This window comes from Chryseobacterium sp. GQ58, assembly GCF_059758895.1.
The window spans coordinates 230687-288357 of sequence record NZ_JCAXEH010000002.1; the positions used below are offsets into that span (position 1 = coordinate 230687).

Here is a 57671-nt window from a genome sequence, read left to right on the forward strand (position 1 = left end):
TCAAAGTTTTTTTTGAAGAGCATTTCCCTAAAGCATTGCTTAATATTAAACATCTGGCTGAAAATCAGCTTTAAAGTGGAATAATTTAAAACAACATCAACATCATAAAATAATTATTATGGAAACATTATCATACGAAACAGTAATTGATGCACCAAAACAAAAAGTTTGGGACATTCTTTGGGGACCGGAAACTTATAGCGAATGGACGCAATTTTTCAGTCCGGGTTCTCAAATGAAATCTGATTGGAAAGTCGACGGGAAAACGTATTTCGTTAATGCTGAAGGCGAAGGAATGGTTTCTACAATTGACAGCATTGATGAACCTAATCAAATTGTTTTTAAGCATTTAGGAATGGTCGACAAAGATGGAGTTGAAGATACCGAAAGCATGGAAGTCAAGCAATGGAGCGGCTGTTATGAAAAGTATATTTTAATTGATTACGACGGAAAAACCAAGCTTCATGCAGAAGTGCAGACCGAAAAAAACTGGGAAGAGCACATGAATGAGGGCTTTACGAAAGGATTGGAAGTTGTGAAAAATCTGGCTGAAAATAATTAATATGTTTTAGATAGTTTCTTCGCACAGATTTTGGCAGATTACATAGATTTTATTGTAATTTTAAAACTGATTCAAATTTGCGAGAAATAAAAACATGAAATTATTAACAATTCTTTTCGCCACATTCATTCTTTCTTTGTTGGGAACGAAAATTTTTCAGGGCGACTGGAATTTTTTGTTTTCAGGAAATTTGGGAATGGCAGCTTTCGTTATTTTTACTGGATTTGCGCACTTTAAATTTCAAAAAGGAATGGCAATGATGATTCCGGATTTTATTCCTGCAAAGATGTTTTGGGTTTATTTTACCGGAATTATTGAAATTGCTGCCGGAATAGGCTTGATGATTCCTTCGATTCGGGAAACTACAGCAATTCTGTTGATTATTTTTTATTTCTTGGTTTTTCTTGCCAACATCAATTCGGCAAAGAAAAAAGTGAATCTTTTTAAAGCAGATTATACAGGTCCCGGAATGAGCTATCTTTATAAAGAGAGAATTCCGATGCAGATTATTTTGATTGTATGGACTTGGTATTTTGGAATTTGTTTGAATTAAATCTTGACAAATTATTAGAAATATAAAACGGAAAGTATTGACTTTTCGTTTTTTTTGATTTTATTTTTTATAATCTGCAAAAAAGATGTAACGTTTTTATCTTCTTAAACGTCTTATTAATAAATGTTTATTTAATGTAAATAAATAATTCTGAACCAAATCTAAATATTGAATTATGAACTTTAATTACAAAATTTTAACCACCGCTTACTTCGTAATATCTGCAATGATGATCAACGCACAAAGTTCAGCAGCAAAATTGCCCGGCGATCCTACGTTAGTGTCTCCTAAAGTTACTTTAGACAAGCTTATTTCCTATGATAAAGGAGATTTTAAGTATAAAGTTGAAGATTATTTTGCAAGGCCAAAAGCTTCACAATTTAAAATTTCACCGGATGGGCAATATTTGTCTTACAAGGAAAAAGACAAAGACAAAAAAAATCATGTTTTTGTAAAAGACCTGAAATCCGGTACAATCACAAAAGCACTTGTTGAAAAAGATGATCTCATCAGAAGCTACGGCTGGCTCGATAAAAAGCGTCTCTTTTACACGCAAGATAAAGGTGGAAATGAAAATATTCACCTGTATGCCGCAGATATTGACGGGAAAAATCTTAAAGATCTGACGCCTTTTGAAGGCATTACTTTGGGAAGTGTAAGGTTAATAAAAGATACAGAATTTGTGATTGTTACCATGAATAAAAACAATAAACAAATTTTTGAGCCTTTTAAAATCAATTTTAATACAGGCGAAATCACACAATTGTATGAAAATAAGGATGTCAATAGTCCGATCGATGATTATCTTTTCGACAAAGACGGAAATTTGAGAGGCTACATTGTTCTTGAAAACGGACTGACGACAAAGACATATTACAAAGATGAAAAAACAAATAAATTCAATCTTTTAAAATCAACAGACTGGAAAGACACTTTCAGTATTATAAGATTTAATGACAATTCTAAAAACAATGATGAGGCGTATGTTGTGACCAATTTGGATAGTGACAAATCCAGAATTGTATTATACGATTTGAAGAAAAATGCTATTATTAAAGAAGTTTATTCCAACCCGACTTTTGATGTAAGTTCAATAAGTGTTGCCGGAAAAAACAGAAATTATGAGCTTGATTACATAAGCTACAACGGAATTAAAAATGAGACAATTCCTGTAAGTAAGTTTTATAAAGAAGTTTATGACAAATTAAAATCTGAATTTGGTGACAAACAGTTTTATGTAGCTTCTTCGGACGATAATGATTCTAAGCTTTTAATTGTAGTTAATAGTGATAAATTGTATGGTAAATATTATGAATATGATGCCAAAACAAAAAACATAAAGCTACTTTTCGATTTAATGCCTCAACTAAAAGAAGAAGATATGGCGGAAATGCGCCCGATCGAATTCAAAAGCAGAGATGGATTGACGATTCACGGTTATATCACATTACCTAAAGCTGCTTTGGAAGGTAAAAAAGTTCCACTGATTGTAAATCCTCACGGCGGGCCTCAAGGAATCAGGGACGATTGGGGATTCAATCCCGAAACTCAGTTGTTTGCAAGCAGAGGATATGCTACATTGCAGGTCAACTTTAGGATTTCAGGAGGCTATGGTAAAGAATTTCAAACCTCGGGTTACAAGCAGATCGGCAGAAAAGCAATGGATGATGTGGAAGATGGAGTGAAATATGCAATACAACAAGGCTGGATCGATAAAGATAAAGTTGCCATTTATGGAGGAAGCCACGGAGGTTATGCAACATTGATGGGCTTAATTAAAACTCCGGATTTATATTCTTGTGGGGTTGATTACGTTGGCGTTTCAAATATCTTCACGTTTTTCGATTCTTTTCCGGAATATTGGAAGCCGTATAAAGAAATGGTAAAGCAAATATGGTACGATTTAGATAATCCTGAAGAAGCAAAAATTGCGAAAGAAGTTTCCCCGGTTTTCCAGATTGATAAGATTAAAAAACCATTATTTGTAGTTCAGGGAGCCAATGATCCAAGAGTGAATATCAATGAATCTGATCAAATCGTAAAAGCATTGAGAAACAAAGGTTTTGAAGTTCCTTATATGGTAAAATACGACGAAGGACACGGATTTGGAAAAGAGCCCAATAGAATTGAATTGTATAAATACATGCTTGGATTCTTTGCTGAAAATTTCAATAAATAATTATCATATTTATATTTAAAACAACGGAGAGTAATTTTTGCTTTCCGTTTTTTTTCTTGCTTTAGGCTATACTTTATTATGAAAAGTAGCTTTTTGATTAAGTTTAGCAAATATCATAACTTTTTATTTAATCTTGTACTAAACAAATCAATAGAGTTATTCAATTCAAAACGAACTTTCTCTATTTTATTTGATTTTATGCTTGAAAGTATATTAGGATTAGTTTGAATGGCAAATTCTAAAAATTCACCTATTTTCTCTTCTGAAATTTTAAATTTCACAAAATAATCATCTTCAATTCTTTCTCTAATCCATTTAACCTTTTCTTGTAAATCTTGATATCTGTACAAAGATTTCATTCTTCTAGCATCACCACTAATTAGTTTATATAAAGCATCGACTTTTATTGATCCGAATAAAAGAGGTACAATAACATCATTGCTTACTGTAGGCACTCTTTCCCTTTGGACTCCTTTGAGTTTTGGAAGCCCAATTTCTTTTTCTAATTTTTCTTTAGAATTATCAATTTTGATCCGTTTGGAATCCGTTAGCAAATTGCCTGAAAGATTATTTAGTCTTACTTCTTCTATTTCAAAAGGCTTCTTTATAAGTAAAACTTTTAAAGGAAATGAATTACCAATTTTTTCGGATTTTCTTTCATATCCCTCTTTAATAAATCTAAGTTCTTCACTAAGATTTCCTTCAATATTAAATTTTCCTTCCGAATCGGTATAAGTATTTTTTTGATTGGCAATATTATAGACTAATACATTACTAATAGAAAAACCATCTTCTGATAAGACTGTGCCATTGACAAAAGATTGAGCATATACTGTTTTTGCAATACATAAAAATATAAAACAAAAGAAAATGAGATATTTATTTTTCAACTTTTACATCAATATTAATAGCAGGAGAAGCTATTGTTGATTTTTCCCAACTGCCATAGTATTTTCTTTTAAATACAGTTTTAAAGAACGCTCCGCTAATGAAAATATGTCCTTTAAAAAAATTCATAAATTGTATGCTAACAAAAAAATCACTATTCACATAAATATCGTTATCACTCACATCAAGAGTAAATGTATTATTTACAATTGAATCCTTTGTTATAACCGCTGTAATATCCTTGTATAGATCAGATTGATTAGGAATGCCATTTTTTTTATCATACACATTGATTCTCAGCCTAACAGGTACATCTGTTTGAAAATCAGCGATATTCAAGTTTATTTTTTGAATCTTTAACTTTTTGTTGTTTAAAAATTTAATTGCCAATTCACGAGATTGCTCTTCTTTTTCCTTTTTTCTTTCAGGATATGTAGCAAACAAAATTTTCTTCGATTTAGAGTCTACTCCCCAATGCTTATCTTTAAATTGTTTAGTGGTAATAACAACTTCTGCAATATCCCTTATTTTCTCTTTTAAAAGAATATTATGACTGCTATTTTGTAAAAAGCTATTAATTGATACTGAAAATTTTTCAAAACCTCCAACATGTACATTTAAGTTTAAATCTTTATTTACATTACTTAAATCAAGTGTGTAATTACCATTTTCATCAGCAATAGTGCCGTTTTCTTCACTACTAATACCAATCCTTGCATAAGGAACAGGATTATTGTCGTATTGGGATAATACCTTGCCTGTTATTGTTTGTGCATTTAAAAATACACAAAGAAAGAAAGAGAAAAAACAAATTTCCATAAATTTTACTATTTAATTATATCATAAAAATATCTTCCCAGCTATTGTCTTGCTTTTCATTTATGATACTGAGTAATGCAAGTCCGATACCACAAAATCCTGTTATTAATCCAATATCAGGTGCGTATTTATATTTATTTTCATAAAAAATATAGCTATAAAAAGATTCTAAGTCTGTTTGTTTAACCAACTCATCCCTCCAATATTTTTCCGTAACATCATACTTATTTAAGGATTCATTTATTTTTTTATATAAATAGAAAACTCCTGATGTAGCATGACAAAACCCTTTATCATTAATACTTGAATTTTCATCAGAAACTTTTCGATCTAATGTTTTAAGCAAAATAATTTCTCCTTCTTCTTGAATATATTCATTATCAACGTTTTTTCCAAAAGTAATTAAAGAATGGGCTACGCTCAAATCTCCATAACACCAAGCTAATCGTGATCCAATGTGATTTGTATCGGAAGTATTGTCTATTTTAATTTTGCTTGGAAAATAGCAATAATCATTTTTGTTATTCTTTTGAGAAAGAAGCCAATTTACACTCCGCTCACCTAATTCTTCTGCTTTTTCATATTTTGTTTGCGAGTAAGTCTTTCCTAAGAAGGATATTATGGAAGGGATTCCATGAGCTAAACCTAAATTTATGGTAGTACTATCATATTTATCTACCCAAAAAACTCCGTTTTCATCTTTTTGAGCAATTTCTTCTAAAGAATCTACAAAAAAATTAAGTTGATGATTATTTTTAGATAGTCCCATTTTAGATTTTTGCAAAAAATAAACAGCATATCCTAAAAAGCCATAGAATAAATCATAGTTTCCATTTTCTTTTTCGAGCAATGTACTTTTTATAAAAAATTCATCGAAAAAATCTACAAGATCTGAGTCTAGTTCGAAGACTCCATGCTTACATAAATATAAATAGAACCAAACAATTTCAACCTAGTTAAAAATCAACTAGAATTAGGAAATTAATTTATATGACTAAGTGACATTTCTGAAATGTAATATGTAGTTGAGTCCAATATATCATTTAAATACTCTGTGGTATAAAGGTTCATCATACATAAATTTCAATAAATTCAATGGCTAATTCAATCGCAGCTTTGAATTTTTGCAGTTATTTCAGGTTATCACAATACTTTAAAACTCGATAAATAAAAGAAAAGCCGAATTTCCGGAAAATATTTTTAAATTTATTAAAGTAAAATAAAAAGACCGATCGTCATAGCAATATGGAGATTGTCGAAAAAATAACAATGCCGCAAAAGGAAAAAGAGAATATCATCTCGCAAACCGTATCCAGCTATGGTGGCAAACTGATGTCTTTTATTCGTCCAAAGGTGAAAAATACCGAGGATGCAGAAGATATTTTGCAGGAAGTTTGGTATCAGTTCAGCAGTCTTACCAATCTTTCCGAAATTGTAAACGTTGGCGGCTGGCTGTACAGAGTTACAGCCAATAAAATCACCGACAAATACCGTAAAAAGAAAACCGAAAATCTTGAAGATTTTGTTTATGAAGATGAAGACGGAAGCTTTTCTATCAAAGATATTTTGCTGTTGGATGAAAGTGCCGGTCCGGAAATAAAAATGTTTCAGGATGAAATTTGGAAAAAACTTTTTGAAGCATTAGAAGAACTTCCCGAGAAACAGAGATCTGCATACGTCGAAAACGAATTAAATGACAAGACGCTCCAGGAAATAGCAGATGAACAAGGCGAAAATATAAAAACTATCATCAGCAGAAAAAATTATGCGGTAAAGCACTTGAGAATAAGATTGAAACAATTGTACGAAGATTTAAATAGTTAGAAAAAAAGATCATGAATAATAAATATAAAAAAAGATGGGCACTTTTATTTTTGTGTCCGCCATTGATTTTCTTAGCCGTTACATGGATCGTCATGATGCTTTGGAATTGCATTCTTCCTGAAGTTTTAGGAGTAAAAGCCATTACATTTTGGCAGGCAATGGGAATATTGGTTTTAAGTAAAATCCTTTTTGGTGGTTTTCACGGGAAGTTCGGACAAGGTGTTCGCAATATGAAGGAAAAGCATATGCAACATAAAATGGATGGAATGACGCCTGAAGAAAAAGAAAAATTCAAGGAAGTATGGCGAAAAAAATGCGCCGGCGGATTCTTCAACAGAAACAACGAATAATTAAAACTTTAGAAATCGCTGTGATTTAAGAATGTATTTTTGACATCTTAGTGTGGCGATTGCATATGACCTTAAAAAAAATAAAAAAGCCATATGAATTAGTAAAGTAAGTTTAAAATTGATTCGTCAATATAAAAAAGTAGTAAAATTTAAAATTTAAGAAAATGAAAAATTCAGTATTAAAAGGTGTTTTAGGAGCACTTGCCGTTGCCGGAGTTGCAATGGTCGCCAAAAAAGTCATTGAAAGAAAAAGATTCGTAAAAGGTATTTTTGAAGAATACGGAATCAAAGAAAGATCACCATTCGGATTAGCTGACAAGATCAGAGAAATGGATGAAGAGAAATATCAGGAATTGAAAGGAAAGCTTAAGACAGAATTTGCGTCGAAATGCTGCAAGAAAGATAATTTTTACGAAGCATAATCTTTCGATAACTAAATTTAAAATTGTTAATTCGGCGCGGAAAGCTTTGCTTTCCGCGCCGAATTTTTAATACATTACTAATAGATTGGAAGTCTGTAACGTAGTTCAGAAGCGACGAACAATCTCTTCTAATATTCCTCAAGCCACAAAGTCTGGCATCATGAAAGGATCTTAACAACGTAATCCATAAATGATAGTAAGATTCAAAAAAACTCCTCTTTGCTGAGTGAAACGCCTAAGTGAACTAAAAATATTTTCAATAATTAAAAAAATCTTAGCGACCTTTGCGTTAAGAGAGATTGCTTCACTTTGTTCGCAATGACAAAAATTCTTATTTTTGCATCGTTAGACATGAAAGATTATTACTATTTTCTCGGTATTTCTCCCGATGCTTCAGAAGAAGACATCAAAAAAGCGTACAGAAAGTTGTCTTTAAAATACCATCCGGATAAAAATGATAATGACGACTTTTTTGCAGATCGCTTTCGTGAGATTCAGGAAGCCTATGAAATACTTAACGACAAAAGTAAAAGGATAACTTACGACCAGAATTTAGAAAATCATCAGAAAAGTTTCAGATACAATATTCCGCCTGCTATTAAAACTTTTACAGCAAATAAAATTCATGCAAAAAAGGGCGAGGAAATCATTATCAACTGGCAGACAAATAATGCCGATGTAGTGAAAGTTTTGCCTTTCGGTCTGGAAAAACCTTATGGTGAAAGGATTTTTAAAATTACTGAATTTAAGGATGGTAAATTTCAGCTTTTGCTTCATGCAACCAATTCGCTTTTGCATAAAACGGTTGTTCAGGGCATCACAATTACTGAAGTTTTTGAAACTGAATCAGAAAAGTTCAGAGATAAAGCGGAAGAACTGTTCAGGCCGCAGCCGAAACCTTTTATCAACCCGAAAGGAAAACCTAAAATATTCAGAATAATTTTGGCAATATTATTTTTAGCTTTAGCAATATATTTTTTAATCAGCAATTTAAACTGATTTCTTAAAAACCTAAAAACTAAAGACTTATTAAGCCATTTTTTTTCTTCCCGGACACTTTTTACACCTTTTGCCTTTCTTGAATTTTTTACAACAGGATTTTTTTTCACAAAACATTTCTTCATTATTTAAAGAGTATGCAGGTGATAAAGCCGGTACCTTGAATGGAACAATCATATTCATGTTGCAAATATATTAATTTAGAATAAATATAATTAATAAAATTTAAAAATTATTTATTTGTTGATTATCAAATGGTTTACAACAATTTTAAATAATAAAATTTGACGGTTGACGAAATAAAGATATTGACGAAAGAGAAATTTACATGATTTTTTAGCTGTTGCGCAATCGCTCAAAAAATTGTAATTTTACCAATCTTTTTTTACAAACAAAATCTAATATAAAAATGAATACAGAACAGTTTGTGAGCCGTCACATTTCCCTTAATGAAGCCGATAAACAGGCGATGTTGGAAAGAGTTGGCGTTTCAAGTATTGAAGAGCTAATTTCTCAGACAATCCCATCTTCTATCCGTTTAGAGAAGGATCTTGAAATATCAGAGCCTCTTTCAGAATACGAAATGCTTAATCATTCGAAAGAATTGGCATCCAAAAATGCTGACTTTACGAATTATATTGGTTTTGGATACCATCATACGCTTTTACCGTCGGCAATTCAAAGAAATATCTTTGAAAACCCGAGCTGGTATACAGCTTATACGCCTTATCAGGCGGAGATTGCTCAGGGAAGACTTGAGGCTTTGCTCAATTATCAGACTGTGGTTTGCGATCTTACAGGTTTTGGTTTGGCAAATGCTTCTTTGCTGGACGAATCTACTGCTGCTGCTGAAGCAATGCACATGTTTTTCAACAACAGAACTAAAGATCAGAAGAAAGGAGGCGCCAATAAGTTCTTTGTTTCGGAATTGGTTTTACCACAAACAGTTTCTGTACTTAAAACTAAAGCTGAAGGATTGGAAATTGAAATCGTAATCGGTGATCATGCAGCTCATCAGTTTGACGAAACTTATTATGGTGTTTTATTGCAATATCCGGGTAAAAACGGAATTGTTTTAGATTATACGGAAAATATTGTTGAATATAAAAAGCTTGATCTTCAGGTTGTTGTAGCTTGTGATCCAATGGCTTTGGTTAAATTAAAATCACCTGCTTCAATGGGAGCGGATTGTGCGGTTGGGACTTCACAAAGATTCGGAGTTCCGATGGGTTACGGTGGTCCTCACGCAGCATTTTTCTCTTGTAAAGAAGATTATAAAAGAGATATTCCGGGAAGGATCATCGGGGTTTCTCAGGATATGTACGGAAAACGTGCATTAAGAATGGCTTTGCAAACAAGAGAACAGCATATTAAAAGAGAAAGAGCAACGTCAAATATTTGTACAGCTCAGGTTCTTTTGGCGGTAATGGCAGGAATGTACGCTGTTTATCACGGCCCGAAAGGATTAAATTATATTGCCGATCAAATCCATTTTAAAGCAAATGCTTTGAAAGGCGGACTGAAAGCTTTAGGCTACAATACGGTTGAAGAGCCGATTTTCGACACTGTGAAAATTGCTTTAGATGAAGACGAAAAAGCAAGATTAATGAGAATGATGAAAGATCATAAAATTAATCTGAATTATTTCACGGAAGGTTTTGTAAGCATTGCGATCAATGAAAGTACGACTTTAGAAAAGCTGAACGAATTGATGACTTCGTTTGCTCAGTTTAATGACAAGCAGGCTTTCAAATTAGAATTAAAAGAAGGATACAGCATTCCAGAAGAATTGTTGAGAAAAGACGAAATTCTTACAGAAGAAGTATTCAACAAATACCATACAGAAACGGAATTGATGCGTTACATCAAGCGTTTGGAAAGAAAAGATTTATCATTGACGCATTCAATGATTTCTCTGGGTTCTTGTACAATGAAGCTGAATGCTGCGACTCAAATGTTACCTCTTTCTTGGGGCGAGTGGGGAAGTGTGCATCCTTTTGTGCCGGTGGATCAGGCAAAAGGCTATCTTGAAATGATTACGGAACTTGAAAAAGATTTAGCAGAAATTACAGGTTTTGCAGGAACTTCTTTACAGCCGAATTCCGGAGCTCAGGGAGAATATGCCGGATTAATGGTGATCAGAGAATATCACAAATCCAGAGGTGAGGCGCACAGAAATGTGGTTTTGATTCCTCAGTCTGCACACGGAACGAATCCTGCTTCCGCAGCAATGGCAGGAATGAAAATTGTTGTTGTGAAAAATCTTGAAAGCGGAGAAATTGATTTTGAAGATTTCAAAGCTAAAACAGAGCAACATTCTGAGAATTTATCTTGTGTGATGATTACTTATCCGTCAACTTACGGATTCTTTGATGCCAACATTAAAGAAATTACAAAATTGGTTCACGAGCATGGCGGCCAGGTTTATATGGACGGAGCAAATATGAATGCTCAGGTAGGATTTACAAGTCCTGGAAACATCGGAGCAGACGTTTGCCACCTAAACTTACATAAAACTTTTGCAATTCCTCACGGCGGCGGTGGTCCCGGAGTTGGTCCCATCTGTGTGGCAAAACATTTGGTTCCGTTCCTTCCAACCAACGCAAATATCAAAATTGGTTCAAAAGAAGCTATTGAAGGGATTTCGGCTGCACCTTACGGTTCAGGTTTGATCTTGAATATTTCTTACGCTTACATCAAAATGTTGGGAACTTCAGGCTTGAAAAAAGCAACTGAACATGCGATATTGAATGCTAATTATTTGAAAGAAATTTTAGCCGAGCATTTCCCTATTTTATATTCAAATACAGAAGGAAGAGTTGCGCACGAATGTATTGTAGATTTCCGTCAGTTTAAATCTTTAGGAATTGAAGTTGCTGATATTGCCAAAAGATTGATGGATTACGGTTTCCATGCACCAACGGTTTCTTTCCCGGTTGCAGGAACTTTGATGATCGAGCCTACAGAATCTGAAAGCAAGGCTGAAATTGATCGTTTTGCAGAAGCTTTAATTGCTATCAAGCAAGAAATTGACGAGATCGCAAACGGTGAAGCAGATCCTTCAAACAACGTATTGAAAAACGCTCCGCATACCGAGCAATTGGTTATTTCTGATTCTTGGGATAAACCATACAGCAGAGAGAAAGCAGCGTATCCGTTGCATTGGGTGAGAGATCACAAATTCTTCGCGTCTGTTTCAAGGGTGGATGAAGCTTATGGAGACAGAAACTTGGTTTGTACTTGTGAGCCGATCGAAGCTTATATGTAAATAAAAAGTTATTCAAAAATAATTAAATACCTCTCAAAAATTTGAGAGGTATTTTTTTTACTTTTTCTTAGTTCTGTAAGCTACGAAAAGTATCACTCCATCAGTAACACCGGTAATCATTAATGTTGTTTTCATCGTTTCTCTGCTGTTGCTTGCTTCAGGTTTTTTGTCACAAGAAAATAAGAATAATGCTGTCATTAGTAGACAGCCAGATAGTAGTTTTTTTATCATAAGCTTATTTCTATTTAAAAAAAATAATCAAAAAATATGCCAGAGATAATATATTTTATAAATAGTGTTAATGTTAAAAATGAAATTAATTGTCGTTAGTTTACAGAAACCTTAGCAATTATCTGCAGTTTGCTTAGTTTCTTCAAGCTTTCTAATCAAATTTCCCTTCACAGTTGTGAGCGCAAAATCTTTGGCTTGTGCAAAAGAAATGTCATATTTCCTTTCAATATCAATCAAGTCTCCAGGAAATTTATTTAAAAGATTATCATAAAAAGTATCCAAAAAATCATTCGAAGGCATTTTGTAATTTATTTTCAGCTGAAAACGTCTAAGCAAGGCGGTATCAATTATTTCAGAATGATTTGTAGCACAAAGTAAAAGCGCATTTTGCGGATAATAATCAATCAGCTGAATAAGCGTATTTACCAATCTTCTCATTTCACCCACATCTTTATCGTCGCTGCCTCTTGCTTTCCCGATTTGATCCAGCTCATCCAGAAATAAAACCGATTTTTCTCTGGAAGCTTTATCAAAAATCATTTTGACATTTTGTGAAGTTTCGCCAATTCGGAACGAAATGATATTGCTTAAATTAAGAATGATGATATTTTTGCCTAAAGCGTTTGCAATTGCTTTTGCAGTCATCGTTTTTCCGCATCCTGAGCTTCCTTCGAGAAGTATTTTATTGTTTACAGGAAGACCGTATTCCTGAAGCTCTTTAATGTAATTATGTTCTTTAATGAGCTGTACGAGCTGTTCTTTATTCTGAGACTCAAGAAATATATCACTAAGTTTTACTTCTTCTTTATCCTGAATGATAAGATTGTACAGATTCATAATGCTGAGAATTTAATTAAATAGGCAAAGATAAAAATTTAGAAATCTTTATATGTTTACAAATACAAAAGCCGAACAATGAAGTCCGGCAATTATATATTAAAATTGTTGTTTTAATGAATGTTTACGGTGATTATTTGACTTTTTTCTATGCAAAAAGATGCTCAAAGCCAAATAATATTTAGCTGATAAATATGTTTTATAAGCGATATTTTTATTTCAGATAATTAGTTACCTTCTCTTTTTGCTGTTGCTAAATAAGAAGTTACAAGAATTGCACAAGTTGCGATACCAATATAAGCGATCATATTATTGAATTTTTAATTATTGTGATTATTATTATGAATTATTCAATTGCAAAACTACGTGTTTAAATTGAACTGTCAAACAAAATAAATATGATGTATATCAGTGTGTTAAGCGTTTATTAAGCTGTTTTTGGATTGGTTTTAATTAAAAAATTATAACTAATTTTGTCGATATTGTAGTTAATTAAATTATTTTATTCGTAAAAAATTATTAATATGTTAACTTTTTCGTATTTTATATTGTGTAGTTGATAATACCAATAAATAAAAAAATGGCTTGCATAACAATTGTAAATAGCAAGAAATTGAATGAAATTTAATATAGTTTTTGATCTTTTTCACAATAAAAACTTCGCCTTTTGCCAAGACCTGTATGTTTCTTGATAAATTTTTGTCCGCATTTTGGGCAAATTGTCTTTGTATGAGCCAGCCAATGCTTTTTAAGAACAAACTCACGCTTCCATTGTAAGAATTCAAAACTGTAGTTTCGGGCTTCTGCAATCAATTCTTTCAATTTTTTTTGAGGTAAATTTCCAATGAGGCTTTCAGGATGTACACCAATTCTGAAAAGAACTTCATTTTTGATGATATTTCCCACACCCGAAAAAATATCCTGATTCATCAAAGCATCACAAACCATCATTTTAGGATTTGATTTTAACTTTTTTTCAGTTTTTTTAGGATCCCAGCCGTCACTCATTACATCGGCTTCCCAATCTATTGTAGACAAGAATTCTGCATCGACCAGCTTCACGGAAGAAGTATAGAAAAACATTCCGCCATCTTTAAAATGTAATGCCAAGCGGAGACTTTTGTCAGGTTTCGTTTGCTCATCAACGCTATAAGAACCAAACATTAGCAGATGGATTCTCACACTTATTTCGTCAAAAACAAGATAAGTCTGTTTTCCGAAAGTTCGGATTTCAAGTAAAGTTTTTCCAATCAGCGGTTCTTTTTCGAACTTTGCGTTTCCTTCAGCATTGATCACCTTTTTGCCGACAAAATTTTGCAGACTTTCTTTCATTAATATGATGGAGGGACCTTCAGGCATGACTTCGATTTTCAACAAAAGTTCAAATATTATTCCTTTAAAAGTAAAATTTGAATTAATTTTGGAAAATGATGAATTTAAACCAGATTTTCACCAATCAGCGCACAGGAAATAATCCACAAACTTTAGCTTCACGTACCGATTTTCAGAGAGATTTTGACAGAATTATCTTTTCGTCCGCTTTCAGAAGATTACAAAATAAAACTCAGGTTTTTCCGCTTCCGGGAAGTGTTTTTGTGCACAATAGACTGACGCATTCGCTGGAAGTTTCTTCTGTCGGAAGAAGTTTGGGAAGCATTATTGGTGAATTTATTTTTGAGCAAAACCAAAACGACCTTACGGAAGATGCCAAAAGTTTTTATCAGCACAATTTAGGAAATGTAATTGCAGCTGCATGTCTTTGTCACGACGTAGGAAATCCTGCATTCGGACATTCCGGGGAAGATGCGATTGCCAGTTATTTTGAAAAAAACGAAAATGATTTAAAGCCAAAATTTTCAGATAAAGAATGGGCAGACTTGGTCAATTTTGAAGGAAATGCCAATGCAGTCCGTGTTTTGTCGCATCAGCAACAAGGGAAAGATCTCGGCGGCGTGCAGCTTACTTTTTCCACTTTGTCTGCTATTGCAAAATATCCGTGTGAAGCTATTGCCAGAAAAAAAGGAATTCTTCACCGAAAAAAGTTTGGTTTTTTTCAGAATGAAAAAGAAACTTTTCTTCAGATCGCAAAAGCCACCAATATGATTTCGGAAAGCGAAGAACCACATATTTTTAAAAGACATCCTTTTGTCTGGCTGGTGGAAGCGGCAGACGATATTTGCTATAATATTATAGATATGGAAGATGCTCACAGATTGGGGATTGTTTCCACGGCAGAATGCGAAAATCTGTTTTTTGAGCTCGTGAAATCTGAAACCAACGATATTAAAAGAGTTAAAGACAAACTTTCCGCTATTTCAAATGATAACGAAAGAATTTCTTATCTGCGCGCAAAGGTAATCAATGCATTAATCAATAAATCTATTGAAATTTATAAACAGAATTTTGACAAAATTTTGTCTGGCCAATTGGACAAAGCGCTATTGGATATTTACAGGGATGAAAACAATTCTTTAAAAGATATTGAAAGCTTTTCCATAGAAAAAATTTACAATCATAAAGCAGTTGTAGAAATAGAAAACGCCGGATATAATGTAATGTACGAATTGCTTAATCATTTTATACCTTCTGTTTTAAAATCAAAAGAAGAGCGGAAATCTTATGATAAAATGGCTTTAAAGCTACTTCCGAAACAATTCGTTTATGAAGAAGGAAGTGATTACCAGAAAACATTGGGTGTGATAGATTTCGTATCCGGAATGACGGATAATTACGCAACCGATCTTTACCGAAAAATAAAAGGAATTGATATAGGAATGACAATGTAAAAACGTAAATTTGTGTATTATCAAAAAACAAAATAACTATGATCTATTTAGGAATTTTAGTCTTTTTCGGACTTGTCACATTATTTGCTTCTTTTTTTACAGTAAAACAAGAATCTGCAGCTGTGGTAGAAAGATTGGGTAAATTTTTAAAAGTAAGCCACGCCGGTTTGCATTTAAAAATTCCGTTTTTGGATCAAATCTCCAAACGTCTGAATCTTAGAATTCAGCAATTGGATGTTATCATTGATACCAAAACGTTGGATAATGTTTTTATAAAAATGAAAGTTTCTGTTCAGTATCAGGTGATCAGAGAAAATGTAAAAGACGCTTATTATCGTTTGGAAAATCCTGAAAATCAAATTACATCGTACGTTTTTGATGTTGTGCGTGCTGAAGTTCCAAAAACAAAATTAGACGATGTTTTCGTAAGAAAAGATGATATCGCAATCGCGGTAAAAAGCGAATTGCAGGAAGCAATGCAAAGTTATGGTTATGATATTATCAAAGCTTTAGTCACCGATATTGATCCTGATGAGCAGGTAAAACACGCAATGAACAGAATCAACGCTGCAGAACGTGAAAAAACCGCCGCAGAATACGAATCTGAAGCCCAAAGAATACGAATTGTTGCTGTTGCAAAAGCTGAAGCAGAATCTAAAAAGCTTCAGGGACAAGGGATTGCGGATCAAAGAAGAGAGATTGCAAAAGGATTGGAAGAATCTGTAAAAATGCTAAATGCCGCCAATATCAACGCGCAGGAGGCTTCTGCTTTAATCGTAGTTACGCAACATTACGACACGCTGAATTCTATTGGAGCCAATAACAGAAGCAATTTGGTTTTACTTCCCAACTCGCCAACTGCTGCAAGCTCAATGCTGAATGATTTAGTCGTTTCAATGGCAGCAACACAGAAAATGGATGAATACAGTAAAGCTCAATTACCTGAACTTCCCAAAAATAGAGGTCATCAGGAATAATTTTTTAAAATACGAATCCCTTTCAAAAACTTGAAAGGGATTTTTTTATTTTTTCGTTTTTGAAACCTGTTTTACCAAAGTATATTTTATGGATGATGCATCGGCAGGCGGATTGGCTATTTTTTCAGTTTTCACCTTTAAAATATATTCGTAGCCGGGCTCATAAGTGAATCCTTCAATATTGCTGTAAAAATTTTGCCAGCTTTCAGATTCTTTTTCTTTCACCTGAAGGCATTTCATTGGCGCAACTCCTGTGCAATCAACGGTTTGTGAAGCGACGATAAATGTTTTGGCATCTGCTGAAGAATCCGGCATAGATTTGCATTGCGTCATCACAAAGAGAAATCCTGCTGAAATAGCGACGTTTGTTATTTTTAAAATATTTTTCATACTATTATTTATTTCCGTTAAATTTCTGTTTTCCAATTAAAAGTTCAAAAAAAAGCTTAAAATCTGACATTAAAGACCAAAGCGGATACTTAAAAGTTGCAGGCTTGTTTCGTTCAATAAAAGCATGACTCAGCCAAGCAAAACCATATCCGAAAATCGGTATGTACCACAAAAACCTTTCTTTTCTGGTGTATATCACAAATGCAACGACAAAGAAGACAAACAAAATCCCGAGAAAATGGAAAATTCTTGTTCCTAATTTACGATGCTCGCTCAGATAAAATTCATAAAATTCGCTGTAAGTTTTTATTCTTTCAGGCATGGCTTTATAGTTTAAGTTCCCTGAAGAACAGCAAGCAATAATTTCGCCAATATTTTAAAGAAAATTCAATTACACTTTATTTTCTCGTAATTTACTGTTTCTATAACCGTAGCAGAAATAAATAATTAAGCCTAAAGCAAACCAAAGTCCGAACCAAAACCAATTGTCGTGGCTCATTCCGGTCAATAAATAAAGGCAAGAGCTTAAACCGATTAATGGAATTAATGATAAGTTTTTAATAAATGTTAAAACACAAAGTCCTAAATTAATAATGATAAAAAAGAAAATTGAAGCTCTGAATTCACCTTCCGTTGGATCATCCCAATCCATCAGTTGATCAAAGAAATTGGGCTGGAAATAATAGAAACCAACTAAACTTCCAATGAAAATAACTGGAAATATAATTTTACCATTAATATAAGGAAGGTGGAATCTGCCTTTGATTTTATCTTTTGCGGGAAGCATCAAAACTCCTGCACAAACCAAAACAAAAGCAAAAATAGTCCCGATGCTCGTAAAGTCCAAAATGAAGCTTTTATCCGTAAATAAAATAGGAATTCCAACAACGACTCCTGTAATAATAGTTGCAAACGAAGGTGTTTTATATTTCGGATGAACTTCCTGAAACTTTTTTGGCATCAGTCCGTCACGGCTCATCGCGTACCAGATTCTTGGCTGCCCCATCTGGAAAACCAATAAAACGGTTGTAATGGCAACAATAGCGACAAAAGAAACAATAAGTTCCATCCACGCAACGTTGGCGTTTGTTTTTTCAAATATAAAAGAAAGCGGATCACCAACGCCATCGAATTTTCTGTAATCAACCATTCCTGTTAAAACCAGCGTCAAAACAATATAAACAACTGTACACAAAATAAGGGAAAAAATCATTCCTTTTGGTAAGGTTTTCTGAGGATCTTTGGTTTCTTCAGAAAGTACGCTTAAAGCATCAAAACCTATATACGCAAAGAAAACCCCGGAAACTGCGCTCATTACTCCGGCAAAACCATTTGGCATGAATGAAGTAACTCCTGTTTCAGGATTTAGAGGAGTCCAGTTATCTGTATTTACGTAAGAAAATCCGACTAAAATAACCAAAACAATTACGGCCAATTTCAGAATAACTAAAGAATTGTTGAAGTTTTTACTTTCCTTTACCCCGATATAACAAAGCCATGTGATCAATCCGTTGATAACCAATGCGGGAATATCTACAATGAATTTTAAACTTCCCAATAAAGGCGCAGAATTCCATGCGTTGATCAATTCCTTGTTTTCAGACCCGTTGATAAAAGCTTTTTTTGCTTCGGTGTAGCTGCACGTTAAATATTCCGGAATATGCATATCCAGCCTTCCCAAAAAGCTCGTGAAGTAATCTGACCAGGAAAAGGCAACATAAATATTTCCAAAAGAATATTCCATAATCAAAGCCCAGCCGATAATCCAGGCGATCAATTCACCAAAACTTGCATATGCATAAGTATAAGCCGAACCGGCTGTAGGGATTCTGCTTGCAAATTCTGCGTAACAAAGCGCAGTAAAACCACAGGCAAAGCCACAAATTAAATAAAGTAAAATAACGCCGGGACCGCCTCGAAAAACGGCTTCGCCAAGACTGCTGAAGCTTCCGGCTCCGATAATTGCGGCAATACCAAAAAATACGATATCCCAAACGCCTAAAACTCTTAAAAGATTGGTAGAAGTATCTGTTTCTGAATAGTTTTTTCTTTTAAAAAGTTGATTCATTCAATGTTTATATATAAGTTGAAAAAAACAAATGTAATTATTTCTTTCAAATATTTAATATTTTCTTAACGGTTCTTTCAAAAAAGTTAAGAAGTATTAAAAAATAATCCACATATTAACAATGTGTTAAAACGCTTGTTTATACAATATCTTTTCAATATTTTCGTTGATAATTTGTGGATAACTATTATCTGGAATTTAAAATAATAAGTCGCTATCGACGGGACTTTTCAATTTTAAAATTTGATCATTAATGAAATCAAAAAAAATACTTTTAGCAGCTGCTGTATTCTATTTCGGAGTTTCCGAAGCGCAGCAGTCTCAATACTTTGCTCAAAAAGAAAACTACAGGTCCAACCTTGCCGAAAATCTTTATCAGACCAAAATTTACAATGCTTCTCAATACGAATACGCAAGACAATATTTTTATAATCAAAATTTGTCTCAGTCCAAAAAAGAAGCAGCGCAGTTTTTTGATAACGTAATCGGAATTATCCTTCAGAAAAATCATGCTGAAGAAGGTTTGACAGCTTTTATGAAAGAGTATCCGAATTCTGCATATTTCGCGCAGGCCAATTTGCCTTTAGCTGATTATTATCTGGCTAAAAAAGATTTTGAAAAGGCCTTGGAAACTTTGAAAAAAGTCAATCAATATCAATTGACAAAAGAAGAAAATACACAATATATTCTGAAGCTCGGCTATGCAAAATTTATGTTGGGTGATTCCAAAGGAGCAATTGATGCGCTGGAAGAAGCCCACAAAACAGCGGACGAATCTCAGAAAGGTGATATTGCTTACATGCTGGGCCATCTTTATTATACCAATAAGCAGAATGATCAGGCTTTCCAGTATTTTGATTCCGTAAAAGATCAGCCGAAATTTTCAAAGTTGGTGCGTCCGTATTATGTGCAGATGTATTATAATGATAAAGATTATGATAAAGCAATTTCTGAAGGAACGGCTTTACTGAATGAAGATATTTCAGAATCTTACAAAGCTGAAGTGCACAAAATCATTGGTGAAAGTTATTTTATGAAAAATGATTACGATTCTGCATATCCGCATTTGAAAGATTATTTGAGTGTACAGCAAAACCCTTCGGAAAACGATTTGTATGAAATGGGATTTGTAGCCGCTCAGCTCAAAAAATATGATGAAGCGGTTTCTTATTACAACCGGTTGATTAACAGCAATTCGGCTTTGGCGCAAAATGCTTATTACCAGCTTGGAAATGCTTATTTGGCAGTTGATAAAAAACAGGAAGCGCTTTCGGCATTCAGATCGTCTTATCAGATGGATTATGATGCCAATGTAAAAAAACTGGCGCATGAGCAATATGCGAAATTAGGTTACGATATCGGAAATCCTTTTGAAAGCCCAACAACGGTGATTCAGAATTATATTACAGAAAATCCGACCGGAGCCAAATATGCAGAAATGAGATCTCTTTTGGTGAAATCTTATTTATATTCCGGAAACTTTAAAGAAACTTTGAATGCGATCGACAAATTGCCAAATTCAACTCCTGAAACCGATAAAGTAGATCAGGAAGTTTCTTATTTATTGGGAACGGAAGAATTCAACAAAGGTAATTTTGATGAAGCTGAAAGATATTTTTTACGAAGCTTAGAATTTAATATCAATAAAGAATTTAACAGCAGAGCTTTGTATTGGCTTGGTCAGACATATTACCAGAAAGGAAATTATCCTTCTGCAATTGTGCGTTACGAAAGGATTCTTAACGAAAATTTCCCTGAAAAACAGCAATTGCCTTACGATTTGGGATATGCTTATTTTAAATCTAAAAAGTTTGATCAGGCTGAAACTTATTTCAAACAATATCTTACGAATCCGAAAACTGAATTTAAAAATGATGCAGAACTTCGTTTAGCAGATATTTATTATGCAAATAATGATTTGAACGAAGCGATTGAAATTTACGATAAAAACGAAGAAGCGACAGATTATACTTTATACCAAAAAGCGATGGCTTTAGGATTTAAAGGCGATCAGGCAGCGAAAATCAACAGTTTAAAATCATTAATTTCAAAATATCCTGCTTCCGAATATCAGGATGATGCAGAATACGAAATCGGTTCTGCTTATGCAGCGCAGGACGACTTTGCCAATTCGAATGATTATTTGTCGAAAGTTATTAAATCTTCTCCGGACAAGGATTTGGTGGCTGATGCATCTATTTTCAGAGCACAAAATTATATTTATCAAAATCAAAACGATAAAGCTTTATCTGAATTAAGATCTTTGGGCGAGCAATATAAAAATACACTATACGCACAGAAAATCGTACAGGCTGCAAAACCTGTTTTCACGAAAAATGGTGATGTTTCAGGATATGCAGATTTCGCCAGAAATATAGGCGTAAATATTGATGCCGCCGAAATTGACGAAATCAACTTATCAACCGGTAAGCAATATTTTGTAAAGAAAGATTATCAAAATGCTATTTCTTATTACGAAAAATATTTAACGCAAAACCCAACAGGAGAAGGGCTTTATCAGGCTAAATACGAGTTGGGAGAAAGCTATTATCAAACCAATAATCCTACAAAAGCATTGCTTGTTTTACAGGAAGTTGCTGATGTGCAGAATGATTATCAGGACGATGCACAAACTCGTGTGGCTCAGATTTTTATTGCTCAGGGAAATTCTGCCGAAGCTAAAAAATATTTGGAAAATATCAGAAATTCTTCGAATATCAACGTAAGAAACTACGCAAACATAGAATTGATGAAAATGTATGCGGAAGAAAAGGATTTTTCACAAGCTGAAAAATTGGCTGATGCCGTAATCGCAAACAATAAAAACTCTGCAGCCGTTATTGAAACTGCAAAAGTAATCAAGGCAAGAAGCTTAATGAATTCCGGGAAAGATAAAGACGCTCAAACGGCTTATTCTTCACTTGAAAAATCGTCCAACACCGAAGTTGCAGCAGAAGCTTTATATGCAAAAGCATTCTATCAAAACAAAGGAAAAGCTTATAAATCTTCCAACGAAACGATCTTCAAATTGGCCAATAATTATGCATCCGAAGATTATTGGGGCGCAAAAGCATTGGTTTTGATGGCTAAAAATTATATTGGCCTAAAAGATAATTATCAGGCAAGTTATACGCTTGATCAAATCATTGTGAACTATGCAGATTTCCCAGAAATTGTAGCAGAAGCGAAGGAAGTGAAAAAACAAATTAAGAAATAAAATGTACTGTCGTATTTATGTAAAACGTATATGATTTGATCATTAATACTTTTTACTTTATACATTAATACAACATATATGAACAAGAAAATTCAAGTATTATCTATATTATTTTTGGGAATTTCGTCTGTAGCGTTTTCCCAGATCAAAGAAGAAAAGCTGATTCTTAATAAAAAAAGAGAACCGGAAGTAAAAAAAATCGAGAAGAAAAAAACTTCTGTGGAAATCATCAAAAATTATCCGCCGGAAGAAAAATCTGCCAATCCTGTACAATATAATATTACGGATGTGCCTGCGGTTTCAGATTTTAAAACTTCTACCATTCAGGGTGAAGATGTGACGCCAAAATTTGACGGAACGGCCCAAAACAACTATTTTCAGTTCGGAATGGGTAATTACGGAAAGATTTTAGCCGATGCCAATATTTCAAAAACTTTGGAAAACAAAATTGAAGTCGGAGCAGATGTTCATGTGCTTTCCACAAAAGGTTTGAAGAAAGATTATGCCTGGGATTCTGATCAGAATTCTGCAACTTTAGGTGCTTTTCTAAATTCATATGGTGAAAAAGGAAAAGTAAATGTAAATGCCGAATATGGTTTGAATAACTATAATTATTATGGTGTTTATGCGCTTTCAACGGCTGCTGATGTAGATTTGCAACAGAAAGTAAATCAGTTTAAGGTAAACGGTTATTATGATTTTTATTCTAATGAAATTTTGAATGATGTAAGAGTAAAATCTTCATTCTTAAAAGATCATTTTAAAAGCAAGGAAAATCAGGTTTCTATTTTGGCTAATTTATCGAAGCATGCAGTTGAGCTTTCAAAAAGCGGAATTGTAATGAACGCTGATTTGGGAGTTGGTTTGGAAACCGTACAAACTGATTTTGCGATCAGAGACGAGAATTCGGCGACTTTTTTTAATACCAATTTGTCTCCGAAACTTACTTTTGCAAAAGGTGATTCATATTTAATGATCGGATCTTCGTTTGCTTTTTTAAATGCTAAAAATTCTAGTTTATTGATGGCCGAGGAAATGAAATCTAATAAAACATATTGGTTTCCACAGGCAGAATTTCAGTTTGCAGCAGCAAAAGAATTTAAGTTTTATGGTGGAGTAGACGGCGGATTAAAGCTGAATACTTACGGCGAACTTCTTCAGGAAAATCCTTTTTTAGTTTCTGACCAAATGTTGAGACCAACTGAAACTAAATATCATTTTTATGCAGGTTTAAGAGGCGATATCGACGAAACTTTTAAGTATGATTTTTCGGCAGGCTTCGGCAAAATGCGAAATATAATGTTTTATAAAGGCAATGATCTTTTCAATAACGAATTTACTTTAGATCGTCCGGCTTATGATTTTGCCAATACATTTTCTGCAGTTTATGACGATGGAAATGTGAGTGATATCAAAGGAAGCGTGCAGTATTTTCCTTTAGAAAACCTGATTTTGGATGGTGAAGTGAGATTTATTAAGTATGATTTAAAGAATTATGAAAATATTTATAACGTGCCATTACTTACAGGAAGCATTGGCGCAAAATATACGATGTTTGAGAAAAAATTGTCTTTAGGTTTCAAAGGAATCTTCGCAAGTGACAGAACAACAAACTCTTACTCAATAGAATCTGTTGCAAATCCTGCAATTGTTTTCCAGTCTACAGAAGATACGAATGATAAAGTTGGAGGATATGCAGATTTAAACTTATCAGCAGAGTACAAAATTCACAAAAATTTCAGTATTTTCGCACTCGGAAACAATCTTCTAAGCTCAAAATATCAAACGTACAAAGGCTATAAAGTTCTTGGTGCACAGATTTTGGGAGGTGTGAAGATTACATTCTAAAATATAAGTAATGGGCAATTGGTAATAAGCAATATTTAAAATCACTTATTACCAATTATTCATAAACTTGGCTGCGTAGTTCAACTGGATAGAATATCAGATTTCGGCTCTGAGGGTTGGGGGTTCGAATCCCTCCGCGGTCACCACGTTTAAGAAAATGATCTCAAAAAGAAATAATTTCTTCATCGAACATAACTTAAAAAAGCAGTATTTATTTTAAAAGTACTGCTTTTTTTTAGGTATTATAAAGATAACTAAGCTTAATTATCTAATGATCCATCCTGAACTCTTGCAATATAGTAGGCAACATAACCGGAACCTGAATTACAATTGATACTTACATCAAGTTTTGGATTTTTGCTTGACGCAGAATAGCTTAATACATTTTTCGAATCTGTTTTATTAGCCGCATCTTCCGATGTAGAACCAATTTCGCAAAAGCAGTTATTATCTACATATATGCTGGTTAAAGGACATTCAGTGCCAAAATTGACATCGTAATTTCCATTGCCACCAGAATAAGTAAATCCATATTGAGTCCCGATTAAGGCATCATCTCTTTTATCTGTCTGAACAATACCTGCGTAAACATATTTGCCGGCCCCGGGAATAGGTTCAGCGATGTTTATTGCCGCCGATATAAAAGGCGTATAACCTACCGGTTTGCCATGAACATTGTAATCATCTTTCCATGTCAACTGGCTGCTTGTTTCGTTGAGAACTAAAATAAAACAGCAGGCAGGTTTAAGCATAAAATAAATAATAGGAATAATTACCGCTACAATCGCAACCGCTATCAGCGTTACAAGACCGGCAACGGTAACTGCTGTTACTCCTGCGGCAACAGCAACAGCTGTAACCATCCCTGCCGCAATGCCTGTGCCAAATGCTGCTCCGGCGACTGAACCTATTGCGGTAAGACCACCTCCTATAAGTGTTGCAACAGTTTGGCCAACACTGAAACTAGGCTGTATTACCTGCGCTTGATTTAGCATCGCTGTAACATACACTTTAATATTTGATCCTGTTGCGTTCGTCAAATTAGTATATTGTTGAGGTGTAAGAGCCAATGCAGGAAAACCTGTCGGATCGTCACCTTCTGCAAGATAAGGTTGAGCTTTAGCAAAGGCATCAGCTTTGATTTTTTCATACGTATCTTTTAATTGCTGCTCAGTTTTACATGATTCCAGTTGATTATAATAATCAGGAAATGCTGTGCTAAAAGATGTTTTGAAATTGATTAGTTCGGCTTTTGTAAACATTTTTCTTAATTTTTAGTTTTCCTACTCATAAGGCTTTTCGGATTCCGCCATTTTGTGATTGATATAAATTGTTGTCAATTCATACTTCAAAGTAATGGACAATAACCAATTAAGAATAGCGTAAAAACAACCATTTTTTTGCTTACGTATTTTTACTTAATAATGCTTTATTAATAAATAGTTAAAGAATAATCAGTAAAAAGAAACTGTTTATCTAATATATAATGGTAAAATTTACCTAATTTCTCTATTCTTAAGGTCTGATATTTGTATTTATTGTGGCATTAAAAACCATTTAAATCTATTAATATGAAAAAGACAAACAGCCAGACAACAGGAAAGGTTGCAGCAAAATCTTCCGCTGCAGAAGGACTTAAAGAATTGTTTATTGATGAACTTAAGGACATTATTTACGCAGAAAGAGCATTGGTAAAAGCGTTGCCGAAAATGGCTAAAAATGCAACCGAGCCAAAACTTATTGCTGCCATTGAACAGCATGTTGCAGTGACAGAAAATCAGGTGCAGAGACTGGAGCAGATTTTTGATATACTCGGAGAATCCAACCGTGGAAAGAAATGCGATGCCATGGAAGGTTTGATTAAAGAAGGTGAAAGTATTATGGAGGAAACAGAAGCTGGTACGGTGCGCGATGCCGGAATCATTTCCGCTTCGCAAAAAATTGAACATTACGAGATAGCATCTTACGGAACTTTAGCTGCTTTTGCCAAAACATTAGGTGAAAATGAAATAGCCTCGCTTCTTGAAGCTACACTTGCAGAAGAGAAAGAGGCTGATGCACTGTTGACAGATTCTGCATACAATTCCATCAACTTTGAAGCTGCGAATTCTGATCAGTAATAACTTAATAATTAGCAGTAAAATATTATTCAAAGTTATTCCCATTGCTGCCGCTCTTGTATTCAAATGTATGATTTGAAAACATTATTTCTAAATTTAGAGGTGTTCAAGGAATTACAGCATTTCTGTACCATCTAAAAAGTTTAACATACAACACACCCAATTGATGCGGCTGACGACATGGGTTTATCAAAACGAGAGAAAACAGAGAATAGATATTCTCTGTTTTTTATTTAAAATAAATTTTACTAAAAACGGTATTTTATTCGTTTATCAAATGATTTTTCGCAATAAAAGAATCAATTATTTGTATTTAAAATAAACATAATTCATATTTTAATGATTTAATGTTGTGTGATTTATTAATTTCACTATTTTTGGAAAAAAATTACGACCATGAAAAACATTTTACTTGTTCTCCCTGTAGTTTTTTTTCAAAATGTAGCGGCTCAGACGCTTACATTTGAATATGATACAGGAGGAAATCAAAAAGTGAGACAGTATTGTGCTATCTGCACTTCTATTGGCAAAACTGCAACCCAAGAAAATTTAATCACGCAGGAAAAATTTACGGGAGAAACCTATCAGGTAAAAGTCTACCCCAATCCAACAAAAGATAAGGTAAACCTTGTCTGGAAACCTGAGTTGGGAGACTTGATAGAAAGGATAGAGTATGTTGCGTATAATTTCACGCAATTCAGACCGATTCCTTTTAACAAAAGAGAAGGGAAGGTAACATTGGATCTGTCTGATCAGCCATTGGGTATGTATGTGATAATTTTCCATCTGAATAATGGAGAAAAACTTACTTATAAAGTTCTAAAACATTAATTAACCATAAACTAAACAAATTATTCGTAATGAGAAATAAACTCTCACTATTTGTCATGCTGCTAATCAGCTTGGTAAATATTTTGTACGCGCAAGGTGTAGGACAGACAGCCGGAAGTTTTTCGGTTTCTCCTGCGGGTGGAGCGAATTATACAGTTCCTATTAAAACATTACCGGGTATTAAAGAAATGATACCCGAAATTGCACTGTCTTACTCACATCAAGGTGGAAACGGTATTGCAGGATGGGGCTGGAATATTACAGGTGTTTCATCAATTACCAGAATCCCATCTACAAAGTTCCACGATGGAATGATGGATGGAATTGATTATGATTCCTTTGACAGATTTGCACTAGACGGACAAAGACTGGTCTTGAAATCTGGTAATTACGGAGAGGACGGAGCAGAGTATCAGACCGAAAATTATTCAAATATAAAAATCACATCACACGGACAGTTAGTAGGAGGACCATTGTATTTTTTGGTATACTATCCCGATGGTAAGGTCGCCAGATATGGCTATTCAGATAATAACCAGGCAGGAAATACATTTGAATGGAAAATCAATCAGATTGAAGATGCAAACTACAATAGGATTAAGTTTTTTTATGAAAGCTATAACAGCAATATTTATATAAAATCGATTCAATATGGTAATAACTCTTCACTGAACCCTTCAAGTGTTATTAATACCATTAATTTTTATTATAAAGATGTAACACGTAATGAAGTGAATTTTATTTATAGCTCACCAAGAAGAGTTATAATTAATAAAAAACTGGATAGAGTAGAGGTTTTAGGCGGAAATCAGCTTTACAGAAAATATCAACTTACATACAATACAACCTCTTTGAATTATGACAGATTGGTACAGGTTCAGGAGTTTAACGGGACCAATGAGACTCTTAAACCAATTACTTTTGAATACGATACTACCCAAAATGGCGTGATCAATGATCCGAATGCTGTCATAAGCAACGTTTCACCGGCTTTTGATACTGGAAACTGGCAATATGTGTCAGGATATTTCGATAAAGATGGAGCATTGGATTTTATGACTTATCCAAACTCTAAGGATAAACTGTACCGTTTTAATTCAAGCCAGCTTATTACTTCAACGTCAAATGTTGCAGGAAATCTAAATAATGTTGAAAAGTTTTCCGAAGTTTTTTCAACAAAAATTGTACTTCCGAATAATAAATTTAATAACCTGGATGCTGTTTCAACATTAGTGGAAAGCACTGGTATAATTACGGATTCAGAAATTATTAAAGTAAACAATTATACGACAAATACGAGCGCAAATGCTTTGGACCTTGCATTTAGTAATTCTTTTAGCTTTCCCACTATTCAAAACCAAAAATGTATTTTGGGAGGGGGAGAAGATATTTACTATTCAAAAATGTCTAAAAAGTATTTTTCGGGGGATTTTGACGGTGACGGCATTTCAGATATACTCACCATTACACTTCCTTATTACACCTATTATCCAACAACTTGTAATAATGGCCCGGGTGGTCCTTTGGATCCCAGCACAGATCCAAGTGTAGAACCGGGACCGGGTCAAACTATTCCTTCAGGATGTTGCAACGAAAGTTATTATTCAGATTTTGCGCAGGCTTTTCTTTTAAAATTTGATCCGAATAATAGCATTGTTCAGCAGCCACAATCGTTGGGTTGGAACAGTATAATCAAGTCTTCTTCTAAAATCTATGTCGGAGACTTTGAAGGTGATGGTATGTCTGATTTATATGTGGTAAATCCAGGAATTGTTTATGTCTTTGGAATGAATAATGGGAACTTTGAACAAAAAACTTCTGTTTCCAGCAATTTAATCAAGACAGATTTTCCTCACTATACATCTGATATGAATGGTGATGGAAAAACAGATTTGGTGATACCGATTGCGGACGATAATAGCAACTGGTTCTTTATCATAGCAAACGGACAGACTCTTGCTACCACAGTAAAAGATATTGGTGTAAAATATCGTAAATCCTGGATTGCCAATCAATGTTATCCTTCTGCAACAGGTGGATGGATATGCGGCTACATGCAGGAAAGCATTTACTTTAATTTTGCTGATATCAACGGCGATGGAAAAGGTGATGTGTTTTCTCACAGAATTTTAGCGCCACACAATTATCCACAAGGTGGGCAGTGGAATTATCCGTACGAGACCTATGGATCAAACTATACCATCAGAGATCAGGGTATTGTTTGGTATAATATGAATAATGATATTAATGGTAATCCGGAGTTTTCCGCAGCAGTCGATACATGGCAAAATAACTATACTTACGGAGGTAGTACAGTAAATGGATCACCAATGTTTTTATCCAATCAGAATGCTGTAAATCAGAATTTGGATTATGCTTTTTTCGGAGCAGATAAAATTAAATATATCAGTTTCAAAAAAGATAACAGAACTGATGTATTATTAAAAAGAGTTAAAGAAAATGAAATCTTAACCAGCATTACTTATAGCCCGATAATCGAGAATGGTAACGGAACCTATACAGATGACACCAGTGAAGTTTATCCTTATGTAAATATTAATGTTTCTCCTTCCACACTTGTTGTAAGTAAAATAACGAAAAGTTTTGGCAGTGAAACGAAAATTCAGGATTTCAGATATAAAGGTGCTGTCATGCATTTGGATGGTTTTGGCTTTTTAGGATTTAAGGGGAACGCAACGTCTTCTGTTTATTCAGGAAACACAAATGCTGCTGATATTATGTGGACGATGACCAAGCAAGATATGCTAAAGCGTGGTGCAAATATCGAATCTTATCTTTTAAAAGGTTTTGTAGATTATAACTCACCTACAAATTTTGTTACAAAAAGCATCAAATCATATAATACTTCACTACTGCCAAACAAAGTTTTTGTAAATCTGATTTCCCAGTCTGACCAAATTGATAATCTTACAGGAATTACAAGATCTACATTTTACGAAGAATATGACGGCTTTAATAATCTTAAAAAAGCAAAAGATGTAGCTACAGGAGGTGAAAAAATAACAACTTTTGACTTTGCCAATAACCCAACAGGTATTGCAAACCAATATTATATTGGAAGGCCGCTTAAGAAAACAGTTGTGAAAACTCTGGGGTCAGAAACATACTCGACAGAACAAGAATATGTATATACAGGGATTTATCTTACTCAATTAAAGAAAAAAGGAAATGGAACAGATTATTTGATTGAAGACTATTTATATGATGACTACGGAAATATTTCGCAAAAAACACTTTCCGTTACAGGAATGTCTCCAAGAGTGGAAGAAATGCAATATGATATCTCCGGAAGATTTATAGTTCAGACTACCAATATTTTAGGTTTTAAAGACAAAATGAGCTATGATTTTAATTTTGGAGTTTTATTATCTAAAACAAATTATCTGAATCAGACTTTCTCGTATACATATGACGGTTGGCAGAAAAAAACAAAAGAAACCGACTTTTATAATAAAGAGACTTTGTATAACTATGAATGGATTACAAATAGTGAATTTTTAAACGGACTGAAATTTACAGTTACAGATCCTGCAGGTGCTGTCAAAGAAACTTATACAGATGTCTGGGGAAGAAAACGTCTGGAAAGAGAATTGAGCATTAATAGCAAATGGATAGACAGACGTACCGAATATGATATACTAGACAGGCCATATAAGAAAAGTGATCCTTACTTCTCTACAAATACTGCAACCCGATGGACGATATCTGAATTTGACGAATATGGAAGAGGCAAAAAAGTTACATTCCCGACAGGAAAAGTTGTAACATCTACATACAATGGGTTGTCGTCAACGGTTGTAGACGGACAAAAAACACAAACCATTACCAATGATGCATGGGGAAATAGAGTGAAAATGGTTGATAATGGAGGTGAGATCAATTATACTTATTTTGCTAATGGTAATTTGAAATCAGCTAATTATGGCGGGCATATTGTAAGCATCGAACAAAATGGATGGGGTGCGAAAACTAAAATGTCGGACCCTTCTGTTGGTGGTGATTATACTTATACCTATGATAATTTCGGGCAAATTCTTACAGAAGAAAACCCTAAAGGCAAGACAACATATACCTACGATGTATACGGAAGATTAGCAAGAAAAAGAGTTTTAGGGGATAATACAGATATACGAGTAACTTATACTTATGATAGCAATGGATTATTAAAATCAGAAGCCGGAACATCAAATAGTATAAGCAATTCATTCACATATGAATATGATAACTATTACCGAAACAATAAGAAAACAGAGAGTATAGCGGGAATTACGGTAGATAAAATTTATACTTTTGATGATTTTGGAAGGGTAAACACAGAGCTTACAGAAACCCATTCTGGTTTGAATGTAAGCAGCTTTAAAATAGAAAATGTTTATGCAGCTTCAGGAGATTTAGAGAAAATAAAAGACTTTACGACTGGTACTGTAATTTGGACATTGAATGATATTAATGAAAAAGGACAAGTACTGAGTTCTACATTAGGAAACGGTGTGCAGGTGAATAATGCGTATGATAGTAATTATTATTTAACAAGTATCAACCATACTAATGCAAATAATGTTGCTGTGTTGAGCAATACATATAATTTCAATGCCATTTTAGGAACTCTTAATTCAAGGTCTAATAATGCAATTCAACCGGGAGGCTGGAATGAAACATTTGAATATGATAACCTGTTGCGTCTTACTTCCTGGACGGATCCCAGCGGGACACAAACTCATACCTATGATAATTATGGAAGAATAGATGAAAACAGTAATGTTGGAGATTATAAATACGATTCCGGAAACAGATACAGAAAAAATGTAGTTAATCTAAATGCTGCGGGAGATGCATATTATAGTGTTAATCAGCTACAGCAAATAGAATATAATGCAAATAGGCTTCCTGTAAGTGTTTCTCAGGATGGTGAGGCTCATGTGTTGTTTAATTATAATATTCGCCAAAAGAAGGCTACCTCTAATTATAATTATATACCGAGCTTCCTGATGTATGAGAAAAATAAAATTTATTCGGATGATAAGTCTGTTGAAGTTTTACATCTGAACCAGATGGGAAGACCAAGCGCGAGTTTTGTTAATACTAAAATCTATACCTATATCGGAGGTGACGCATATACTGCTCAAGCTGTTTATATTCAGGATTTTACAGTTGGAGGTTTTAGTACAGCAGCACTTCATTACATTCACAGGGATTATCAGGGAAGTATATTGGCATTTACAGATCAGATAGGAAATGTTGAAGAAAAAAGACATTTCGATGCTTGGGGAAATGTTGTGAAAATTGTAAACGGAAACGGACAAGCAATGCATGTTCAAAGTACACTTTTAGAAAGAGGATATACCGGGCATGAGCACTTCTTTGCTGTTGGTCTTATTCATATGAACGGAAGAATGTACGACCCGAAATTGCATACATTCTTATCAGTAGATAATTTTGTTTCAGATCCTTACAGCACTCAAAGCTATAACAGATATGGTTATGTATTAAATAATCCATTACTTTATACAGATCCTTCCGGTGAAGAACCAATTACATTAGCTGCCATAGGATTGGGAATGCTTTATGGAGCATTGATTGGCTCAGCAATTGCTGTGGTTACATACTCTATTCCAGCACTTCTGAACGGAAGCTGGAATTTGAGAGCAGCGTCGAAATCAGCATTATACGGAGCAGTAACCGGCGCGATAAGCGGTGGTATTGGAGCAGCAACAGCCAGTGCTGCAGCCAGCTCATTCTGGCAGAGTTCAACGATGAATATGCTTACAAGCGTAGCATCACAGGTTGGAACAGGTTTGGCAATGGGAGACAAAATTGGCTGGGCAACGATAGTGTCGGGATTAGTAAGTGGATATCTTGGTGGAAAGATGGAAAACTTTAGTGCATTTGAAAATGGAGGATACCTTTCGAATGTTGCAGGTGAGCTTATATACAATTCTGGAACAGGAGCTTTGCTTGGAAGTGTATCAGGAACTGTAGCTGCCGCAATAAGTGGAGGAAATGTAGGAGATGGTATGAAGAAAGGAATGATTAATGGAGCGATCGGAAGTGCATCGCAGACGATAGCAAATATTGCCCTCTTAGGAGCTGTTTATGTGCCTAAAAAGGAAAATTTAGGATGCGTTGAAGAGTTGTCTACAAAATTCAGTACCCCAACAAAACGATTGATGTGGAGGCATGGAGGTATTATTCCTAATTTATTCTCATCAATCACTATCGGTGAAAATATAGGAATGAATAGAAATGAAATAAATAATCCGAATGTATATGGTCACGAATTTGCACATTATGTTCAGCAATATCGCGGTCAAAGTTATTACAGAGGAAACAGCCATGCACCAAGACCTCAGGGCTGGGCTACATTCCAGATGCACGGTATTATAGAACAGTGGATTTTGCGTACATTTATGGGTATTGAACCTTACGTAGAATTTAAAAGTGGTAATAGTATGCAGTATAATGAGTATGATGCAGAATCTAAACTCCAACAAGTTGGAGGATGCTCGATAACAGATAGTAGCGGAAATTGTATTAAATTATAATATGAAAAAGGGATTAAAAATTAGTTTTTTTCTGTTTGCCTGTTTAATAATGACGGCCTGCCCCGGTAGTAATTATATTAAATATAAATTAGTTGGAGGCAAACAAACCTCTTTTCACGATTATGATACTATTGTTATAAATAATTCAGATACTGTTCTTTTAAAAGTTGGAATTGTTGAAACTAAAATAAGAGAGAAAAAAAAGGCAGTCTTAGTGAGATTTGAAAACTTAAAAGGCTTTGATTTTGATGTTGTGTCAAGTAAATATGGTAAACTGTCTAGAGATAGTACAGATAAAAATATTTATAAAAAAGAAATCAAATCTATAAGTAACAAAGACACGGTCAAGGTTTCTTACAATTCCAAAACATATTATTTTACCAGAGAATAAATATAAAATAGTAAAATAAAGAACCGGCGAAAGCTGGTTCTTTTGTTTTTAAAGTTCATCAAGAAATTATTAATTAGCTCTTCAATATTCTAATTAATATTGATATACTTTATGGTTGATAAGGTTGACATTGCTGTAAGTGGGAATTCCGCTTTTACGATATACCACATCACTGATGCCTAAGCCCATGAAGTAATGGGTGATGCCGATTTCAATAACTTTTCCACCTTTTAGCGAGAATAAAATTTCGTCTCTGAAAAAAAAGTGTCTTCTGTTATAAAACAGCATTGTATGGTCGCTGGATCTTTCAGGTGTTCCCAATTCCTTCAGAAGATCTTCTTTACACTTATCTAAATAGTTATAAGTACGCAAAGAAATTTTGGAAAATAAAGTGTAAAAAACATTTTTTAATTTCATCATTTTAGTGTTTTTAAAATATTGGACGTTTTTCAGGTTATATATAATCTTAAAGATAGTTAAATTTATGAAATAATTCTTTAGAAAGCATGAAAATTTATGTAAACTTTCTGCATAACAAAGTTATGACATAAGTGACATAAAATAAAGGTGGTGTTTTATTAAATTCGTGAAATTGATAAATACATGCACAAATTGATATTGATAAATATTAGATTCTTTCTAAATATCTAAAGTATTTCCTTGAAAAAAAACAATACTTCTTTTAAACAGCAAATAAATTGATATAATTTATAGAATATTTAAACTGATTATTGTAAAATATTGCCAAAAAATTCCTTTTAATGATAAATCTTTTCCCGATAATGATAGATAAATCTAAGATTATTATCCTCAAATTAGCTTTATGATCAACAAATTCCTGAATAGTAAATATAGATTATAGAATTGTGTTTTGATTTGGATCGTCAGTCAGAATTCTGTCAACATGAAAGAGCAGGATACTGTACGCTCCCAAAATTTATATTTTTATAAAAATGAAATGAAAGAATAATTTTCTTTAAAGAAATGAAAGTTATTTTTGCTGATTTTTGTGTTATAATTAACTATTCATAAATCAGAGAATCCATCAATATACTAATTATGAAATTTCAAAATACATCCAAAATTGTTTTATCTCTATTAATCCTTCTTTTCTTTTCAACAGCAATGAAAAGTCAGGACAAATGGCCCGACGGAACCAAAATTCCAAAATGGTTTAAAGATAACAAACCGACAGATATCAACAAATTAGGCAAAAAATATATCCTTACAGCCAACGGAGTGAAGAACGACAGCACAATTCTTCAGACAAAAGAACTTCAGGCGGTCATTGATCTGGCTGCGAAAAATGGTGGCGGCGTTATAGTTGTTCCGAAAGGTACTTTTCTCATCAGTTCAGTTTTCTTCAAGCAGGGAACGCATTTGTATTTGGAAAATGGCGCAAAATTAAAGGGAAGTGATGATATCAATGATTTTCCGGTCGTAACCACGAGAATGGAAGGACAAACGGTAAAATATTTTCCGGCCTTAATTAATGCAGACGGATTAGACGGCTTCACGATTTCAGGAAAAGGAACATTAGATGGAAACGGACTTCGTTTCTGGAAATCATTCTGGAAAAGACGCCAATGGAATCCTAAATGTACCAATATGGATGAAATGAGACCAAGAATTATTTACGTTTCAAATTCTAAAAATGTGCAGGTTGAAGGAATCACCATTAAAAATTCCCCTTTCTGGAGCACACATTATTACAAAAGCGATTTTGTTAAACTATTAAATCTCACGATTTTAGCTCCGAAAGAACCTGTAAAAGGACCAAGTACAGACGCAGTTGACATTGATGCATGTACCAATTTCTTAATTAAAAATTGTTATATGTCAGTCAACGACGATGCGATTGCTTTGAAAGGCGGAAAAGGTCCGAAAGCAGATAAAGATCCTAATAATGGAGAAAACAGAAACATCCTTATCGAAGACAACAGTTTTGGATTTTGCCACAGCGTTTTGACTTGCGGAAGCGAATCTATTCATAATTATAACGTGATTTTGCGTAATTCTAAAGTGAAAGATGCCTCAAGATTATTACACCTGAAAATGCGTCCCGACACGCCACAACATTACGAATATCTTACGGTTGAAAATATCACAGGAAACGTAAAAACTTTCCTGTATGTAAAAGGCTGGAACCAGTTTTTTGATTTAAAAGGTGAAGAAAGACCGAAAAAAGGATTGGCCAACAATATCACAATAAAAAACATTGACTTAAGTTGCGAAACAGCGTTTTCTATTGAAAAATCAGATTTATTCGATTTGAAGGATTTCACATTTGAAAACTTTAAAATAAAGGCTTTAAAACCTGAAATGCAAAACCTGAATAACATTCAGAATTTAAAACAAAAAAATATTAATGTAACTCAGGTTGCTTCTCTCACGCAATCTTACGACAAAAAAGACGATTCTGATATTGCTGCAAAATGAGTTTTTTAACCAAAATAATTGTTCTTTTATGCTTTTGCTCACAGTTTCTGCATGCTCAATCTAAGGAAATGCAATTCCTGAGCGGGACAGATTCTGAGCATACAAAAGAATGGAATTTTTGGATAAACGGTGGAAGAAAATCAGGAAACTGGAACAAAATACAGGTTCCTTCACAATGGGAACAGCAGGGATTTGGCTCGTACAACTACGGACGAGATTACGTAACCTACGGTAAAAATTTTAAATTTAATGATGAAGTAGGTTTATATAAACACAAATTTTCAGTTCCTAATTCCTGGAAAGGAAAGTCGGTCAACATTGTTTTCGAAGGTTCGATGACCGATACCGAAGTCAAAATCAACGGTAAATTAGCCGGAGAAATTCACCAAGGTGCTTTTTATGAATTTAAATATGATATTTCTGACAAATTAAATTTCGGAAAAGAAAATATTCTGGAAGTCAAAGTTTCGAAAATGTCTGCTGATAAATCGGTCAACAATGCAGAACGATTGGCTGATTATTGGATTTTGGGAGGAATTTTCAGACCAGTTTATCTGGAAGCGAATTCGAAAGAACACATTACATCAACTTCGATTGATGCCAAAGCAGACGGAACTTTTCGTTCGAATATTTATTTAAAAGGAATCCAAGCAGTTAATAATTTAAAGGTCGAAATCTTTGATGCAAAAAACAGTCTTGTTGGTGAATCTCAGATTCAAATTCAAAAAGGAGATACTTTAAAACAGATTCAATTCTCCGTTAAAAATCCTAAACTTTGGACAGCTGAAACGCCTAATTTATACAAGGTAAAATTCAGTTTAAATAAAAACAGAAAAAACATCTTCCAAAGCGAAGAAAAATTCGGTTTCCGAACTATTGAAATCCGAAAAGGCGACGGAATTTACATCAACGGAACCAAAATCAAAATGAAAGGCATCAACCGTCACGTTTGGTGGCCTGAAACGGGAAGAACAGTCAACAAAAACATCGATTTGATGGACGTTCAGCTCATCAAGGAAATGAATATGAATGCCGTTCGTTGTGCACATTATCCACCGAATAAATCCTTTCTACAGATTTGCGATTCGTTGGGTTTATATGTTTTGGATGAACTCGCAGGCTGGCAAAAAAAATACAGCACCGAAGTTGGCAAAAAGCTAGTGAGAGAAATGGTGACCAGAGATGCTAATCATCCTTCCATCATTTTCTGGAGCAGCGGAAATGAAGGCGGGCATAATTTTGATTTGGATGCAGAATATGCAAAATACGACTTGTCAAACCGTCCCGTCATTCACGCGCATCACAAACCTGGAAATGCTTTCAATGGTATTGACTGCAATCATTATGAAGATTATTACAGTACAAAAAAAATCCTCAAAGGCGAAAATATTTATATGCCGACCGAGTTTCTGCACGCGCAGGATGACGGCGGTGGCGGAACTTCACTGGCCGATTATTGGGAACTTCATTGGAATTCCCAAAAAGGAGCAGGCGGTTTTCTTTGGGCGTTTGCAGATGAAGGTTTGGTAAGAACCGATTTCAATAATCAGATTGATGTGAATGCCATCAACGCTCCGGATGGAGTTGTCGGACCACATCGTGAAAAAGAAGGAAGTTTTTATGCGATTCGGGAAATTTACAGTCCTGTAAAAATTGATTTGAAAATATTGCCGAATGATTTTAATGGAATCATTCCCGTTGAAAATCGTTATCATTTTACCAATCTAAATGAATGTCAGTTTGAATGGAAATTGGTCAAATTTAAAACACCTTTTTCGTCAGAATCAGGATTAGATGTGATTCAAAAAGGAAAAGTAGAATCTCCGAATATCAAGCCAATTGAAAAAGGGCAAATCAGTTTAAATCTTCCAACCAACTGGAAAGAAAATGAAGGTTTATTATTAACCGCAACCGATTCTTTTGGTAAAGAAATTTACACTTGGACTTGGAAAATTAAGTCTAATGATGACATTTCAAAACAGTTTTCAAAATCTTTAATCAAAGGATTTCCGGTTTCAGTTATGGAAAATGATTCATTATTTGTTTTAAAATCAGAAGAAAAAGAATTCTCGTTTGGCAAAAAAGACGGATTACTAAAGTCAGTTATTTTAGATAAAAAAGGAAAAAAAATAACTTTCCGAAACGGACCTGTTTTCGTGAATGGAAAAACAGAATTATCATCCATAAAATCTTTTGCAGAAAGTGAAAGCCAAGTCATTCAGATTTCATACAAAGACGGAAAAAAAGTAGTGTGGAAACTGAATCAAAATGGAATTTTAGAACTAAATTATGAATATTCGCTTTCAGGAGATTATCCATTTGCAGGCGTAAGTTTTGATTATCCTGAAAATTATATCATCAGTGCAAAATGGTTAGGCAAAGGTCCGTATCACATTTGGAAAAACCGCTTGCAAGGACAAACTTATAATGTTTGGCAAAATCTACGAAACTCAACCAGAACGGGTTTTTCACCTTGGATTTATCCTGAATTTAAAGGTTATTTCGATGATGTTTCTTGGTTGCAATTGAATACAGCAGAAGGAAAAATCACTGTTGGAACAAAAGAAGAAAAAATGTTCGTCAGACTTTTTGATTTTTATGGAATTTACGGAACTGAAGGTTATCCGAAATTACCGACAGGAAATATCTCATTTTTAGATGCGATTCCGCCTTTGGGAACTGTTTTGGCGTTCAATATTAACAATGATACAGCAACTTTAGGACCCGAAAGTGAACCAAATCATCTGAATGGAACGTTTAAAAGAACATTGTATTTCTATTTCGGTTTGCCGGATTTAGGCGATGAAAATAAGCAGTTTATAATGCCAAAAGAAAATATTTTAACAGATTAATGATGAAGAATTGGATGAAATTTTTAACGCTTTTCTTAAGTTCTTTTTTGTTAGCGCAACAGACAACTTTTAAGTTTGATTTTGGTGGAAACAGAGTCGAAAAAGGTTTCATTCCGATTACATCAACTTCAAAATTTGATAAAAAAATCGGTTACGGATTTATGGATATTTCCGGTTTAAAATCTGTGGATAATGAAGGAAATGCTTTGACAGGTGATTTTATTAGGAGCGATAAACCTTTTTATTTTTCGGTTGTGATTCCTGAAGGGAATTATAATATTCAATTAAATTTAGGCGATTCAAAAGGAAATTCTGAAACAACCGTCCGAGTAGAAAACCGTCGACTGATGCTGAATGATGTCAAAACAAAAAAAGGCAAAATCACAGAAAAACAAATTACAGTTCACGTAAAAGATAGCATTATCCGAAATCAAAATGGAATTGAAATCGGGATTGTAAAGTTAAAACCGAGAGAAAGAAAATATTTACATTGGGACAACTTATTGACCATTGAATTCAACGACAAAGCTCCGAAAGTCTGTTCGGTAATCATCCAACCCAACAAAAATGCTAAAACCATATTTATAACGGGTGATTCTACAGTTGTCGACGCACAATATGAACCTTGGGCGTCTTGGGGGCAAATGTTGCCGTATTTTTTTGTTCCGAATGAAGTCGCTATTGCGAATTATGCCGAAAGCGGAGAAACTTTAAAAGCATTTGAAGACCGCCATCGAATCGATAAAATCTGGAATAAAATAAAACATGGAGATTACCTGTTCATCCAGTTTGGGCACAACGACCAGAAATACGGAAACAGTACGAAATCCGGTTATAGAAAAAGGGTAAAAGAATGGATTCTGAAAGCAAAACAACTGGGTGCAACTCCTGTTTTAGTTACTTCTATGAACCGAAGAGTTTTTGATGAAAATAATAAAATTGTCAATACTTTGGATGACTTTCCCGATGCAATGCGTGAAATTGCGAAAGAAGAAAATGTATATTTAATTGATTTGAATGCGTCGAGTAAAACCTTATTTGAAGCAATGGGACCGGAAGCTGCAAAGAAAGCATTTGTCTATTATCCTGCAAATTCTTATCCCAATCAGGCGACAGCTTTGGCAGATGATACGCATTTCAACACATATGGAGCGTACGAATTGGCGAAGTGTGTAGTAAAATCTATTGTTGATGAAAATTTACCTTTGAAGAAATATATTTCAAAAAATTATAAAAATTTTAACCCTAATAAACCTGATGATGTTGAAAAATTCCATTGGCCGGAAAGTATCTTTATGGAAACTTTAAAACCCGATGGAAACTAAAAAAAATCTCTGAGTAATAATAAGCAGTTTGTCATTCTGAATGAAACGAAGTAGAGTGAAGAATCTATTTGTAAGCAGATTTCTCGTTCCTCGACACGAGAGCTTGCTCGAACTGAACGAAGTTAAATGACAAACGTTAAAAGTAAAGATTTAATAATGAAAATTAAAAATATCATAAAACTCAGCGTTATCTGTTTTGCGTTCGGAAATCTCTCCGCACAAAATCCGTGGCCAAAAACTACCGAGTCTGCCAAACCTTGGGCACGTTGGTGGTGGATGGGAAGTGCCGTTGATGAAAAAGGATTAGATAAACAATTGACGACACTTTCACAAGCTGGTTTTGGAGGTGTAGAAATCGTCCCGATTTATGGCGCAAAAGGATTTGAAAATAAATACATTAATTATCTTTCTCTGGAATGGATGAAAATGCTTCAATTCACGACCAACAAAGCAAAAAGCCTGAATATGGGTGTCGATATGTCGGTTGGAACAGGTTGGCCAATTGGTGGACCGCAAGTTGACGAACAGGATGCTGCGACGAAAATGATTGTTCAGACTTACTCGATTGCTCCAGGTGAAAAATTTTCGGAAAAGATTGTTTTAAAAGATGAAAAACAAAAGAATTTAAAAACAGTAAAGTTAGATATTGTAACTGCCTATAATGAGAAAAACGAAGCTGTTGTTTTGACTGATAAAGTGAATAGTGATGGTGTTTTAGATTGGAAACCTAATTCTGGTAAATGGACTGTTTATGCAGTTTTTATTGGAAAAACGCTTCAAAAAGTAAAACGTGCAGCTCCGGCAGGAGATGGTTATACTTTAGACCATTTTTCACCGGAAGCAACTAAAGATTATTTGAAAACTTTTGATAAAGCTTTTGGAAATTCCAACTACGGAATCCGTTCTTTTTTCAATGACAGTTACGAAGTTTACAACGCCGATTGGACGCCGGATTTTAAAGATGAATTTAAAAAGAGACGGGGATATGATGTAAGCCCGTATATCAAATATTTGGTAAGTAATGAAGAAAACGAAATTGCGGGTAGAATAAAATCAGATTACAGAGAAACGATGAGTGAACTGATTTTAAACAATTTCACCAAAGATTTCACCAATTGGGCACATTCCAAAAACTCAAAAAATACCAATCAGGCACACGGTTCGCCGGGAAACTTATTGGATTTATATGCGGCCGTCGATATTCCTGAATCTGAAACTTTTGGAAGTACAAAATTCGATATTACAGGGTTGAGAAGAGATGTGGAAGATATTAATACAAAGGAAATTCCTGATATTAATATGCTGAAATTTGCATCTTCGGCTGCAAATGTTACGGGAAAACCTTTGATTTCTAATGAATCTTTTACGTGGTTGACGGAACATTTTAAAACTTCTTGGTCACAGGTAAAACCCGAAGCTGAGCAGATTTTTTTATCTGGAATCAATCATATTTTTTACCACGGAACAACGTATACACCTTCAGATGTTCAGTTTCCGGGCTGGCTGTTTTATGCTTCGACCAATTTTGTTCCGGAGAATAGTTTATGGCCTCATTTGAAGGGTCTTAATTCTTATATTGAAAGAACTCAAAGTGTTTTGCAGAGCGGAAAACCGGATAATGAACTGTTGATGTATTGGCCAATTTATGACCAATGGGCGAGTCCGAAAGGGAAAGATGTGACATTCAAAGTTCATAATGTTGAAAAGTGGTTGCAGCCAACGGTGATGTATAAAAACCTGACAGAATTAAGCAAAATTGGATATTCTATTGATATGGTTTCTGATAAAATGATTAGCGAGTCGAAGTCGGAAAATCAGAATATTCAGGTTACCAAAAATGGTGGTTCTTACAAGGTTTTAGTTATTCCGGAATTGACTTATTTGCCTGAATCTACTTTAAAAAATATTTTGGAATTGGCTCAAAACGGAGCTTCAATTATTTTTCAAAACGTGCCGAAAGATATTCCAGGAAATTTTGAAGTGGAAAAAAGAAGAACTCAGTTAAAATCGTTATGGAATCAAATTCCGTTTCAAAACCAAGCCGGAAATGTGAAAATGGCAAGCTTCGGAAAAGGTAAAATTGTTTTGAGTTCGGATGTTGCGAAAGCTTTAGAATATTTAAAAATAGAAAGAGAAAAACTGACCGACACCGGATTGAAATTCGTAAGAAGACAGTTTGATGGCGGAAAATATTATTACATCGTCAATCATACTTCAAAAGAAATCAATGAATTTGTTCCTTTAAGTTATTCAGGAAAACAGGTGGCTTTGATGAATCCTGAAAATGGAAATTTTGGCGTTGCTGAAATACAGAATAATTCGGTTAGAATTCAACTAAAATCTGGTGAATCTTTAATTATACAAGCTTCCGAAAATACAGATATTACAATTCCAAAATGGAAATATATTGAAAAAACAGATACTCCGATTGTTTTAAACCAACCTTGGCAACTGACTTTCAAAGAAGGTGGTCCTGAACTTCCAAAATCCAAAACTTTAGACAAGCTTCAACCTTGGACAAATTTTACAGAAGATTCATCAACGCAGAGTTTTTCAGGAACAGGAGTTTATACGACTTCATTTAAATTAAAGAAAAATAAAGCAGATGATTTTGTTCTGAAATTTGACAAGCTGTACGAAAGTGCAAAAGTAATCGTCAATGGTCAGGATGCAGGAATTGTGTGGAGTATTCCGTTTGAAATCAACATTGGAAAATATTTAAAGAGAGGAAAAAATACCATTCAAATCGAGGTTTGTAATCTGATGACAAATCGAATTAAATATATGGATGAAAATAAAATCCAGTGGAGAAATTATCACGAAATCAATTTTGTGAACATTAACTACAAGTCGTTTGATGCGTCCAACTGGAAAGTTCAACCTTCCGGATTGGATGGACAAATTCAGTTATTTCCATTATATTATTCAAAATAGATGAAAATGAAACAAAGTATATCAAAATAATTTGTGCAATCGATTGAATTATATTAATTTAAATAATTCAGAATTATGAATATAAAATATAAATTTATTTTAATGGCAGTTCTTTTCTCACAACTCCTTTCAGCACAAAGGCAAATGGAGTATTTGAAAAGGGGAATTGTTGCGATGCCTTCAGAATCAGGAATTTTTGTGAGCTGGCGTTTGCTGGGCACAGAACCTCAGAATATTCAGTTTGATTTATATCGTATTGAAAATAATAAAAGCAAAAAACTGAATGAAAAACCATTGCTCAACGAAACAAGTTTTTCAGATAAAACAGCAGATAAAACAAAGAATTACACTTATTTCGTAAAAACAAATACACAGGATCAATCGGTTGATATAGATTCTGCGAAATATGTTGCTAATCAAAAACCTTATTTTTCAATTCCTTTAAAAACTCCGGTTGGATATACGCCCAATGATGCTTCTGTTGCCGATCTGGACGGAGATGGTGAATATGAAATTGTCCTTCATCAAACTGGGAAATCTAAAGACAATAGTCAGAAAGGTTTTACGGATGAACCAATTATTCAGGCTTATAAATTGAATGGAAAGTTGTTGTGGGAAATTAATTTAGGAAAAAACATCAGGGAAGGTGCGCATTACACACAGTTTTTAGTGTATGATTTAGACCAGGATGGCAAAGCAGAAGTGGTCATGAAAACGGCAGATGGAAGCAAAGACGGTAAAGGCAAATTCATCGGAGATCCTATAAAAGACTATAGAAATGAAAACGGATTTATCCTTTCGGGGCCTGAATATTTGACTGTTTTCGACGGACAAACAGGCGAGGAAATTAATACGGTTGATTATATTGTCCCGAGATTTCAAGGCAGTCTGAATCCGTCTCCCGAACAGCTTATCGAAACCTGGGGCGATGCAAAAGGGAACCGTTTAGATAGATTTTTAGGAGCAATCGCTTATTTAGATGGTAAAACGCCAAGTGTAATAATGTCGAGAGGTTATTATACCCGAACAGCAATTGCAGCCTGGGATTATAAAGATAAAAAACTCAGTTTACGCTGGCTTTTTGATACGGAAAGTTCAGAAGAAAATAAAAAATACCGTGGCCAGGGAAACCACAATTTGAGCATTGCCGATGTTGATAACGACGGAAAAGATGAAATTATTTTTGGTGCAATGACGGTTGACGATAACGGAAAAGTCTTGAACAGTACAGGTTTTGGTCATGGTGATGCGTTGCATGTTGGCGATCTTGACCCTTCAAATCCAGGACTGGAAATTTTTGATATTCAGGAAAAGTTTGGTGATGCAGGAGCGCATTTCAGAGATGGGAAAACAGGAAAGGTTTTATGGAAATTACCTTCTTTAATTTATAGTAAACAAGGAAAATATCAAGGTCCCGGAAGAGGATTGTCTTTAAATATTGATCCCAGATATGAAGGTTCAGAATCTTGGGCTGCCGGAGCCGGATTGAAGGGTATTTACAATACTAAAGGAAAAAAAACAAGTGATAAAAATCCTCCTGCCAATATGGGAATATATTGGGATGGCGACTTTTTAAGCGAAATTCTTGACGGAACTTCCGTGTCAAAATGGGATTGGAATAAAGAAAAAACAAATCTTATTTTTGATGCTAAAGATTTTCAGTGTGAATCGAATAACGGGACCAAAAAAAATCCCGCTTTGGTTGCAGATTTATTCGGAGACTGGCGTGAAGAAGTGATGTACAGAACTTCAGATAACCAGGAACTGAGAATTTTCAGTTCAACAATTCCAACAAAGCATCGTTTATATACATTGATGCACAATCCTCAATATCGATTAAGTATTGTCTGGCAGAATGTAGGATACAACCAGCCTCCGCATACCGATTATTATTTGGATGAATCGGTGAAAGAAATTCCGAAACCAAATATAATTACTGTTAAGCCCAATTAATTGTATCCAAAAGTTGTGCAGATTTTAGCTCCAGAGGAGCAAAATGTTTGTAGGTATTTATTAGAAGAATGGAGAGCTCCGTTAGGAGCGCAACCTTTATCGAATAGAAGTATCTGAAAATATTAGAATAATTAAAAAACTTAAAATATTATGAAAAGAGTTCTAATGAAAAGTGGTTTTTTTGCCTTGGTTATTGGATTTTTATCCTCTTGCTCGGTTCAAAAACAAACGAATGTAGCAAATGTTGGTCTTCCAGACAAAAAAGAGGTTTTGGAAGTTTCAAGAAGAGCTAATCAATATTTTATGAACAAGTGGCCAGACACAGGAAAAGATATTGTCGGTAAAAAAGTATGGCCAAGTAATCTTTGGACAAGAGCTGTTTATTACGAAGGATTGATTGCTTTATACAAAGTTGATCCTAAAAAGGAATACTACGATTACGCAATGTCTTGGGCCAATAACCATAAATGGGATCTGATGCGCGGAACGTATACCCGAAATGCAGACCACCAAGCTTGTGGACAAACTTACATCGATTTGTATGAAATTGATGGAAAGAAACATACGGAAAGAATTAAAAATGTAAAAGCTTCGATGGACAGCATGATTGCTACTCCTAAAGTGGATGATTGGTGGTGGATTGATGCACTTCAAATGTCGATGCCGATTTTTACGAAATTAGGTAGAATTACAGGAGAGCAGAAATATTTCGATAAAAATTATGAAATGTATGCTTATACAAAATATAAGCACGGTGGAAATGGACTTTATAATCCTAAAGACAAGCTTTGGTGGAGAGACAAAAGTTTTGTTCCGCCTTATAAAGAACCAAACGGCGAAGATTGCTATTGGAGCCGAGGAAACGGTTGGGTAGTGGCAGCTTTGGCGCGTACGCTGGAAGATACACCGAAATCAGATCCTCATTATCAGGAATATTTGCAGGATTATAAAGATTTATTAGCGGCTTTGCTTCCTATCCAGAGAGAAGATGGATTTTGGAATGTAAGTTTACACGATCCTAGCAATTTTGGAGGAAAAGAAATGACGGGAACTGCTCTTTTCGTATACGGAATGGCATATGGAATTAATAATGGTTTAATCGACAGAGATACTTATTTACCGGTTGTTGTTAAAGCTTGGAATGCAATTGCAAAAGATAGTGTTCAGCCGAATGGATTCTTGGGTTGGGTACAGGGAACCGGAAAAGAACCTAAAGACGGTCAGCCGCTTTCTATTGACAAAGAACCGGACTTTGAAGATTATGGTTTAGGTTGTCTTTTACTTGCCGGAAGTGAGGTTTATAAATTAAAATAGAATTAATAAATGCAACTGCTTATAAAGTTTCAAAGATTTTTCACAAATTTTCAAATAAGCAAAATGGAGTTATTTACTTTAATGAAATTTGATTTTTGGGTTCGGCGGTTGCAATTAAATTTTAATTACAGAAATATTTTCATAAAAATAATTTTTGTTTTTTCAATCAGCTTGTTTAAGGCTCAAGAATTTTCGCAATCCACGATTATTATCCCCGCTTCTGATTTTTTAGATGAAATTCCGAAAGGCAATTACATTACCACCGCCAATGAGCAAAAACAGGAATGGCTATTCAACAATACAGGGATTTTATTGAATTCTGAAACGAATCTGATGACCAGAATCGAAGTGTCTGAAGAAGGGCAATATCATCTTTTTGTACGCAGCAGCGGTAATGACGAAAGCTCTTTTAAAGTTATTATAAATAATGAAATCACCGAAAATATCTTCGGTCGAGAAAAGCTCAGTTGGGAAAAAGGAGGAATATTTAATCTTAAAAAAGGAATTAACGATGTTAAAATAACCAGAATTCGCGGCGATGCCATGTTTGACGTTTTGGCATTGAGTAAAAATTCAAATCTTTCGGAAAAAGATATTTATTCAAAGCAACTCAATGAAGATGTTCAGTTACTTAAAGAATATAGAATTCCGATAAGTAATGCGGTTAAATTTGGTGATGTAAATGGAGATGATAAGACAGATTTTCTTGTTCTTGAAAGAGATTTCTCAGCCAGAGTTTTTGATAATGATGGAAGAGAACTTTGGAACTGGAAAGCTCCCGAAGAATATAAAAAAGAGCGTTCGGAGTTTGAAGCACCCGGAGTTGTTTGGGATTTTGATAATGACGGGAAGGCCGAAGTCGCACATTGGCGAATGATAGACGGAAAAGAGTGGCTCGTAATAGCAGACGGACAGACCGGGAAAATAAAACATAAAACTGAATGGCCGACACAGCCGCTGCCACACGCTTATAATAATTTTAGGCTTGCGGTAGGAAAGTTTACAGAAAAAAGTCCCAATAATTTGGCTGTGTTTACGGATATGGGAAATACTATTAATATAACCGGGTATGATAAAAAATTGAAAGAACTGTGGCAGCACACCGAGAAACGTAAAAAAGATAATCTTGGACATTACATTTATCCGATAGATTTAAATGGAGACGAGCTTGATGAAGTTCTTGTGGGATCACTCTTGTTGGATTCAAAAGGTAAAGAAATCTGGAACAGGTTTGATTTGTTGCCCGATAATCATGATCACGCAGATAGCTATAAATTTGCAGACATTAACGGAGATGGGAAACTCGACATTGTTACGGCAAACAGCGAAACCGGGATTTTCATTTACGAAGGAATGACCGGAAAAATAATTTGGCAAAATGTAGCTGAACACACTCAACAGATACAGGTGGGAAATTTTCTAAAGGATGTTCCTGGTTTGCAGGTTGTAGCGGGAGGGCGAACTTATGGAAACCGTAAAATAGGAGAGCCTTATCTTTCAAGTCAGTTGTATTGGTTTAATCAGGTCGGGGATTTACTGTTTAAATGGCCCGGAAATCCTATCAACGGAAATCCTGATTTTATAAAAGGCTTTTGGAATGGTAAAACAGAGCAGCTTTTCTGGTATAAGTTCAAAATTGAAGAAAATGGCAAAGGAAAATTGTATTTTCCTGATCCTGTTTTTCATATGTTTGATTTTACAGGAGACGGTGCAGAAGAAGTAATAACGCTCGGTTCGGGATATTTACGGATTTGGGGAAGTAAATCTGCCGTGAGATCAGGAAAAGACAGAAAAAAAGATATCATTTATCTGAAAAATACAGTTGTGAACCATACTCATTATTGATTTTAAAAGTAAATTATTTTGTATAATTTCGTTTAATTAATCGACATAGTTTTTAATAATATATTATTGATCCCATGACACTACAAGACACGCAATCGATTTCATATAACTAATTTTCAAACTCAAGCAAGACGATAAATTATGAATGCATTATTAGGAGTTTTATTTCATTTCTTAGGAGGATTTTCTTCGGGCAGCTTTTATTTGCCATATAAAAAAGTAAAAGGCTGGTCTTGGGAAACATATTGGTTGATAGGAGGAGTTTTTTCCTGGATCATTGTTCCGCCATTGGCGGCATTTCTTACCATTCCAAATTTTTGGGAAATCATACAGAATGAAAGTTCTTCCATATTGGGATTAACCTTTTTGTTTGGTGCCTTGTGGGGAATTGGAGGTTTTACTTATGGTTTGGGAGTTCGATATTTGGGCGTAGCGCTCGGAAGCAGCATTATTTTGGGGCTTTGCATGGTGTTTGGCTCATTGGTTCCTTCTATTTATTATGAATTTTCTCCTCAAACAGGGAAAGACAATATAGGTCTGATGCTTTCCAGCACATGGGGACAATTTGTTTTATTGGGTCTTTTTGTTTGTGTCATCGGAATTATCATCAGCGGAAAAGCGGGAATGATGAAGGAGAAACAGCTACAAAGCAATTCAATAGATCCTCACGGTTTAGAAGTGAAAACAGAATATAAGTTCGGATTGGGATTGATTGTTTCCATCATTTCGGGTGTTTTAAGTGCTTGCTTTAACTTTGGATTAGAAGCCGGAAAACCAATGGCAATTGTTGCTAATGAAGCTTGGAAAGTAGCTAATCCGAATCAGGGAGAATTTCTTTTTCAAAATAATGTAACCTACGTTGTTGTTCTTTGGGGCGGAATGGCAGTCAATCTGATTGGCTGTTTATATTTAGCTTTTAAAAATAAATCTTATACCGATTATACCAAAAAGAATGTACCGGTTGTGAAAAATATTATTTTTTGTGCGCTTGCCGGAACCATGTGGTTTTTGCAGTTTTTCTTTTACGGTATGGGAGAAAGTAAAATGGGGAATGGCGCAAGCTCATGGATTTTACATATGGCCTTTATCATTTTTATTGCCAATTTATGGGGCATTATTATTAAGGAATGGAAAGGAGTTTCCAAAAAAACAATCACAACTATTTCTGTCGGAATGATCGTGATGTTTATCTCTATTTTGATTGTAGGATACGGGAATTCTTTGCGATAATCTTTCTTAATCCAGTTATAATTATCATATCCAGATAATATATAGTTTCAATTTTGTAAGGCACTGATTTGTTCAGTGCTTTTTATGTTGATGAATAATTATTTTTAATTCTGAACGCAAATGAATGATCAAATTATTACTGTAAAATTCCGTTAATAATTGTAAAATTTATTTTAGATCTTTCATCAGATTATTATGATTTTTGAATTTAGATTAAATGTTTATATCTAATTATGATAAATTATGAATTGTAAGATGCAGGATATTGCAGGATGCCAGAATTTTTGTAACACTGTACATTGGTAACGTGATAATTTAACAATAATTTAATACTACTAAAAAGTTAATATATGTCTTTAATAATTAAACATAAGGATGTTAAGCGAATAGTGTTTCCTGCATTTTTGCTTTCATCATGTTTCCTCTGGGGACAGCAGACAGTAAGTGATACTGCAAAAACAGATACTAAAGATATCGAGGAGGTGGTAGTGATTGGCTACGGAACAGTAAAAAAATCAGACCTTACAGGATCTGTATCATCAGTATCTGCAAAAGATCTTGCCGCAACTCCCGCAATGAACGCTTTACAGGCTCTGCAAGGTCGAGCAGCAGGTCTTAATATTGTTACCGCCGGTGGTGCACCGGGAGCAAATGCGAGTGTTACGGTTCGTGGGGGCGCATCGATTACGCAAGGTACTGAACCACTTTATATTGTTGATGGTTTTCAATTGGATAATGCCTTGAACATCATTAATCCGAATGATATTGAAAGTATTGATGTGTTAAAAGGAGCTTCTGCAATCGCGATTTATGGTGCTCGTGGTTCCAACGGTATTATTGTTATCAAAACAAAAACCGGGAAAAAAGGAAGAGTGACCATCAACTATAATTCTTTCATGGCATTTGATATGCTTTCAAAGAAATTGGATATGGTTTCCAATCCTGAGCAGTATGTGAAATATCAGTATGAAATGGCACAACTTCAGGGAAAAACAACCCAGTGGAGTAATGTTTTTGATAATAGCTTGGGTACAGATTCGCCGGGATTTTATACTGGCGCATTTGGAAGAATCAATAATCGCTACGGATCAGCCTCTGCATTAGACTGGCAGGAAAAAATGCTTGGCGGAACAGGAGTTACCACAAATCAGAATATCAGTGTTTCTGCAGGTAATGAAAAAACACAGGCTTTCATCAGTTACAATTACAATAAACAGGAAGGTTTATTACAAAATTTTAATGAAACAAGAAATTCATTACGTGCCAATATCAATTCAGAATTGTATAAGGGGATACGTTTAGATTTCAGTTCAATGTTTACTTCCAATTCTACAAATGGAGGAGGATCATATTCGGGAATGAAGAAGATACTTCTTCAGCCTATTACAGGAGGAACATTATTTACACAAGATCAGTTATTTAATACTCAGACTTTTCCGGATTATTCTTCTTTAGACTCAAGTTTTGATACAGAAAATCCATATGTGGAAACCAGAGCATCCACACAAAACAGACGTGCAAGAACATTTTTAGCGAATGTAGGTCTTGAATTTGATTTATTAAAGAATTTCACTTTCAGAACAGCGGGCTCATATAACTGGACAAATACTAAGGCTACCGCATTTTCAGATAAAAATTCACGTGCATTTCTTACAGATCCTGTCAATACAGGAATCAACGGAAGTATTGCAAATTCTGAAGCCTACAGATATCAGATCACAAATACATTAACCTATAATACAACTTTAGGTGAAAAACACAAATTGACTGGTTTAATAGGTAATGAAATCATCTATGAAGAAAATGAAAGTAACAGCATGAGATTGATAAGATTCCCATCTATTTTAAATTATGGATTGGATGATATATCAAATGCTACAGTTGCCGATAAAGAAACAGACAGGTCTTCACTTAGCTTAATTTCATATTTTGCACGTGTAAATTATAATTATGGAAATCGTTATTTATTAACGGGTACAATTCGTCGTGACGGATCTTCAAAGTTTGGTCCGGATAACAGATGGGGAGTATTTCCATCAGTAGCTGCTGCTTGGAGAACATCCGAAGAAGGTTTCTGGAAAAATTCTAAAATTGAAAATTATATTAATGATCTGAAGTTCAGATTTGAATATGGGATTGTAGGTAATAATAGTATACCAAATAACGTATTTAGAACCAATGTTGTTCCGACCGATTATCCGCTGAATAATACTGTGGGTAACTTAGCCTTAATGACAAGCAGTGTTTTGGGTAATCGTATGGTACAATGGGAGGAGATGAAATCTACCAACGTAGGAGTTGATTTGGCTTTGTTTAACAATAGAATTAAAATCACTTCTGAATGGTACAATAACAATGTAAGCGGAATGTTGCTGGAGACTATACTTCCTGCTTCTACAGGATATTCAACAAGGTTTGTTAACGTAGGTTCCATGAAAAATACCGGTATGGAATTCACCTTAAATTCAATCAATTTAAAGACTGAAAACTTCAGATGGTCTACAGACGCCAATATCGGTTTCAATAAATCAAAAGTATTATCTCTTGATGAGGGAAGAACCTTCAGAAACTTCAGTGTAGGAGGAAACAGATCTGGTATGGTAACGTATTATGCTACAGTTGGAGAAGAATTAGGTGATATGTACGGATATGTTTATCAGGGAATTTATACAACTGATGACTTTATCCAAGATGCAAATGGCACTTTGTCTTTAAAACCGGGAGTTGTGAAGCCCGCGTCGGGAACTCCAAAACCCGGTGATATCAAATTTGCAGCCGATAATGAGGCGGGAGATCAATTTACAAGAAAACTCGTAAAAATAGGAAATGGAACACCGGATTTTATTGGTGGAATCAGCAATAACTTTTCTTACAAAGGTTTTGATTTGGCAGTATTTCTGAAGTTCAGCGTGGGCGGTGATATTTACAATGCTACTAAACACAGTATGAGCCCTTATGCATTATTCCAGAATGTGCCTTCAGAATTCGGAAACAACTATTACCATCTTATTGATCCAAATACCGGACAGGCGGCAACAAGTTTGGTAAGAATAAAAGAACTTAATCCTGATGAAGAATCACGTCTTTGGAGCTTAAACAATACAAATTCCGGTTATATAACTTATCCTTCATCATATTATGTAGAAGATGGTTCATATCTGAGAGTTGCTATGGTAACATTGGGTTACTCTTTTCCTAAAGAATTTTTAAATACTGTTAAATTATCTAATGCACGTATTTATGCAACTGTTAATAACTTAGCAACAATTACAGGCTATTCAGGATTTGACCCGGAAGTTTCGGCGGCAAGCGGCGTTACGGTTACACCAGGTTATGATAATTCTTCCTTTCCACGTTCAAGAAGTTATGTTCTTGGTATCAATCTTACTTTTTAATATTTAATGTTTCAATCATGAAAAATATAGTAAATAAACATAATTTCATAAAAAGATTAATAATAATTCCGTCTATTTTGATCGGCGGACTTGGCATCAATTCTTGTAGTGAAGATTTTTTAGATCAACCTGCCTATAATTCATCTGATACAGAATCTGTATTTACAAATATAGAAACTGCAGATGCATTCGTTCAGGGGCTATACAGAGGTATTGTTCCTACCGAAATGTTTTATCAGTTGGGTGCAGGAGATACTGTTACCCACTCTTCGGAAGACGGAACAACTAATAACTCCAAATACAATATTGCCAACTATCAGTATGATGCCTATACTCCGAATACAGTTACAGGAATATATGCTGCCATGTATGCAGTAATAGAAAGAAGCAATATTGCGATCGACAGGTTACCGGATATGCCAGCCAGCCCAAAGCGTGATGCATTATTAGCAGAGGCAAAGGCTATTCGTGCATTTTGTTATTATAACTTAATCAGAGTTTACGGTGATGTACCTGCAATCTGGATACCTCTGGAAGAGGCAGATCCTAACGATCCAAATACACTGTATCCGAAACGTACTTCACGCGATGTGATTTATGATAAGGTAATTGCAGATATACAGGAATCTATAAATAATATGCCTGCATCAAATGGAACTCCCGAAAGATTAAATAAGCAGTCAACTAATGCACTTTTAGCAAAAATTGCTTTGTATGCAGCAGGTTATTCTTTGCGTTGGGATCTAAATACAGGAGCTGCCGGAACGATGTCTCGTCGTCCGGATAATAACAGAGTTCAGCAATTATATCAGATTGCAGATGCAGCAGCAGCTTCTGTAATTAATGGCGGAACTAATAGCTTAGTTCAGGCTCAGGGAAACAAGAGTGGTTTCGAAGCTTTGTGGTTCAATTTCTGCCAAAGAAACTTTGCGGCTGTAAATCAGGAAATGCTTTGGCACATCGCCGAATACGGACCAAATACAAACTCTGCATTTGGAGTTTATGCACATCCGGGTTCAAGAGGCGGTACTTACGGTTCTCGTAAAGCACTACAATTTATACTTCCAAGTTATTATCTTTCTTTTAATCAGGGAGATACGCGTAGAGATGTTTCATGTACCTCTTACAGTATTTATTTCTTAAACAATGGTAATGCAAGTGATAAATGGGTCGACGTAGGAACTACATATTCTTGTATTATGCCAGGTAAATTCAGATTGGGATGGTGTGTTGAGCCACAAGGTGCAAGCGAGCGTAATCTCAATATTCCTATTATAAGATATTCTGATGTTTTATTGATGTATGCAGAGACCCAAAATTATCTAAATGGAGGACCAACCGCTCTGGCAATAGCTGCTTTAATGGAGGTAAGAAATCGTGCAGGAGTAGGCTCTTTACCGGTTCCGAGTGGTCAGCAGGCTTTTGAATCGGCAATCGTTCAGGAACGTAAGTGGGAATTTGCGGGCGAATTTAATCTTCGTACTGATCTGATCAGAATGAACCGTCTTGCCAGCGAAATTGATGCTACAAGACAAGCAATGAAGAATTTATCAAACCGTACAGGTCAATTTGCAGCGACACCAATTTACCGTCTTTACAAATATCATCAGAATGCACAAATTTATGGCGATCCGTTTTTGGCGGTTACTTATATTGAGCTAACAAATCCGGCAGAAATTGCAATAGCTCAAAATGTCCCTACAAATTCAGCAAATTATGCAGCTTATCAAACTGCATTGGCCAATATCGTTACAGCACACGGACAAACAGTGTTGCCTGATGATAAATGGTATCCTGTCAATATGTTCCAGGCTTATACAAGTACATTTAATGGTAATGCCAGAAAGGCTGTAGGATTTACAGGAGGATTTAATACCCTTCAGATTGGAAATATTATCTACACAAAACCAACCGGATCATTTGAAAACGGTGGTGTATATCCAAACTGGATAGAAGGTAATGGAGACGGTCTTTTCTACGGATTTATACCAAATAAAACAGAATTGCTTCCGTTTGCTGCAGCTTCTGCAGGTCATCCGCTTGTTGATAATCCAAATCTAAGCCAGCTTCCCGGATATTAATCAAATAACAATCACCAATCAAAATATTAATTCATATTTAATCTAAATGAATTACGTACAGCTGAATCGAAACGTGATAAATATCACTGTTAATTTATCTTTAAATAATCGATTCAGCAGTATAGTACGGGATGCTGTAAAAATTACTACAGTCTAAATTTGGGTTAAAATTCAGAAAACAAAAAGAAAACAAATGGAAAACGTAAAAACATTTAAATACGTAGATTATTTATGGGATGAAGAAAAAGCAGCATCTTTCGGAGATGATCAGGTGGCTTTATTTTTATACCGTTCAAACATATTAGGAGCAGATTTAAGAATTACAAATTATGGTGGGGGTAACACAAGTTGCAAAACCATCGAAAAAGACCCGTTAACCAACGAAGAAGTTGAGGTAATGTGGGTAAAAGGTTCAGGTGGTGATATCGGAACTTTGACAAGAAAAGGAATCGCCGGATTATATACGGAAAGATTAAGAAATCTTAAAAATGTTTACGGAGGTTTAGCAGACGAAGACAGAATGGTAGGTTTATTTGACCACTGTATTTTCGATTTGGAAAGCAAAGCGCCTTCTATTGATACCCCTCTTCACGGTTTACTTCCATTCAAACATATCGATCACCTTCATCCGGATGCATTAATTGCAGTAGCAGCAGCTAAAGACAGCGAAGCGATTACTAAAGAAATTTGGGGTGATACAATGGGATGGGTTCCATGGCAGCGTCCTGGCTTTGATTTAGGTTTACAGTTGGAAAAATGTTTAGCGGATAATCCGGGAATCAGAGGAATCGTTTTAGGCAGCCACGGTTTGTTCACCTGGGGAGATACTTCTTACGAATCTTATATCAACAGTTTAGAAGTGATCGAAATGGCTTCTGAATATATCGCTAAAAAAATCGAAGAAAAAGGACAGGTTTTTGGCGGACAAAAAGTAGAATCTCTGCCAGCTGAAGAACGTAAAAACAAAGCTGCTCAAATCATGCCATTGCTAAGAGGTCTAGCTTCTTCTGAAAACAGAATGGTCGGTCATTTCACAGACAGCGATGTTGTTTTAGAATACATCAACAGTAATGATTTGGAAAGATTAGCACCTCTTGGAACGTCTTGCCCGGATCACTTCTTAAGAACAAAGATTCAGCCTTTGGTGTTGACTTTACATAAGAACGAAGATTTAAGCGATTCTAAAGCTATTTTAGAAAAATTAAATCCTCTTTTCGAACAGTACAGACAGGAATACAAAGACTATTACGAAACCTGCAAACATCCAAACAGTCCTGCAATGCGTGACCCGAATCCGGTAATCATCATTTATCCTGGAGTTGGAATGTTCAGTTTCTCAAAAGATAAACAAACGACTCGTGTTGCCAACGAGTTTTATGTGAATGCAATCAACGTGATGCGTGGTGCAGAAGCAATTTCAGAATACACGTCTCTACCAAGACAGGAAGCTTTCGATATTGAATATTGGTTATTGGAAGAAGCGAAACTGCAAAGAATGCCTAAAGAAAAACCACTCTCAAGAAAAATTGCGATCGTAACCGGAGCAGGCGGCGGAATCGGACAGGCAATCGCTGACAAAATGGTTCAGGAAGGTGCTGTCGTAGTTTTCACAGATCTTAATCAGGAAGCTGTAGAATCTGTAACTGCAAAATATAGCAAAGATCAGGCAGTAGCAGTGACTTGCGACGTAACGAGCGAAGAGGCCATTGCCAACGCATTTAAAGAAGCTGTTTTAGCATTCGGTGGAGTAGATATCATCGTTCATTCTGCAGGTTTGGCTATTTCAAAATCTTTGGAAGATACCACCACAAAAGACTGGGAATTACTTGAAAATGTATTGGTAAAAGGTCAGTTTTTAATGGCTAAAAGTGGTACTGAAATCATGAAAAAGCAAAATTTAGGTGGAGATATCGTCAATATTGCAAGTAAAAACGGATTGGTTGCCGGACCGAACAACGTAGCGTACGGAACTGCAAAAGCCGCACAACAGCACATGACAAGATTATTAGCAGCAGAATTGGCCGCTGATAAAATCCGTGTGAATGTGGTAAATCCTGACGGTGTAATCGTTGGAAGCAAGATTTGGGAAGGTTCTTGGGCAGAAGGACGTGCAAAAGCAAACGGAATTTCTGTAGAAGAATTACCTGCATTTTACGCAAAAAGAAATTTATTAAACGAAA

General features: G+C 34.7%; 39 protein-coding genes and 1 tRNA gene (2 of these 40 running past the window's edge). 29 read left to right on the forward strand and 11 right to left on the reverse strand.

Annotated features, from left to right (window positions below; all coding sequences use genetic code 11):
* The 4 genes from AC6CHK_RS05290 to AC6CHK_RS05305 all read left to right on the forward strand — a co-directional run.
* Window positions 1-74, forward strand: the end of a protein-coding gene (locus AC6CHK_RS05290) for an SRPBCC family protein (protein ID WP_498094244.1). Its footprint begins 355 nt before the window's first position; only the last 74 of its 429 coding nucleotides appear in the window; the start codon falls outside the window, past its left edge; its stop codon occupies window positions 72-74.
* Between the two features lie 44 nt (window positions 75-118).
* Window positions 119-562 (forward strand): SRPBCC family protein, encoded by a 444-nt coding sequence (locus tag AC6CHK_RS05295; RefSeq protein ID WP_498094246.1) that lies wholly within the window; start codon window positions 119-121, stop codon window positions 560-562.
* Between the two features lie 94 nt (window positions 563-656).
* The gene (locus tag AC6CHK_RS05300; protein WP_498094248.1) at window positions 657-1115 is read left to right on the forward strand and encodes a DoxX family protein; all 459 of its coding nucleotides are present in this window, start codon (window positions 657-659) and stop codon (window positions 1113-1115) included.
* A 175-nt stretch (window positions 1116-1290) separates the two neighbouring features.
* Window positions 1291-3294: a S9 family peptidase gene (locus AC6CHK_RS05305; protein WP_498094250.1), complete on the forward strand. Its 2004-nt coding sequence runs from the start codon at window positions 1291-1293 to the stop codon at window positions 3292-3294.
* 113 nt (window positions 3295-3407) lie between these two features.
* Here the strand turns inward: AC6CHK_RS05305 and AC6CHK_RS05310 are convergent, their stop codons facing one another.
* The 3 genes from AC6CHK_RS05310 to AC6CHK_RS05320 are packed head-to-tail and all read right to left on the reverse strand — an operon-like array spanning window position 3408 to window position 5947.
* Window positions 3408-4184, reverse strand: coding sequence for a peptidase associated/transthyretin-like domain-containing protein (locus AC6CHK_RS05310; protein ID WP_498094251.1), 777 nt, complete (start codon window positions 4182-4184; stop codon window positions 3408-3410).
* Entirely contained in the window at window positions 4174-5001 is an 828-nt protein-coding gene (locus AC6CHK_RS05315; RefSeq protein WP_498094253.1) for a carboxypeptidase-like regulatory domain-containing protein, read from the reverse strand. The genes AC6CHK_RS05310 and AC6CHK_RS05315 overlap by 11 nt, the downstream gene beginning before the upstream one ends.
* Window positions 5002-5017: 16 nt before the next feature.
* Entirely contained in the window at window positions 5018-5947 is a 930-nt protein-coding gene (locus AC6CHK_RS05320) for a lanthionine synthetase LanC family protein (RefSeq protein ID WP_498095115.1), read from the reverse strand.
* 323 nt (window positions 5948-6270) lie between these two features.
* On the opposite strand from AC6CHK_RS05320, the gene AC6CHK_RS05325 reads away from it, so the two are divergent.
* The 5 genes from AC6CHK_RS05325 to gcvP all read left to right on the forward strand — a co-directional run bounded on the left by AC6CHK_RS05325 (window position 6271) and on the right by gcvP (window position 11864).
* Window positions 6271-6825: an RNA polymerase sigma factor gene (locus tag AC6CHK_RS05325; protein ID WP_498094255.1), complete on the forward strand. Its 555-nt coding sequence runs from the start codon at window positions 6271-6273 to the stop codon at window positions 6823-6825.
* Between the two features lie 11 nt (window positions 6826-6836).
* The gene (locus AC6CHK_RS05330) at window positions 6837-7175 is read left to right on the forward strand and encodes a hypothetical protein (RefSeq protein ID WP_498094257.1); all 339 of its coding nucleotides are present in this window, start codon (window positions 6837-6839) and stop codon (window positions 7173-7175) included.
* 164 nt (window positions 7176-7339) lie between these two features.
* Window positions 7340-7597, forward strand: coding sequence for a hypothetical protein (locus AC6CHK_RS05335; RefSeq protein ID WP_498094259.1), 258 nt, complete (start codon window positions 7340-7342; stop codon window positions 7595-7597).
* A 351-nt stretch (window positions 7598-7948) separates the two neighbouring features.
* Window positions 7949-8596 carry a J domain-containing protein gene (locus AC6CHK_RS05340; RefSeq protein ID WP_498095116.1) on the forward strand — a complete coding sequence of 216 codons (648 nt, stop codon included), beginning with the start codon at window positions 7949-7951 and terminating at the stop codon, window positions 8594-8596.
* 409 nt (window positions 8597-9005) lie between these two features.
* Entirely contained in the window at window positions 9006-11864 is a 2859-nt protein-coding gene (gcvP, locus tag AC6CHK_RS05345) for an aminomethyl-transferring glycine dehydrogenase (RefSeq protein ID WP_498094261.1), read from the forward strand.
* 57 nt (window positions 11865-11921) lie between these two features.
* Here gcvP and AC6CHK_RS05350 read toward each other — a convergent pair whose 3' ends face one another.
* The 3 genes from AC6CHK_RS05350 to AC6CHK_RS05360 form a co-directional block, all read right to left on the reverse strand.
* Window positions 11922-12062 carry a hypothetical protein gene (locus tag AC6CHK_RS05350; protein ID WP_498094263.1) on the reverse strand — a complete coding sequence of 47 codons (141 nt, stop codon included), beginning with the start codon at window positions 12060-12062 and terminating at the stop codon, window positions 11922-11924.
* A 144-nt stretch (window positions 12063-12206) separates the two neighbouring features.
* A complete protein-coding gene (locus tag AC6CHK_RS05355) occupies window positions 12207-12932 on the reverse strand; it encodes an AAA family ATPase (RefSeq protein WP_498094265.1) in 726 nt (241 codons plus the stop codon).
* Window positions 12933-13556: 624 nt separating this feature from the next.
* Window positions 13557-14291, reverse strand: a complete 735-nt coding sequence (locus tag AC6CHK_RS05360) for a DNA-formamidopyrimidine glycosylase family protein (protein WP_498094267.1) — start codon at window positions 14289-14291, stop codon at window positions 13557-13559.
* A gap of 71 nt (window positions 14292-14362) precedes the next feature.
* On the opposite strand from AC6CHK_RS05360, the gene AC6CHK_RS05365 reads away from it, so the two are divergent.
* Together AC6CHK_RS05365 and AC6CHK_RS05370 are read left to right on the forward strand one after the other, a co-directional pair.
* Window positions 14363-15718, forward strand: coding sequence for a deoxyguanosinetriphosphate triphosphohydrolase (locus AC6CHK_RS05365; RefSeq protein WP_498095117.1), 1356 nt, complete (start codon window positions 14363-14365; stop codon window positions 15716-15718).
* A 38-nt stretch (window positions 15719-15756) separates the two neighbouring features.
* Window positions 15757-16695: an SPFH domain-containing protein gene (locus tag AC6CHK_RS05370; RefSeq protein WP_498094269.1), complete on the forward strand. Its 939-nt coding sequence runs from the start codon at window positions 15757-15759 to the stop codon at window positions 16693-16695.
* Between the two features lie 45 nt (window positions 16696-16740).
* On the opposite strand, the gene AC6CHK_RS05375 is transcribed toward AC6CHK_RS05370, so the two are convergent.
* From AC6CHK_RS05375 to AC6CHK_RS05385, 3 genes are all read right to left on the reverse strand, one after another.
* Window positions 16741-17028: a DUF4377 domain-containing protein gene (locus tag AC6CHK_RS05375; protein ID WP_498095118.1), complete on the reverse strand. Its 288-nt coding sequence runs from the start codon at window positions 17026-17028 to the stop codon at window positions 16741-16743.
* Window positions 17029-17089: 61 nt separating this feature from the next.
* Window positions 17090-17407 (reverse strand): Mpo1-like protein, encoded by a 318-nt coding sequence (locus AC6CHK_RS05380; protein WP_498094271.1) that lies wholly within the window; start codon window positions 17405-17407, stop codon window positions 17090-17092.
* A 69-nt stretch (window positions 17408-17476) separates the two neighbouring features.
* Window positions 17477-19153 carry an APC family permease gene (locus AC6CHK_RS05385; protein ID WP_498094273.1) on the reverse strand — a complete coding sequence of 559 codons (1677 nt, stop codon included), beginning with the start codon at window positions 19151-19153 and terminating at the stop codon, window positions 17477-17479.
* Window positions 19154-19406: 253 nt separating this feature from the next.
* Here AC6CHK_RS05385 and AC6CHK_RS05390 point away from each other — a divergent pair, with 253 nt between their 5' ends.
* The 3 genes from AC6CHK_RS05390 to AC6CHK_RS05400 all read left to right on the forward strand — a co-directional run bounded on the left by AC6CHK_RS05390 (window position 19407) and on the right by AC6CHK_RS05400 (window position 24364).
* Window positions 19407-22370 (forward strand): tetratricopeptide repeat protein, encoded by a 2964-nt coding sequence (locus AC6CHK_RS05390; protein WP_498094275.1) that lies wholly within the window; start codon window positions 19407-19409, stop codon window positions 22368-22370.
* Window positions 22371-22448: 78 nt separating this feature from the next.
* The gene (locus AC6CHK_RS05395) at window positions 22449-24218 is read left to right on the forward strand and encodes a TonB-dependent receptor (protein ID WP_498094277.1); all 1770 of its coding nucleotides are present in this window, start codon (window positions 22449-22451) and stop codon (window positions 24216-24218) included.
* Between the two features lie 69 nt (window positions 24219-24287).
* A tRNA-Arg gene (locus AC6CHK_RS05400) sits at window positions 24288-24364 on the forward strand.
* Between the two features lie 114 nt (window positions 24365-24478).
* Here AC6CHK_RS05400 and AC6CHK_RS05405 read toward each other — a convergent pair.
* Complete coding sequence (locus tag AC6CHK_RS05405) at window positions 24479-25480, reverse strand: hypothetical protein (protein WP_498094279.1); 1002 nt, start codon at window positions 25478-25480, stop codon at window positions 24479-24481.
* Window positions 25481-25789: 309 nt separating this feature from the next.
* Here AC6CHK_RS05405 and AC6CHK_RS05410 point away from each other — a divergent pair, with 309 nt between their 5' ends.
* The 4 genes from AC6CHK_RS05410 (at window position 25790) to AC6CHK_RS05425 (ending at window position 34123) form a co-directional block, all read left to right on the forward strand.
* The gene (locus AC6CHK_RS05410; protein WP_498094281.1) at window positions 25790-26338 is read left to right on the forward strand and encodes a YciE/YciF ferroxidase family protein; all 549 of its coding nucleotides are present in this window, start codon (window positions 25790-25792) and stop codon (window positions 26336-26338) included.
* 396 nt (window positions 26339-26734) lie between these two features.
* Window positions 26735-27169, forward strand: coding sequence for a T9SS type A sorting domain-containing protein (locus AC6CHK_RS05415; RefSeq protein WP_498094283.1), 435 nt, complete (start codon window positions 26735-26737; stop codon window positions 27167-27169).
* A 29-nt stretch (window positions 27170-27198) separates the two neighbouring features.
* Window positions 27199-33732 carry an RHS repeat-associated core domain-containing protein gene (locus AC6CHK_RS05420; protein ID WP_498094285.1) on the forward strand — a complete coding sequence of 2178 codons (6534 nt, stop codon included), beginning with the start codon at window positions 27199-27201 and terminating at the stop codon, window positions 33730-33732.
* 1 nt (window position 33733) lies between these two features.
* Complete coding sequence (locus AC6CHK_RS05425; protein WP_498094287.1) at window positions 33734-34123, forward strand: hypothetical protein; 390 nt, start codon at window positions 33734-33736, stop codon at window positions 34121-34123.
* Between the two features lie 93 nt (window positions 34124-34216).
* On the opposite strand, the gene AC6CHK_RS05430 is transcribed toward AC6CHK_RS05425, so the two are convergent.
* On the reverse strand, window positions 34217-34543 hold the full coding sequence (locus AC6CHK_RS05430; protein WP_498094289.1) for a hypothetical protein: 327 nt from the start codon (window positions 34541-34543) through the stop codon (window positions 34217-34219).
* A gap of 639 nt (window positions 34544-35182) precedes the next feature.
* Between AC6CHK_RS05430 and AC6CHK_RS05435 the strand changes: the two genes are divergently transcribed.
* From AC6CHK_RS05435 to AC6CHK_RS05485, 11 genes are all read left to right on the forward strand, one after another.
* Window positions 35183-36562 carry a rhamnogalacturonidase gene (locus tag AC6CHK_RS05435; protein ID WP_498094291.1) on the forward strand — a complete coding sequence of 460 codons (1380 nt, stop codon included), beginning with the start codon at window positions 35183-35185 and terminating at the stop codon, window positions 36560-36562.
* Between the two features lie 68 nt (window positions 36563-36630).
* A complete protein-coding gene (locus AC6CHK_RS05440; RefSeq protein WP_498094293.1) occupies window positions 36631-39414 on the forward strand; it encodes a glycoside hydrolase family 2 protein in 2784 nt (927 codons plus the stop codon).
* The gene (locus AC6CHK_RS05445; RefSeq protein WP_498094295.1) at window positions 39414-40739 is read left to right on the forward strand and encodes a rhamnogalacturonan acetylesterase; all 1326 of its coding nucleotides are present in this window, start codon (window positions 39414-39416) and stop codon (window positions 40737-40739) included. The genes AC6CHK_RS05440 and AC6CHK_RS05445 overlap by 1 nt, the downstream gene beginning before the upstream one ends.
* Window positions 40740-40895: 156 nt before the next feature.
* Entirely contained in the window at window positions 40896-43673 is a 2778-nt protein-coding gene (locus AC6CHK_RS05450; protein ID WP_498094297.1) for a glycosyl hydrolase, read from the forward strand.
* 102 nt (window positions 43674-43775) lie between these two features.
* Window positions 43776-45626, forward strand: a complete 1851-nt coding sequence (locus tag AC6CHK_RS05455) for a rhamnogalacturonan lyase (protein WP_498094299.1) — start codon at window positions 43776-43778, stop codon at window positions 45624-45626.
* Window positions 45627-45776: 150 nt separating this feature from the next.
* The gene (locus AC6CHK_RS05460) at window positions 45777-46940 is read left to right on the forward strand and encodes a glycoside hydrolase family 88/105 protein (RefSeq protein ID WP_498094301.1); all 1164 of its coding nucleotides are present in this window, start codon (window positions 45777-45779) and stop codon (window positions 46938-46940) included.
* Window positions 46941-47111: 171 nt separating this feature from the next.
* Window positions 47112-48785, forward strand: a complete 1674-nt coding sequence (locus tag AC6CHK_RS05465) for a hypothetical protein (RefSeq protein ID WP_498094303.1) — start codon at window positions 47112-47114, stop codon at window positions 48783-48785.
* Between the two features lie 141 nt (window positions 48786-48926).
* The gene (gene rhaT, locus AC6CHK_RS05470; RefSeq protein ID WP_498094305.1) at window positions 48927-50015 is read left to right on the forward strand and encodes an L-rhamnose/proton symporter RhaT; all 1089 of its coding nucleotides are present in this window, start codon (window positions 48927-48929) and stop codon (window positions 50013-50015) included.
* Between the two features lie 350 nt (window positions 50016-50365).
* Window positions 50366-53410 (forward strand): SusC/RagA family TonB-linked outer membrane protein, encoded by a 3045-nt coding sequence (locus AC6CHK_RS05475; protein WP_498094307.1) that lies wholly within the window; start codon window positions 50366-50368, stop codon window positions 53408-53410.
* A gap of 17 nt (window positions 53411-53427) precedes the next feature.
* Window positions 53428-55491, forward strand: coding sequence for a RagB/SusD family nutrient uptake outer membrane protein (locus AC6CHK_RS05480; RefSeq protein ID WP_498094309.1), 2064 nt, complete (start codon window positions 53428-53430; stop codon window positions 55489-55491).
* A 193-nt stretch (window positions 55492-55684) separates the two neighbouring features.
* Window positions 55685-57671, forward strand: the 5' portion of a protein-coding gene (locus AC6CHK_RS05485; protein WP_498094311.1) for a bifunctional aldolase/short-chain dehydrogenase. The gene runs 116 nt beyond the window's last position; the window shows 1987 of its 2103 coding nt (coding positions 1-1987); it begins with the start codon at window positions 55685-55687; its stop codon lies off the right edge, out of view.

What these genes read in the sequence shown, in the direction of transcription:
- AC6CHK_RS05295 (WP_498094246.1), top strand. Translation starts at nt 119, where the DNA reads ATGGAAACATTATCATACGAAACAGTAATTGATGCACCAAAACAAAAA.
- AC6CHK_RS05300 (WP_498094248.1), top strand. Translation starts at nt 657, where the DNA reads ATGAAATTATTAACAATTCTTTTCGCCACATTCATTCTTTCTTTGTTG.
- AC6CHK_RS05305 (WP_498094250.1), top strand. Translation starts at nt 1,291, where the DNA reads ATGAACTTTAATTACAAAATTTTAACCACCGCTTACTTCGTAATATCT.
- AC6CHK_RS05315 (WP_498094253.1), bottom strand. Translation starts at nt 5,001, where the DNA reads ATGGAAATTTGTTTTTTCTCTTTCTTTCTTTGTGTATTTTTAAATGCA.
- AC6CHK_RS05325 (WP_498094255.1), top strand. Translation starts at nt 6,271, where the DNA reads ATGCCGCAAAAGGAAAAAGAGAATATCATCTCGCAAACCGTATCCAGC.
- AC6CHK_RS05330 (WP_498094257.1), top strand. Translation starts at nt 6,837, where the DNA reads ATGAATAATAAATATAAAAAAAGATGGGCACTTTTATTTTTGTGTCCG.
- AC6CHK_RS05335 (WP_498094259.1), top strand. Translation starts at nt 7,340, where the DNA reads ATGAAAAATTCAGTATTAAAAGGTGTTTTAGGAGCACTTGCCGTTGCC.
- AC6CHK_RS05340 (WP_498095116.1), top strand. Translation starts at nt 7,949, where the DNA reads ATGAAAGATTATTACTATTTTCTCGGTATTTCTCCCGATGCTTCAGAA.
- gcvP (WP_498094261.1), top strand. Translation starts at nt 9,006, where the DNA reads ATGAATACAGAACAGTTTGTGAGCCGTCACATTTCCCTTAATGAAGCC.
- AC6CHK_RS05350 (WP_498094263.1), bottom strand. Translation starts at nt 12,062, where the DNA reads ATGACAGCATTATTCTTATTTTCTTGTGACAAAAAACCTGAAGCAAGC.
- AC6CHK_RS05355 (WP_498094265.1), bottom strand. Translation starts at nt 12,932, where the DNA reads ATGAATCTGTACAATCTTATCATTCAGGATAAAGAAGAAGTAAAACTT.
- AC6CHK_RS05360 (WP_498094267.1), bottom strand. Translation starts at nt 14,291, where the DNA reads ATGCCTGAAGGTCCCTCCATCATATTAATGAAAGAAAGTCTGCAAAAT.
- AC6CHK_RS05365 (WP_498095117.1), top strand. Translation starts at nt 14,363, where the DNA reads ATGAATTTAAACCAGATTTTCACCAATCAGCGCACAGGAAATAATCCA.
- AC6CHK_RS05370 (WP_498094269.1), top strand. Translation starts at nt 15,757, where the DNA reads ATGATCTATTTAGGAATTTTAGTCTTTTTCGGACTTGTCACATTATTT.
- AC6CHK_RS05375 (WP_498095118.1), bottom strand. Translation starts at nt 17,028, where the DNA reads ATGACGCAATGCAAATCTATGCCGGATTCTTCAGCAGATGCCAAAACA.
- AC6CHK_RS05380 (WP_498094271.1), bottom strand. Translation starts at nt 17,407, where the DNA reads ATGCCTGAAAGAATAAAAACTTACAGCGAATTTTATGAATTTTATCTG.
- AC6CHK_RS05385 (WP_498094273.1), bottom strand. Translation starts at nt 19,153, where the DNA reads ATGAATCAACTTTTTAAAAGAAAAAACTATTCAGAAACAGATACTTCT.
- AC6CHK_RS05390 (WP_498094275.1), top strand. Translation starts at nt 19,407, where the DNA reads ATGAAATCAAAAAAAATACTTTTAGCAGCTGCTGTATTCTATTTCGGA.
- AC6CHK_RS05395 (WP_498094277.1), top strand. Translation starts at nt 22,449, where the DNA reads ATGAACAAGAAAATTCAAGTATTATCTATATTATTTTTGGGAATTTCG.
- AC6CHK_RS05405 (WP_498094279.1), bottom strand. Translation starts at nt 25,480, where the DNA reads ATGTTTACAAAAGCCGAACTAATCAATTTCAAAACATCTTTTAGCACA.
- AC6CHK_RS05410 (WP_498094281.1), top strand. Translation starts at nt 25,790, where the DNA reads ATGAAAAAGACAAACAGCCAGACAACAGGAAAGGTTGCAGCAAAATCT.
- AC6CHK_RS05415 (WP_498094283.1), top strand. Translation starts at nt 26,735, where the DNA reads ATGAAAAACATTTTACTTGTTCTCCCTGTAGTTTTTTTTCAAAATGTA.
- AC6CHK_RS05420 (WP_498094285.1), top strand. Translation starts at nt 27,199, where the DNA reads ATGAGAAATAAACTCTCACTATTTGTCATGCTGCTAATCAGCTTGGTA.
- AC6CHK_RS05425 (WP_498094287.1), top strand. Translation starts at nt 33,734, where the DNA reads ATGAAAAAGGGATTAAAAATTAGTTTTTTTCTGTTTGCCTGTTTAATA.
- AC6CHK_RS05430 (WP_498094289.1), bottom strand. Translation starts at nt 34,543, where the DNA reads ATGATGAAATTAAAAAATGTTTTTTACACTTTATTTTCCAAAATTTCT.
- AC6CHK_RS05435 (WP_498094291.1), top strand. Translation starts at nt 35,183, where the DNA reads ATGAAATTTCAAAATACATCCAAAATTGTTTTATCTCTATTAATCCTT.
- AC6CHK_RS05440 (WP_498094293.1), top strand. Translation starts at nt 36,631, where the DNA reads ATGCAATTCCTGAGCGGGACAGATTCTGAGCATACAAAAGAATGGAAT.
- AC6CHK_RS05445 (WP_498094295.1), top strand. Translation starts at nt 39,414, where the DNA reads ATGATGAAGAATTGGATGAAATTTTTAACGCTTTTCTTAAGTTCTTTT.
- AC6CHK_RS05450 (WP_498094297.1), top strand. Translation starts at nt 40,896, where the DNA reads ATGAAAATTAAAAATATCATAAAACTCAGCGTTATCTGTTTTGCGTTC.
- AC6CHK_RS05455 (WP_498094299.1), top strand. Translation starts at nt 43,776, where the DNA reads ATGGCAGTTCTTTTCTCACAACTCCTTTCAGCACAAAGGCAAATGGAG.
- AC6CHK_RS05460 (WP_498094301.1), top strand. Translation starts at nt 45,777, where the DNA reads ATGAAAAGAGTTCTAATGAAAAGTGGTTTTTTTGCCTTGGTTATTGGA.
- rhaT (WP_498094305.1), top strand. Translation starts at nt 48,927, where the DNA reads ATGAATGCATTATTAGGAGTTTTATTTCATTTCTTAGGAGGATTTTCT.
- AC6CHK_RS05475 (WP_498094307.1), top strand. Translation starts at nt 50,366, where the DNA reads ATGTCTTTAATAATTAAACATAAGGATGTTAAGCGAATAGTGTTTCCT.
- AC6CHK_RS05480 (WP_498094309.1), top strand. Translation starts at nt 53,428, where the DNA reads ATGAAAAATATAGTAAATAAACATAATTTCATAAAAAGATTAATAATA.